This window comes from Streptococcus sp. HMSC36C04 (assembly GCF_001839535.1).
GTDB lineage: Bacteria > Bacillota > Bacilli > Lactobacillales > Streptococcaceae > Streptococcus > Streptococcus hominis.
The window spans coordinates 1-57,671 of the sequence record NZ_KV841604.1 but is presented as its reverse complement, the minus strand read 5'-3'; the positions used below and the strand labels follow the sequence as shown (position 1 = coordinate 57,671).

Annotated in this window: 53 protein-coding genes, 3 pseudogenes and 1 riboswitch (1 of these 57 running past the window's edge); of the genes and pseudogenes, 50 read left to right on the top strand and 6 right to left on the bottom strand. The window is 39.1% G+C overall.

Going from position 1 to position 57,671, the window contains the following annotated elements; genetic code table 11:
• Positions 1 to 270 carry the 3' portion of a VanZ family protein gene (locus HMPREF3249_RS07325; protein WP_059221069.1) on the top strand. Its footprint begins 261 nt before the window's first position, so 270 of the gene's 531 nt are visible here — the last part of the coding sequence; its start codon lies beyond the left edge, outside the window; the stop codon is at positions 268 to 270.
• 373 nt (positions 271 to 643) lie between these two features.
• Positions 644 to 1,381, top strand: a pseudogene (locus HMPREF3249_RS07320) (pyridoxal-phosphate dependent enzyme).
• A gap of 162 nt (positions 1,382 to 1,543) precedes the next feature.
• Here the strand turns inward: HMPREF3249_RS07320 and HMPREF3249_RS07315 are convergent.
• Positions 1,544 to 2,203, bottom strand: a complete 660-nt coding sequence (locus HMPREF3249_RS07315; RefSeq protein ID WP_049533491.1) for a prepilin peptidase — start codon at positions 2,201 to 2,203, stop codon at positions 1,544 to 1,546.
• A gap of 153 nt (positions 2,204 to 2,356) precedes the next feature.
• Between HMPREF3249_RS07315 and HMPREF3249_RS07310 the strand changes: the two genes are divergently transcribed.
• From HMPREF3249_RS07310 to HMPREF3249_RS07300, 3 genes are all read left to right on the top strand, one after another.
• On the top strand, positions 2,357 to 2,884 hold the full coding sequence (locus HMPREF3249_RS07310; protein WP_003032411.1) for a Dps family protein: 528 nt from the start codon (positions 2,357 to 2,359) through the stop codon (positions 2,882 to 2,884).
• Between the two features lie 274 nt (positions 2,885 to 3,158).
• Complete coding sequence (locus HMPREF3249_RS07305) at positions 3,159 to 3,383, top strand: YqgQ family protein (RefSeq protein WP_003043479.1); 225 nt, start codon at positions 3,159 to 3,161, stop codon at positions 3,381 to 3,383.
• Complete coding sequence (locus HMPREF3249_RS07300; RefSeq protein WP_003043565.1) at positions 3,377 to 3,757, top strand: rhodanese-like domain-containing protein; 381 nt, start codon at positions 3,377 to 3,379, stop codon at positions 3,755 to 3,757. The genes HMPREF3249_RS07305 and HMPREF3249_RS07300 overlap by 7 nt, the downstream gene beginning before the upstream one ends.
• A gap of 20 nt (positions 3,758 to 3,777) precedes the next feature.
• On the opposite strand, the gene HMPREF3249_RS07295 is transcribed toward HMPREF3249_RS07300, so the two are convergent.
• On the bottom strand, positions 3,778 to 4,503 hold the full coding sequence (locus tag HMPREF3249_RS07295) for a pseudouridine synthase (protein WP_003043313.1): 726 nt from the start codon (positions 4,501 to 4,503) through the stop codon (positions 3,778 to 3,780).
• A gap of 176 nt (positions 4,504 to 4,679) precedes the next feature.
• Between HMPREF3249_RS07295 and typA the strand changes: the two genes are divergently transcribed.
• From typA to ileS, 14 genes and pseudogenes are all read left to right on the top strand, one after another.
• Positions 4,680 to 6,521 carry a translational GTPase TypA gene (gene typA / locus HMPREF3249_RS07290; RefSeq protein WP_049533489.1) on the top strand — a complete coding sequence of 614 codons (1,842 nt, stop codon included), beginning with the start codon at positions 4,680 to 4,682 and terminating at the stop codon, positions 6,519 to 6,521.
• 64 nt (positions 6,522 to 6,585) lie between these two features.
• Positions 6,586 to 6,870: a DUF3165 family protein gene (locus HMPREF3249_RS07285; RefSeq protein WP_003043425.1), complete on the top strand. Its 285-nt coding sequence runs from the start codon at positions 6,586 to 6,588 to the stop codon at positions 6,868 to 6,870.
• Positions 6,871 to 6,943: 73 nt separating this feature from the next.
• Entirely contained in the window at positions 6,944 to 8,296 is a 1,353-nt protein-coding gene (gene murD, locus HMPREF3249_RS07280) for a UDP-N-acetylmuramoyl-L-alanine--D-glutamate ligase (protein WP_003043168.1), read from the top strand.
• 1 nt (position 8,297) lies between these two features.
• A complete protein-coding gene (locus tag HMPREF3249_RS07275) occupies positions 8,298 to 9,368 on the top strand; it encodes a UDP-N-acetylglucosamine--N-acetylmuramyl-(pentapeptide) pyrophosphoryl-undecaprenol N-acetylglucosamine transferase (protein WP_059221066.1) in 1,071 nt (356 codons plus the stop codon).
• Positions 9,365 to 10,423, top strand: a complete 1,059-nt coding sequence (locus HMPREF3249_RS07270; RefSeq protein ID WP_059221064.1) for a cell division protein FtsQ/DivIB — start codon at positions 9,365 to 9,367, stop codon at positions 10,421 to 10,423. Before HMPREF3249_RS07275 ends, HMPREF3249_RS07270 begins: the two co-directional genes overlap by 4 nt.
• A gap of 122 nt (positions 10,424 to 10,545) precedes the next feature.
• Positions 10,546 to 11,931, top strand: coding sequence for a cell division protein FtsA (gene ftsA, locus HMPREF3249_RS07265; protein ID WP_049533486.1), 1,386 nt, complete (start codon positions 10,546 to 10,548; stop codon positions 11,929 to 11,931).
• Positions 11,932 to 11,949: 18 nt separating this feature from the next.
• Positions 11,950 to 13,224 carry a cell division protein FtsZ gene (gene ftsZ, locus HMPREF3249_RS07260; RefSeq protein ID WP_003025701.1) on the top strand — a complete coding sequence of 425 codons (1,275 nt, stop codon included), beginning with the start codon at positions 11,950 to 11,952 and terminating at the stop codon, positions 13,222 to 13,224.
• Position 13,225: 1 nt separating this feature from the next.
• Positions 13,226 to 13,897 (top strand): YggS family pyridoxal phosphate-dependent enzyme, encoded by a 672-nt coding sequence (locus HMPREF3249_RS07255; RefSeq protein WP_003028361.1) that lies wholly within the window; start codon positions 13,226 to 13,228, stop codon positions 13,895 to 13,897.
• Positions 13,898 to 13,906: 9 nt separating this feature from the next.
• Positions 13,907 to 13,990 (top strand): annotated as a pseudogene (locus HMPREF3249_RS09810) (cell division protein SepF); the annotation flags it as partial.
• 96 nt (positions 13,991 to 14,086) lie between these two features.
• Positions 14,087 to 14,452: pseudogene (locus HMPREF3249_RS07250) on the top strand (cell division protein SepF); the annotation flags it as partial.
• A 4-nt stretch (positions 14,453 to 14,456) separates the two neighbouring features.
• Positions 14,457 to 14,720, top strand: coding sequence for a YggT family protein (locus tag HMPREF3249_RS07245; protein WP_003028359.1), 264 nt, complete (start codon positions 14,457 to 14,459; stop codon positions 14,718 to 14,720).
• A 4-nt stretch (positions 14,721 to 14,724) separates the two neighbouring features.
• Entirely contained in the window at positions 14,725 to 15,516 is a 792-nt protein-coding gene (locus HMPREF3249_RS07240; RefSeq protein WP_049533485.1) for a YlmH family RNA-binding protein, read from the top strand.
• 9 nt (positions 15,517 to 15,525) lie between these two features.
• Positions 15,526 to 16,311 carry a DivIVA domain-containing protein gene (locus tag HMPREF3249_RS07235; RefSeq protein WP_003028356.1) on the top strand — a complete coding sequence of 262 codons (786 nt, stop codon included), beginning with the start codon at positions 15,526 to 15,528 and terminating at the stop codon, positions 16,309 to 16,311.
• A 262-nt stretch (positions 16,312 to 16,573) separates the two neighbouring features.
• On the top strand, positions 16,574 to 19,366 hold the full coding sequence (gene ileS, locus HMPREF3249_RS07230) for an isoleucine--tRNA ligase (RefSeq protein WP_070496980.1): 2,793 nt from the start codon (positions 16,574 to 16,576) through the stop codon (positions 19,364 to 19,366).
• Positions 19,367 to 19,601: 235 nt separating this feature from the next.
• Here the strand turns inward: ileS and HMPREF3249_RS07225 are convergent, their stop codons facing one another.
• Positions 19,602 to 20,015, bottom strand: a complete 414-nt coding sequence (locus tag HMPREF3249_RS07225) for a MarR family winged helix-turn-helix transcriptional regulator (protein WP_003028354.1) — start codon at positions 20,013 to 20,015, stop codon at positions 19,602 to 19,604.
• 63 nt (positions 20,016 to 20,078) lie between these two features.
• Here HMPREF3249_RS07225 and HMPREF3249_RS07220 point away from each other — a divergent pair, with 63 nt between their 5' ends.
• The 4 genes from HMPREF3249_RS07220 (at position 20,079) to HMPREF3249_RS07205 (ending at position 25,091) form a co-directional block, all read left to right on the top strand.
• Positions 20,079 to 20,516 (top strand): GNAT family N-acetyltransferase, encoded by a 438-nt coding sequence (locus HMPREF3249_RS07220; RefSeq protein WP_049533483.1) that lies wholly within the window; start codon positions 20,079 to 20,081, stop codon positions 20,514 to 20,516.
• A 123-nt stretch (positions 20,517 to 20,639) separates the two neighbouring features.
• Positions 20,640 to 21,764 carry an AI-2E family transporter gene (locus HMPREF3249_RS07215; RefSeq protein WP_003028351.1) on the top strand — a complete coding sequence of 375 codons (1,125 nt, stop codon included), beginning with the start codon at positions 20,640 to 20,642 and terminating at the stop codon, positions 21,762 to 21,764.
• A 223-nt stretch (positions 21,765 to 21,987) separates the two neighbouring features.
• Entirely contained in the window at positions 21,988 to 23,637 is a 1,650-nt protein-coding gene (locus HMPREF3249_RS07210) for a phosphoenolpyruvate carboxykinase (ATP) (RefSeq protein WP_059221059.1), read from the top strand.
• Between the two features lie 113 nt (positions 23,638 to 23,750).
• Positions 23,751 to 25,091 carry a hemolysin family protein gene (locus tag HMPREF3249_RS07205; RefSeq protein WP_049533481.1) on the top strand — a complete coding sequence of 447 codons (1,341 nt, stop codon included), beginning with the start codon at positions 23,751 to 23,753 and terminating at the stop codon, positions 25,089 to 25,091.
• Between the two features lie 151 nt (positions 25,092 to 25,242).
• Here the strand turns inward: HMPREF3249_RS07205 and treR are convergent, their stop codons facing one another.
• Positions 25,243 to 25,953 (bottom strand): trehalose operon repressor, encoded by a 711-nt coding sequence (gene treR, locus HMPREF3249_RS07200; protein WP_059221057.1) that lies wholly within the window; start codon positions 25,951 to 25,953, stop codon positions 25,243 to 25,245.
• 179 nt (positions 25,954 to 26,132) lie between these two features.
• Here treR and treP point away from each other — a divergent pair, with 179 nt between their 5' ends.
• From treP to HMPREF3249_RS07160, 8 genes are all read left to right on the top strand, one after another.
• On the top strand, positions 26,133 to 28,145 hold the full coding sequence (treP, locus tag HMPREF3249_RS07195) for a PTS system trehalose-specific EIIBC component (protein WP_059221054.1): 2,013 nt from the start codon (positions 26,133 to 26,135) through the stop codon (positions 28,143 to 28,145).
• A 209-nt stretch (positions 28,146 to 28,354) separates the two neighbouring features.
• The gene (gene treC, locus HMPREF3249_RS07190) at positions 28,355 to 29,986 is read left to right on the top strand and encodes an alpha,alpha-phosphotrehalase (RefSeq protein ID WP_049533478.1); all 1,632 of its coding nucleotides are present in this window, start codon (positions 28,355 to 28,357) and stop codon (positions 29,984 to 29,986) included.
• 159 nt (positions 29,987 to 30,145) lie between these two features.
• A complete protein-coding gene (locus tag HMPREF3249_RS07185) occupies positions 30,146 to 32,356 on the top strand; it encodes an endonuclease/exonuclease/phosphatase family protein (RefSeq protein WP_059221052.1) in 2,211 nt (736 codons plus the stop codon).
• Positions 32,357 to 32,523: 167 nt separating this feature from the next.
• The gene (pflA, locus tag HMPREF3249_RS07180; RefSeq protein WP_059221050.1) at positions 32,524 to 33,321 is read left to right on the top strand and encodes a pyruvate formate-lyase-activating protein; all 798 of its coding nucleotides are present in this window, start codon (positions 32,524 to 32,526) and stop codon (positions 33,319 to 33,321) included.
• 140 nt (positions 33,322 to 33,461) lie between these two features.
• Complete coding sequence (locus HMPREF3249_RS07175; protein ID WP_003043618.1) at positions 33,462 to 34,397, top strand: manganese-dependent inorganic pyrophosphatase; 936 nt, start codon at positions 33,462 to 33,464, stop codon at positions 34,395 to 34,397.
• Between the two features lie 49 nt (positions 34,398 to 34,446).
• Positions 34,447 to 34,959: a YiiX/YebB-like N1pC/P60 family cysteine hydrolase gene (locus tag HMPREF3249_RS07170; protein ID WP_049533474.1), complete on the top strand. Its 513-nt coding sequence runs from the start codon at positions 34,447 to 34,449 to the stop codon at positions 34,957 to 34,959.
• On the top strand, positions 34,952 to 35,623 hold the full coding sequence (locus HMPREF3249_RS07165) for a DUF1803 domain-containing protein (protein ID WP_059221048.1): 672 nt from the start codon (positions 34,952 to 34,954) through the stop codon (positions 35,621 to 35,623). Before HMPREF3249_RS07170 ends, HMPREF3249_RS07165 begins: the two co-directional genes overlap by 8 nt.
• Before the next feature lie 101 nt (positions 35,624 to 35,724).
• Positions 35,725 to 36,483: a CPBP family intramembrane glutamic endopeptidase gene (locus HMPREF3249_RS07160; RefSeq protein WP_003043372.1), complete on the top strand. Its 759-nt coding sequence runs from the start codon at positions 35,725 to 35,727 to the stop codon at positions 36,481 to 36,483.
• Between the two features lie 113 nt (positions 36,484 to 36,596).
• On the opposite strand, the gene HMPREF3249_RS07155 is transcribed toward HMPREF3249_RS07160, so the two are convergent.
• Positions 36,597 to 38,042, bottom strand: coding sequence for a UDP-N-acetylmuramoyl-L-alanyl-D-glutamate--L-lysine ligase (locus HMPREF3249_RS07155; protein ID WP_059221046.1), 1,446 nt, complete (start codon positions 38,040 to 38,042; stop codon positions 36,597 to 36,599).
• A gap of 85 nt (positions 38,043 to 38,127) precedes the next feature.
• Between HMPREF3249_RS07155 and HMPREF3249_RS07150 the strand changes: the two genes are divergently transcribed.
• From HMPREF3249_RS07150 to HMPREF3249_RS07090, 13 genes are all read left to right on the top strand, one after another.
• Positions 38,128 to 39,756 (top strand): putative polysaccharide biosynthesis protein, encoded by a 1,629-nt coding sequence (locus HMPREF3249_RS07150; RefSeq protein ID WP_059221044.1) that lies wholly within the window; start codon positions 38,128 to 38,130, stop codon positions 39,754 to 39,756.
• Positions 39,757 to 39,996: 240 nt separating this feature from the next.
• Entirely contained in the window at positions 39,997 to 41,091 is a 1,095-nt protein-coding gene (locus tag HMPREF3249_RS07145; RefSeq protein WP_059221041.1) for a cystathionine gamma-synthase, read from the top strand.
• 1 nt (position 41,092) lies between these two features.
• The gene (locus HMPREF3249_RS07140) at positions 41,093 to 42,259 is read left to right on the top strand and encodes a MalY/PatB family protein (RefSeq protein WP_059221039.1); all 1,167 of its coding nucleotides are present in this window, start codon (positions 41,093 to 41,095) and stop codon (positions 42,257 to 42,259) included.
• Positions 42,260 to 42,328: 69 nt separating this feature from the next.
• Positions 42,329 to 42,481, top strand: a riboswitch (M-box (ykoK) riboswitch).
• A 263-nt stretch (positions 42,482 to 42,744) separates the two neighbouring features.
• Positions 42,745 to 45,399, top strand: coding sequence for a magnesium-translocating P-type ATPase (mgtA, locus tag HMPREF3249_RS07135; protein ID WP_059221038.1), 2,655 nt, complete (start codon positions 42,745 to 42,747; stop codon positions 45,397 to 45,399).
• Positions 45,400 to 45,496: 97 nt separating this feature from the next.
• A complete protein-coding gene (gene upp, locus HMPREF3249_RS07130) occupies positions 45,497 to 46,126 on the top strand; it encodes a uracil phosphoribosyltransferase (protein ID WP_003025639.1) in 630 nt (209 codons plus the stop codon).
• Positions 46,127 to 46,213: 87 nt separating this feature from the next.
• Positions 46,214 to 46,828: an ATP-dependent Clp protease proteolytic subunit gene (locus HMPREF3249_RS07125; RefSeq protein WP_223349572.1), complete on the top strand. Its 615-nt coding sequence runs from the start codon at positions 46,214 to 46,216 to the stop codon at positions 46,826 to 46,828.
• A gap of 91 nt (positions 46,829 to 46,919) precedes the next feature.
• Positions 46,920 to 47,189: a YlbG family protein gene (locus HMPREF3249_RS07120; RefSeq protein ID WP_022525177.1), complete on the top strand. Its 270-nt coding sequence runs from the start codon at positions 46,920 to 46,922 to the stop codon at positions 47,187 to 47,189.
• Positions 47,190 to 47,271: 82 nt separating this feature from the next.
• On the top strand, positions 47,272 to 48,435 hold the full coding sequence (locus HMPREF3249_RS07115; RefSeq protein WP_003028331.1) for an ABC transporter substrate-binding protein: 1,164 nt from the start codon (positions 47,272 to 47,274) through the stop codon (positions 48,433 to 48,435).
• A 390-nt stretch (positions 48,436 to 48,825) separates the two neighbouring features.
• Positions 48,826 to 49,695 (top strand): branched-chain amino acid ABC transporter permease, encoded by an 870-nt coding sequence (locus tag HMPREF3249_RS07110; RefSeq protein ID WP_059221036.1) that lies wholly within the window; start codon positions 48,826 to 48,828, stop codon positions 49,693 to 49,695.
• 3 nt (positions 49,696 to 49,698) lie between these two features.
• Complete coding sequence (locus HMPREF3249_RS07105) at positions 49,699 to 50,649, top strand: branched-chain amino acid ABC transporter permease (protein WP_049512492.1); 951 nt, start codon at positions 49,699 to 49,701, stop codon at positions 50,647 to 50,649.
• Positions 50,649 to 51,413, top strand: coding sequence for an ABC transporter ATP-binding protein (locus HMPREF3249_RS07100; RefSeq protein WP_003034299.1), 765 nt, complete (start codon positions 50,649 to 50,651; stop codon positions 51,411 to 51,413). Before HMPREF3249_RS07105 ends, HMPREF3249_RS07100 begins: the two co-directional genes overlap by 1 nt.
• A complete protein-coding gene (locus tag HMPREF3249_RS07095) occupies positions 51,413 to 52,123 on the top strand; it encodes an ABC transporter ATP-binding protein (protein WP_003032369.1) in 711 nt (236 codons plus the stop codon). Before HMPREF3249_RS07100 ends, HMPREF3249_RS07095 begins: the two co-directional genes overlap by 1 nt.
• A 146-nt stretch (positions 52,124 to 52,269) precedes the next feature.
• Positions 52,270 to 52,926: a CBS domain-containing protein gene (locus HMPREF3249_RS07090; protein ID WP_003025613.1), complete on the top strand. Its 657-nt coding sequence runs from the start codon at positions 52,270 to 52,272 to the stop codon at positions 52,924 to 52,926.
• Positions 52,927 to 52,992: 66 nt separating this feature from the next.
• Here the strand turns inward: HMPREF3249_RS07090 and HMPREF3249_RS07085 are convergent, their stop codons facing one another.
• On the bottom strand, positions 52,993 to 53,856 hold the full coding sequence (locus HMPREF3249_RS07085) for a YitT family protein (protein ID WP_059221034.1): 864 nt from the start codon (positions 53,854 to 53,856) through the stop codon (positions 52,993 to 52,995).
• Positions 53,857 to 54,010: 154 nt separating this feature from the next.
• Between HMPREF3249_RS07085 and tmk the strand changes: the two genes are divergently transcribed.
• The 6 genes from tmk to HMPREF3249_RS07055 are packed head-to-tail and all read left to right on the top strand — an operon-like array spanning position 54,011 to position 57,640.
• Positions 54,011 to 54,649: a dTMP kinase gene (tmk, locus tag HMPREF3249_RS07080; RefSeq protein ID WP_003028324.1), complete on the top strand. Its 639-nt coding sequence runs from the start codon at positions 54,011 to 54,013 to the stop codon at positions 54,647 to 54,649.
• Positions 54,646 to 55,539 (top strand): DNA polymerase III subunit delta', encoded by an 894-nt coding sequence (locus tag HMPREF3249_RS07075; protein WP_059221032.1) that lies wholly within the window; start codon positions 54,646 to 54,648, stop codon positions 55,537 to 55,539. The genes tmk and HMPREF3249_RS07075 overlap by 4 nt, the downstream gene beginning before the upstream one ends.
• Positions 55,540 to 55,572: 33 nt before the next feature.
• Positions 55,573 to 55,890, top strand: coding sequence for a DNA replication initiation control protein YabA (gene yabA, locus HMPREF3249_RS07070; RefSeq protein WP_049508256.1), 318 nt, complete (start codon positions 55,573 to 55,575; stop codon positions 55,888 to 55,890).
• A gap of 2 nt (positions 55,891 to 55,892) precedes the next feature.
• A complete protein-coding gene (rsmI, locus tag HMPREF3249_RS07065; RefSeq protein WP_059221030.1) occupies positions 55,893 to 56,759 on the top strand; it encodes a 16S rRNA (cytidine(1402)-2'-O)-methyltransferase in 867 nt (288 codons plus the stop codon).
• A gap of 2 nt (positions 56,760 to 56,761) precedes the next feature.
• A complete protein-coding gene (locus tag HMPREF3249_RS07060) occupies positions 56,762 to 57,268 on the top strand; it encodes a methylated-DNA--[protein]-cysteine S-methyltransferase (RefSeq protein WP_070867553.1) in 507 nt (168 codons plus the stop codon).
• 18 nt (positions 57,269 to 57,286) lie between these two features.
• Positions 57,287 to 57,640 (top strand): arsenate reductase family protein, encoded by a 354-nt coding sequence (locus HMPREF3249_RS07055; RefSeq protein WP_049533461.1) that lies wholly within the window; start codon positions 57,287 to 57,289, stop codon positions 57,638 to 57,640.
• The last annotated feature ends 31 nt before the right edge of the window (positions 57,641 to 57,671 follow it).

Genomic DNA, 57,671 nt, shown 5'->3' with positions numbered 1-57,671 from the left:
ATAATGAATATTTTTCTACTTAGCCCACTGATTTTTCAGCTTCTCTGGTTGTTTCCGAACTTGCGAAATACCAAACGTGTACTCTCTGTCAGCTTTGCGATAAGCCTTTTCATTGAATGTACACAGATTTTGTTAGATATTTTCATTGATGCCAATCGTGTTTTTGAAATAGATGATTTATGGACAAATACATTAGGCGGATATCTGGCTTTTCTATTGTATAAAACTTGTGTCAGCCATTGGAAAGATAAGTTTCTGACTTCTAAGTAAAAATATGGGTTATTGTTCGGATTTAGGATGCTTTTTCACTATTTTATTGACAGAATGGTAGAAAAACTCTATAATAATGCTCAAACATCAGAAAAGTAGTAAATTGATACTTCCAGAGAGCTTGTGCTAGGTGTAAACAAGTAGTAGATATTTATGAAATGGGCTGATGTAAATGATATGAATTTGAAACAATAAAAATTCGGTGTGCACACCTTACAGTGCAGCTTGTTGATAGACAAGATAGAGATATGCGGATAAGGTCTACTTTTCCCATAACTGAGGTGGCACTGCGCTCATACGCCCTCACACAGTTTTTGTGTGGGGGTATTTTGTTGTTTAAATTCAAGAATGCTAAAGATTGTGAGGAAACATCATGGTAGAAAATAAAGGATATTTTGGTCAATTTGGTGGTAGCTTTGTACCAGAACCGATTCAAGTTTTATTAGACGAGCTAGAGGGAACATTTGAAAAGTATAAAAATGCTCCAGAGTTTCTAGCAGAATATCATCATTATTTAGCAGATGATGCAGGTCGAGAGACACCGCTTTATTTTGCAGAAAGTTTGACGGACTATTTAGGAGGTGCAAAAATCTATCTCAAATGAGAAGACTTGAATCACCTAGGTTCTCATAAATTAAACAATGTTTTAGGGCAAATTCTCCTAGCAAAACGAATGGGTAAGACCAGAGTTATCGCAGAGACTGGAGCCGGTCAACATGGAGTAGCAACAGCTGCATCGGCTGCTAAGTTTGGCATGAAAACGTATGCTTTGTTTTCAGAAAATGATCAGGTAGCTCCTGTTAATTCTATTTCCGCTGGATTGGCCTATCCGGGAGTTGGTCCTGAACATGCCTTTTTTAAAGATTCAGGTCGAGTTGAATATGTGGCTGCGACAGATGATGAAGTAGTAGATGCACTATTATTGTTGACGCGAAAAGAAGGGATACTTCCTGCCATTGAAAGTTCCCGCGCTATTGCAGAAGCAGTTAAACGCGCGTCACAGCTAAGTAAGGACAATATTATTATCGTCAATGTATCTGGGCGTGGTGATAAAGATGTGGCCGCTATTGCTGATTACTTAGAAAAAAGAAACACGAAAAATCAAGAGTGAAATAGACGCCCATGAGTACAAATACCTACAGAAATATGAAATCTGGGAAGATGACGTAAAAAAACTAAAATTTGAAAATTGTAATCATCGCTTTATTGTTTCGAGGCTCCGCTGAATCTGGATACATCCATCCTAGCCTCATGATAGGACGTCATTCTAATTTTATTGAAGCAACAGTTTGCATAAAAGCAGAACAATCACTCCAATCAAAAGACAGGGAACGAAAGCTATCCTGTCTTTTCTCTTTTTTAAGCAAAAGAGACATAAGCCCACTAAGCTGGCAATTTGAATCAACCAAAGAATCTCTGTCAACTTGAAAACAGTTGAACAAGAAGATAGAAAAAGAAAGTCTCCTGCGCCAATTCGTAAGTCAAAGAAAAAAGCTACGATTCCAAGGGCTAAAAAACTAATCATTAGAAGATTAAAACCTACCAAAAATAGGAGAAGAAGATGAAAGAACAACCAAATGAGGATAGGATATTCCTGTTCTCTTTGATCATAAAGAGCTAGTGTAATTCCCATTATGAGCAAGACAAGCTGGCTGATATTTAAGTAGCTTAAGGAAGTTGCGAGAAAGAGTAAACCACCTACCAACTCTAATATCAAGTAGCGAATGGGAATTTTTGACTGACAAAACCGACAGCGCAGTCGATTGATAAGCTGAGAAAGGACAGGGACTAAATCACGAGGTGCTAATTTCTGTCCACAAGCATTACAATGACTGGAAGGACTGATAATAGATTGTTCAGGAAAGCGATCAACAACCAGCCCTAAAAAAGAAGCCACAATGCTTCCAACCAAGAAAAAATAAAAATGAATCATACTTTTTTATTCGTAAATAATTCTAAAAAATTGCAACTTTTCTAATAAAAGAAATTTCAGAGTTCAATCATTTGACTTTCTTATTTAGAAACATTATAATTAAATCATAATCAAAAAGATTAGAATCATTCTAAATAAAAGCGAGGTAGGATAATGGTTAATCTAAAAAATGAAGCAGCAAAAGATGTTGCAACTTTCTCAAGTGTTGAGTCTTTCAGTAAGTCTCTTCCCAAAACAAAAGCAGTTTTAAACCAAGTGGTAGCGGATTTATACACTGCTCACATTGCCCTTCACCAAGTACATTGGTACATGCGTGGAGCTGGTTTTATGGTTTGGCATCCTAAGATGGATGAGTATATGGAAACCTTGGATACGACTTTAGATGAAGTAAGTGAACGTTTGATTACTTTAGGTGGAACGCCGTATTCAACTTTGAGTGAATTTATCCAACACAGTAATATTGAAGAAAAAGAAGGAAAATTCAGTAAGAATGTTGCAGAAAGTTTGGAACGTGTCATCGAAATTTTCCGTTACTTGGTAGGTCTCTACCAAGAAGCTCTGGATGTAACAGATGAAGAAGGAGATGATGTGACCAACGATATTTTTGTCGGTGCAAAAGCAGAACTTGAAAAGAATATCTGGATGTTAACAGCAGAAATCGGTCAAACTCCGGGCTTGTAAGTAAATTTTTGAGAGTAGAAAATAAATTTTTAAAATCTTTTAGAATTTAAGATAAGTTTAAGGAGGTGGCGTTATACTAACATCATCAGATGAAGACCTCCTAACTTTATTTGATAAAAATCCTAAACTTTTCTTTTTCATAATAATCTCCCTATAAGAGTCGCCCAATCGGCGGCTTTTTTTGTTATTTTTGAGCACTTGAAGAATGTTTTACTTGCAAAATGAGTTCTTTTCAACCTTGAAATACTCCTGAAATTCTGGTAAAATAAGCCTCATGAAAACACTTTATGATGTGCAGCAATACCTCAAAAGTTTTGGCATTATTATCTATATGGGTAAGCGCTTGTATGATATTGAAATGATGAAAATTGAGTTAGAGAGGATTTATGATGCGGGCTTGATAGAAAGAATGGACTATCTAGAAGCTGAGCGGGTCTTGCGAAGGGAACATCAGTTGGAATTACAATATTTGAAGAAGAACGAGGAGAAAACATGTTAAACTGGATTTTATTGGCAATTATTGTTGGGATGTTAGGCTGGATGGGCTTTAACTATATTCGTGTTCGTCGTGCGGCTAAGGTTGTAGACAATGCAGAATTTGGTGATATGATTCGGCAAGGTCAGTTGATTGATTTGCGCGACCCAGCTGATTTTCGCCGGAAACATATTTTAGGAGCGCGAAATATCCCGTCACAGCAGTTAAAAACGAGTTTGGGAGCTATTCGTAAGGACAAGGTTGTTTTACTGTATGAAAATAGCCGTGGACAACGTGTTATGAATGCAGCTATTCTATTGAAAAAACAAGGTTATCAAGATATTTACATCCTCTCTACAGGACTAGATGGATGGAAAGGAAAAATCAAAAGTGAGTAATCTAAAAGGATTGCTCACTTTTAATAGCTTTTTTCTAGGTAGTGCCTCACTATTTCGAGTTCTGCTTGGTTGAATGCTTGATATTCTCCTGCGGCTAAGTTTGGTTCTAATTCAAAATCTCCGAAATGAGTTCGTTTCAGAGAAGTAACTTTGACGCCAACAGTTAAAAACATCTTTTTGATTTGGTGAAATTTTCCTTCAGAAATAGTGACAGTAGCACGGCTCTTGTTTGAGCTAGAAGAACGAATTGTAAGAGTGGCTGGTTTACAACTTGTTCCGTCAAGAAAAACGATGCCCTTTTGAAAGGATTGCACTGCTTGGTCATCTAGTAGACCATTAACTTCAACCTCGTATGTTTTTGTGACATGATATTGAGGATGAAGCAATTGAAAACCGAGCGGACCGTTGTCAGTGATTAACAGCAGTCCAGAAGTATCTCGATCGAGCCGTCCAACAGAATATAGATCTTCACTGAAATCTTCAGGTCTGATGAGATCTAGAACTGTTTGGAATTTGGCATCGGAGTTAGCTGTCACAACGCCAAGGGGTTTATTCATCATAAAATACTGATGAGGCTTGCCAAGGACGGGTTGTTCTTCTAGCGTAATCGTCTGCAAACCTGTATCAACATTTTGACTGAGTTTTCGAGCGGGACAGTCATCTACTAAGATTTTCTTTTTTAGTAGAGCTTGCTTCATTTTTTTACGGCTAATGTGAGCTTGAGCTAGTAGAATATCTAAACGCATACAGTTTCCTTTGTTTTTTCTTATCATATCATAATTTTGCAATAAAGAATGTAAATAAATTTGTAGGACATTGATTTTCTAATGAAAACATTTACACCCAGTTTAACCGTGTTTTTTGCCTTAATCTGTGGTATAATTGTTCAGTTAGAAATAAAACTTAAGATTTAGAGGATAAAATGACAAAATTAAGAGAAGATATTCGCAATATCGCTATTATCGCTCACGTTGACCACGGGAAAACAACGCTAGTAGACGAATTATTGAAGCAATCACATACTTTGGACGATCGAAAAGAGTTGCAAGAACGCGCAATGGACTCCAACGATCTTGAAAAAGAACGCGGAATTACCATTCTTGCTAAGAATACAGCTGTTGCTTATAACGGTGTTCGTATCAATATCATGGACACTCCAGGACACGCGGACTTCGGTGGAGAAGTTGAGCGGATCATGAAAATGGTGGACGGGGTTGTTCTGGTTGTTGATGCTTATGAAGGAACCATGCCACAAACTCGTTTTGTGTTAAAAAAAGCTCTTGAGCAAGATTTGGTGCCGATTGTTGTCGTTAATAAAATTGACAAACCGTCTGCACGTCCTGCAGAAGTAGTGGACGAGGTTTTGGAGCTTTTCATCGAGCTGGGTGCAGATGATGACCAATTAGATTTCCCAGTTGTGTATGCTTCTGCTATCAACGGAACGTCTTCTATGTCAGATGATCCTGCTGACCAAGAGCACACTATGGCACCGCTTTTTGATACTATTATTGATCATATTCCAGCACCAGTAGATAATTCAGATGAGCCGCTTCAATTCCAAGTTTCTCTTTTGGATTACAATGACTTTGTAGGTCGTATCGGTATTGGTCGTGTTTTCCGCGGGACTGTGAAAGTTGGAGACCAAGTGACGCTTTCTAAACTAGACGGTACAACGAAAAATTTCCGTGTCACCAAGTTATTTGGTTTCTTTGGACTAGAACGTCGTGAAATTGACGAAGCCAAAGCGGGTGATTTGATTGCCGTATCCGGTATGGAAGATATCTTCGTTGGTGAAACGATTACTCCGACAGATGTAGTAGAACCATTGCCAATTCTTCACATTGATGAACCAACGCTGCAAATGACTTTCTTAGTGAACAATTCACCATTTGCTGGTCGTGAAGGGAAATGGGTAACATCTCGGAAAGTTGAAGAACGCTTGCAGGCTGAATTGCAAACGGATGTTTCGCTTCGTGTGGATCCGACTGACTCGCCAGATAAATGGATTGTATCAGGCCGTGGAGAATTACACTTATCAATCTTAATTGAAACCATGCGTCGTGAAGGTTATGAGTTACAAGTATCGCGCCCAGAAGTTATCGTCAAAGAAATCGACGGTATACAATGCGAGCCATTTGAGCGTGTGCAAATTGACACTCCAGAAGAATACCAAGGTTCGGTTATCCAAAGTCTTTCTGAGCGCAAGGGTGAAATGTTAGACATGGTGGCTACCGGAAACGGACAAACACGTCTGATTTTCCTTGTGCCTGCGCGTGGATTGATTGGGTACTCAACTGAATTCCTTTCTATGACGCGTGGTTACGGGATTATGAACCATACTTTTGATCAATACCTACCATTGATTCCAGGTGAGATTGGAGGACGCCGTCGTGGAGCTCTTGTGTCAATTGATACAGGAAAGGCAACGACATACTCTATCATGTCTATTGAGGAACGTGGAACGATTTTTGTCAATCCAGGTACAGAAGTATACGAAGGAATGATTATTGGTGAAAATTCACGTGAAAATGACTTGACGGTTAATATTACAAAAGCCAAACAAATGACCAATGTTCGTTCTGCAACGAAAGACCAAACAGCGGTTATTAAAACGCCTCGTATTTTGACATTGGAAGAATCACTTGAATTCTTGAACGATGACGAATACATGGAAGTGACGCCTGAATCAATCCGCCTGCGGAAACAAATTCTTGATAAAAACCAACGTGCCAAAGCTGCTAAAAAGAAAAAATCAGCTGAATAATGAAAGAACGGTTTGCTTCGTTGCTAATATATTAAAGAAGCGGATGGGCTAGAAAGGAGCAGAAATGTTTTATTTAATCTTTGGAATTCTCATTCTATTATTTTACATTTTTGCTGCTCCGCAGAGCATTAAAGGAACTTTAAATGTAGTAGTTTTAGTGATTGCCCTAGTCGCTTTTATCATTTTACTAGGATTGGCAGTATTTCAGATTTTTCAATTACCGTCTGAGTTTTTCGTAGGAATTTTGATGATAGGCGTAGCATATTTTTCCCTACGTGATATTTCAAAATTATCACAAAAAGATAAAAAAGTATCGTTTTGCTCAAAACTTCGTAACAGACAAGAATAAAAAGCCGTAAAGGCTTTTTTATTTTCTGAAAAAAAGGTAAAATAGATAGGAAGAATAAAAAAAGAGGCGTGTTATGAAGCACATTACAAATTTTGCAAATAAAAAAGTGTTAGTTTTAGGCTTGGCCAAATCTGGTGAAGCCGCTGCTCGTTTACTAGATAAGTTGGGAGCGATTGTTACAGTGAATGACGGAAAGCCATTTGAGGAAAATCCTGCTGCTCAGTCTCTTCTTGAGGAAGGCATCAAAGTGGTAACAGGTGGTCATCCTTTGGAACTCTTGGACGAAGAGTTTGAACTGATGGTCAAAAATCCCGGTATTCGTTACGACAATCCTATGGTAGCGAGAGCTTTGGAAAAGAAAATCCCAGTCATCACTGAAGTGGAGTTAGCCTATTTGATTTCAGATGCTCCAATTATTGGGATTACGGGCTCTAATGGAAAAACAACAACGACAACGATGATTGCGGAAGTCTTGACTGCAGGTGGTCAAAATGGTCTGCTTTCTGGGAATATTGGCTTTCCAGCCAGTCAAGTTGCAACAACCGCAACCCAAAATGATACATTGGTCATGGAGTTGTCTTCTTTCCAACTCATGGGCATTGAAACCTTTCACCCAGAGATTGCAGTGATTACTAATCTGATGCCAACTCACATTGATTATCATGGCTCTTTTGAAAATTATGTCGCTGCTAAATGGAACATTCAAAAAAATATGAGCAAATCTGACTTCCTCATATTGAATTTCAATCAAACATTAGCGAAAGAGCTGGCTGCAAAGACGCAAGCGACCGTTGTACCATTTTCAACGACGGAAAAGGTAGACGGCGCTTACTTAGAGGGAAACATGCTGACTTTCCGTGGAGAGCCTGTTATGGCAGCAGATGAGCTTGGCGTTCCGGGTAGCCATAATGTTGAAAATGCCCTTGCAACTATTGCAGTTGCGAAACTGCGTGGCATTGAAAATCAAGTCATCAAAGAAACATTGGCAGGTTTCGGTGGCGTTAAGCACCGCCTTCAATATGTCGGTGAAATCAACCATGTTAAATTTTATAACGATAGCAAATCCACAAATATTCTTGCAACGCAAAAGGCCTTGTCTGGTTTTGACAATAGCAAGGTTATCTTGATTGCTGGTGGACTGGATCGTGGCAATGAATTTGACGAATTGGTGCCAGATATTCAAGGATTGAAGAAAATGGTTATTCTTGGAGAATCTGCAGCACGTGTCAAGAGAGCAGCGGATAAAGCAGGTGTTAGCTATATGGATGCTGCAGATGTGAAAGATGCGACGCAAAAAGCTTTTGCTGAAGCTCAAGCAGGTGACATTGTTCTTCTCAGTCCAGCAAATGCAAGCTGGGATATGTATCCAAATTTTGAAGTTCGGGGCGATGAATTTATTGCAACATTTGAAGAATTAAAGGGTTAAGATGAAAAAGATTGTATTTACAGGTGGAGGAACGGTTGGTCATGTGACTCTAAACCTTATACTCATTCCAAAATTCCTAGAAGCAGGTTGGCAAGTCCACTATATTGGTGACAAGCATGGGATTGAATACCAAGAAATCCAGAAGTCAGGTTTGGATATCACTTTTCATTCTATAGCAACGGGGAAATTACGCCGTTACTTTTCTTGGCAAAATATGTTAGATGTATTCAAAGTGGCTTGGGGCATTTTGCAATCTTTAGGAATTATGTTAAAGGTTCGTCCGCAGGCTCTCTTTTCTAAAGGTGGCTTTGTATCGGTTCCTCCTGTCATTGCAGCTCGCTTAGCTGGGATTCCAGTTTATGTACATGAGTCAGACCTCTCTATTGGTCTAGCAAATAAAATTGCTTACAAATGTGCGACAAAAATGTATTCTACTTTTGAACAAGCCCATGCGTTGACAAAAATTGAGCATGTGGGAGCTGTAACAAAGGTAGGAGAAAAAATAACTGCTCCAAATGATCAGATTCAAGCCATTCAGCAGCATTTTGATGAAAACCTTCCGACACTCCTGTTTGTTGGTGGGTCAGCGGGAGCAAAGGTTTTTAATGATTTTGTAACGGCAAATAAAGCAGAGCTAACTCAGCATTACAATATTATCAATTTATCAGGCGATGCTAGCTTAGACGAATTATCAAATCATCTGTACCGAATTGCCTATGTGACTGACCTCTATCAACCGTTGATGGACTTGGCGGATGTCGTTGTTACACGTGGCGGATCTAATACTATTTTTGAATTGTTGGCTATGGCAAAGCTTCATGTAATTGTCCCTTTGGGACGCGAAGCAAGTCGTGGTGACCAGATTGAAAATGCAGAATATTTTGTAAAAAAAGGCTATGCCAAAAAATTAGACGAGCCTCAATTGAATTTGGAAAATCTTCAAAAAATGATAACAGAGTTGCTTGAACAGAAAGAATTTTATGAAGAAAACATGAAACAGTCCCACGAAATAAAATCGTTAGATGAATTTTATAACCTTTTAAAAAATGACATAGATAAAGGAAGAAAATGACAAAAAAGAAGCAAGAGGATCAGAAAGAGCAAGAAACAGAAAAACTTTCTGAGTGGCAAAAAAGAAACAAGGAATACCTTGAAAAAAAGGCTCAAGAAGAAGCTGAAAAAGAGAAAGAATTGGCAGAGCAAAAAAAGCAGCATTTGCCAAATCCTGAAAAATCAGATGTAGGCGAGGAAGATGAAAAAACAGAAGTAACATCTGATACTCAAGAAGCAGAATCAGAGGACTTAGAAGAATCCACTGTAACAGAGTTCTCCGAGGAAGAACAAGATGCGTCTCTTGATAAAGCGTCCTTGCGAAAAAAGAAGAAAGCAGAACGCAAACAAGCTAAGCAGGAAGCAAAAGAGACAAGAGAAAAAATCGCTCCTCGTCATGTTTACCGTGCTTTGCCAGTATTGATTCTAAGTTCTATTTTGTTAATTTTAGCTGTTTATTTTATAAGTCCCTATTCAAAATTAAAGAACATAGAGGTGACGGGCAATAAACAGCTTTCAAAAACAGAGGTGCTGGATGCTTCTAGTATTCAAAAAGAGGATTACACCTTGACGACGTATTTGAGTCAAAAGGCACATGCTAGAAATATTAAATTATCAAATCTATGGGTGAAAAAAGCAGAGATAAGTTACCAATTTCCGATTACATTTAAAATAAAAATAACAGAATACACAGTGGTTGCGTATGATTATTCTGGGGAGCAGTATTTCCCAGTATTATCTAGTGGAGAAGAAATTGCTACTCCGGTTAAAAAATCACAGTTGCCAAAAAGTTATATAACGCTTGATTTTTCAGATAAAGCAATGCTTAAGAAATTTGTGCAACAATTATCAAGTATTTCTGATACAATCAAATCAGAAATTCAAACGGTTCAGCATACACCGAGTAAAGCGACTGAAGATTTGCTGACAATCACTATGACAGATGGAAATAAAATTCTAGTTCCTTTGTCAGAAGTAGCTAAAAAATTGCCTTATTATGAAAAAATTAAACCACAATTGACGGAAACAAGCGTTGTGGATATGGAAGCAGGAATATTTAGTTATAGAAATAGCTAAAATAATGCAGAAAATCTACCCAATTTTTATTTTTTTATGTTATAATATGCTTTGAATAACTATACTTTTTTGATAGTTAAATTGATAAGTGAGAAACTTGGTAGATAGAGAGGAATGGTCTAATGGCTAGAGATGGCTTTTTTACAGGATTAGATATCGGAACAAGCTCCATTAAGGTCTTGGTAGCAGAACACGTAAACAATGAATTAAATGTAATTGGGGTTAGTAATGCCAAAAGTGCTGGCGTAAAAGATGGTATCATTGTAGATATCGAAGCAGCAGCAAGTGCTATAAAATCTGCAATTTCACAAGCAGAGGAAAAAGCAGGTATTTCCATTAAGCTGGTGAATGTTGGCTTGCCTGCTAACTTGTTGCAGATTGAACCAACGCAAGGTATGATTCCTGTAACAAGCGAAACGAAAGAAATTACAGATGCAGATGTTGAAAATGTTGTGAGATCTGCTTTGACAAAAAGTATGACTCCAGACCGTGAAGTTATTACCTTTATTCCTGAAGAGTTTATTGTAGATGGCTTCCAAGGTATCCGTGATCCTCGTGGAATGATGGGCATTCGTTTAGAAATGCGTGGGCTTCTCTACACAGGACCACGCACTATTCTTCATAATTTACGAAAAACAGTTGAGCGAGCAGGAGTTCAAGTAGAAAATATTATCATTTCTCCGCTTGCTATGACCAAATCTGTTCTAAATGAAGGAGAACGTGAATTTGGTGCAACTGTCATTGATATGGGTGGTGGTCAAACAACAGTAGCTTCTGTTCGCAACCAAGAACTGCAATTTACTAATATCTATCAAGAAGGTGGCGAATACGTCACAAAAGATATCTCAAAAGTTTTAAAAACTTCTAAAAAACTTGCAGAAAGCTTGAAGTTTAACTATGGCGAAGCATACGTACCTGCTGCTAGCAATGAGTCCTTCCAAGTGGAAGTGATTGGAGAAGTTGAACCAGTTGAAGTAACAGAGCGCTATTTAGCAGAAATTATTTCAGCACGTGTTAAACATATCTTTGAACAAATCAAGCAAGATTTAGAAAGAAGACACTTATTAGAACTTCCAGGTGGAATTGTTATTATTGGTGGTGGTGCAATTTTACCAGGTGTGGTGGAATTGGCGCAAGAAGTTTTCGGTGTTCCTGTTAAACTATACGTACCAAATCAAATCGGTATTCGTAATCCAGCTTTTGCTCATGTCATTAGCTTATCAGAATATGCTGGAAATCTATCTGAAGTGGATGTTTTAGCACAAGTTGCTGTTCACGGTGATGAACTTCTGCGTCATCAACCGGTTGAATTTTCTCGTCCGACTCAACAAAGTCAGTCGTTCAATCCGTTGCAGCGCTTTACTCAGCCGCAACAAACAATTGTGACTCCGATTGCTGAACCAGCAGAAGAAGTTGAACGTCCCGAACCACTTCCGACACAATCTCAACAACCAAAAGAAAAATTGACAGATCGTGTTCGAAATCTACTTGGCAATATGTTTGATTAAAGGAGAAGGTAATACATTATGACATTTTCATTTGATACAGCTGCGGCACAAGGAGCAGTAATTAAAGTTATTGGTATCGGTGGTGGTGGTGGTAATGCCATTAACCGCATGATTGATGAAGGAGTATCAGGCGTTGAATTTATCGCTGCCAATACAGATGTGCAAGCTCTGAGTGGCTCAAAAGCAGAAACCGTTATTCAGCTTGGACCAAAGTTGACTCGCGGTCTAGGTGCTGGAGGACAGCCTGAAATCGGTCGTAAAGCGGCTGAAGAAAGCGAAGAAGTGTTGACGGAAGCTCTTACGGGAGCTGATATGGTGTTCATTACTGCTGGTATGGGCGGTGGATCTGGTACAGGTGCTGCACCAGTTATTGCTCGTATTGCAAAGGGTCTTGGTGCCTTAACTGTTGCAGTTGTTACTCGCCCGTTTGGCTTTGAAGGAAGTAAGCGTGGTAACTTTGCGATTGAAGGAATCAATGAACTTCGTGAGCATGTAGATACACTTCTTATCATTTCAAACAATAATTTACTTGAAATTGTTGATAAGAAAACTCCTCTTCTTGAAGCTTTGAGCGAAGCAGACAATGTCCTTCGTCAAGGTGTACAAGGAATTACGGACTTGATTACAAGCCCAGGACTTATTAACCTTGACTTTGCCGATGTGAAAACCGTTATGGCAAATAAAGGTGATGCTCTTATGGGAATTGGTATTGGTAGTGGCGAAGAACGTGTTATTGAAGCTGCACGTAAGGCTATTTATTCACCACTTCTTGAAACAACAATTGATGGAGCTGAAGATGTCATCATCAACGTTACAGGTGGTCTTGATATGACCTTGATTGAAGCAGAAGAAGCGTCAGAAATCGTCAATCAAGCAGCAGGTCATGGTGTTAATATCTGGTTAGGTACTTCTATTGACGACAGCATGAAAGATGAAATTCGTGTGACAGTTGTTGCAACGGGTGTTCGTCAAGAAAAAATTGATCGAGTAAGTGGTGTTCGTCCAGTTGCTCAACAAAATTCTTATGCAGCTGGAACTCGTGAAAATCGTAATTCTAGAGGAAGCCAAGGTTATGACCGTAACTTTGATTTGACTGAAAATCTTGAAGTTCCAAAGCCAAGTCGTCAACGGACAGAAGCGCCACAGGCTTCAGCATTTGGTGATTGGGATTTGCGTCGTGAGAATATTGTTCGCTCAACAGATGCGAGTGCCGCACCAGCTGTGGAACGTTATGAAGACACCAGTTCTGATGACGATGAATTAGAAACACCACCATTCTTTAAAAACCGATAAAATGGATTTAGCAAAGAATACATATCAAGTTTTAGAAAATGTAGCACAAGCTACTCAAAAAGCTAATCGCTCAAAAAATTCAGTAGAAGTAATAGCTGTCACCAAATATGTTGACAGCTCTACTGCTAAAGAGCTGGTTAAAGCAGGAATTCATCATATCGGTGAAAATCGAGTTGATAAATTTCTAGAGAAATATCAGGCTCTGAAAGATGAACGTGTAATTTGGCACTTAATTGGTACACTTCAAAGGCGGAAAGTGAAAGACGTCATCAATTATGTTGATTATTTCCATGCCTTAGATTCAGTAAAATTAGCTCAAGAAATCAACAAAAGAGCTGAACATATCATTAAATGCTTTTTACAAGTAAATATTTCCAAAGAAGCTAGTAAACATGGTTTTGCTGTAGAGGAAATAGATACGATTTTACCTGAGCTAGAAAAACTTGAAAACATTCAGATTGTAGGTTTGATGACAATGGCACCAATTGAAGCAGATGAAGCGGAATTAAATGTCATGTTCCAACAAGCCTATCAATTACAGCAAAGATTACAACGTAAACAGTTACCTAATATGCCTTTTACTGATTTAAGTATGGGAATGAGCCGTGATTATACAATAGCTATTGCAAATGGTTCGACTTTTGTCAGAATTGGTACCGCATTTTTTAAATAGGAAAGTATTATGTCTCTTAAAGATAGATTTGATAAATTCATTGATTACTTTACGGAAGATGGTGAAGATGCTGGCGTTCAAACGCCTGAGCTACCACCACGTGCGAGTAGTCAATCTGTAACACCTACTAAAGAAAGAACAGTACATACAGCAAGTAGTTCTGTACAATCTTCTACAAGGTCAGGAGCAAATGAGAATATCACTCGTCTTCATGCGCGCCAGCAAGAATTGGCACAACATCGGACAATTTCAGATGACAAAGTGACAATCAATGTTCGTTATCCAAGAAAATATGAAGAAACAACTGAAATTGTTGATTTGTTAATTGTTAATGAAAGCATTTTGATTGATTTTCAATATATGACAGAAGTGCAAGCTCGTCGTTGTTTGGATTATTTGGATGGTGCGCGTTATGTGCTTGCTGGGAACATAAAAAAAGTTGCGAGTACAATGTACCTTTTAACACCAATCAATGTTATTGTAAATATTGAGGATTTAAAATTGCCTGATGATTTGCAAAGTGGCGAATTTGATTTTGATATGAAACGTAGATAAAAACATGGTTTGGATTGTAAACATACTTTATAATTTGGTAAGAGTGTATTCATTTATTTTAGTGGTGTATGCTCTCTTATCTTGGTTTCCGGGTGCCTATCAAACATCACTTGGTCAGTTGATTTTACGGATAGTAGAGCCTGTTTTGAAACCATTTCAACGTTTCAATTTACAATTTGCTGGTCTTGATTGGACGATTCTTATCGTTATCTTTCTTTTGAATTTGGTTTCTGGCATCATTTTGAATGCTCTTTTGCTTTTAGCTTAAATTCATGAAGAATATTAAACATTTATACCAACATTTTACAGAAGAAGATCGTGAATTTGTTGATAAAAGCTTAGAAAAGATGCAGCGAGTTGAGGATTCTTATTCTTTTGAAGTAACTTCGTTTGTAAATCCATATCAAGTTGAAGTTTTACGCAATCTTGGAAATCATTTACAATTGCAAATATTTTCAAGTTCGGATTATTATACGAGTGAATTTGCTAAAGTCATTATTGCTCCTCTCTACTATGAGTTGCAATTAAGTGATTTTGAAATGGAGTTGTTAGAAATTAGCTATGCGAATAAATTTCACCATTTAACTCATTCGCAAATAATGGGAACGTTATTGAATCAATTAGGGATTGAACGTAAAGTTTTTGGTGATATTCTTGTAGCTTCAGGTAGAGCACAAATTATGGTAGATAAGAAATTCACTCAATTTTTCATCAATCATATCTCAAGGATAGCAAAGACACCTGTAAAATTAAAGCAAGTAGATTTTTCACAACAAATTATCGCTCAAACTGATTCAAAGCCAAGAGATGTGCTTGTCTCTAGTATGCGTTTGGATAAAGTGATAGCTGCCTCATTTCATTTGTCACGAAGCATTGCCGCTCAGCTGATAGCAACAAAGCAAGTTAAGGTAAACTATTCCATGCTGGATAATCCCAGTCATCAATTGTTATTGAATGACTTGATCAGTATACGAGGATATGGGAGAGTAAAAGTTTTAAGAGAAAATGGCTTTTCAAAAAATGGGAAGTACAAGTTAACTGTTGAATTATTGTCTAGTAAGTAAGGAGAAAATATGGCTATTACATCGTTAGAAATTAAAGATAAAGCTTTTGCTCACAAATTTAGAGGATATGATGTTGACGAAGTTGATGAATTTCTTGACATCATTGTCCAAGATTATGAAGATTTAGTTCGTGTCAATCATGAACAAGAGTCAAAAATTAAAAATCTGGAAGAACGTTTGACCTATTTTGATGAGATGAAGGATTCCCTTAGCCAGTCTGTATTGATTGCACAAGATACGGCAGAACGTGTAAAACAAGCGGCAAATGACCGTTCTGAAAACATTGTTCATAAGGCTGAGCAAGAGGCCCAACATTTGTTGGATGAGGCAAAATACAAGGCTAATGAAATTCTTCGTCAAGCGACTGATAATGCTAAGAAAGTGGCTGTTGAAACAGAAGAGTTGAAAAATAAAACGCGTGTTTTCCACCAACGTTTAAAATCAACCATTGAAAGTCAATTAAGCATTGTGAATTCTTCAGAATGGGAAGATATTCTTCGCCCAACAGCTACTTACTTGCAGACTAGTGATGAAGCCTTTAAAGAAGTTGTTCAGTCTGCTTTGGGTGAAGTTGTAACGACTCCAGAAGAAGATGAAGTGGATGTGACGCGTCAGTTCTCTCCAGAGGAAATGGAAGAATTACAAAGACGCATTGAAGAAGCAAATCGTGAATTAGCCGAAACACAAGCGTTTGAAACATTAGATGAGTCTGTCTTAGGATTAAATCTGACAAATGCTGAGATTTCAACAGATGATTCAGAAGCTACTTCAACAGAATCTGTAGATATTTTATAAGAGAATGTAAAAACAAGATGCTAACAAAATATTCGCAGCGAGCAGGTGACGGTGAGAGACCTGCAATCCCTTTTGTTAGGATTATCATTTTGCAAACTTAAATCTGAAAACAGTAAGATTTAACGCTTAACTCACGTTACGAGTAAGAGGGATAGGAATCTTATTCTTGTCTAAATGAAGGTGGTACCACGAATTTTCGTCCTTTGGATGAATTTGTGGTTTTTTTATTTTAATTTGTTACTAATATGAAAAAGGAGAACTTATGAAATTAAAAGAAACTCTTAATCTTGGAAAAACAGCTTTTCCAATGCGTGCTGGTTTGCCGAATAAAGAACCTCTTTGGCAAAAAGAGTGGGAAGATGCAAAGTTGTATCAACGTCGTCAAGAATTGAATGAAGGTAAACCACACTTTACACTTCACGATGGCCCTCCTTATGCTAATGGAAATATTCACGTTGGGCATGCAATGAACAAGATTTCTAAAGATATTATCGTTCGTTCAAAATCGATGTCTGGCTATTATGCGCCTTACATTCCAGGCTGGGATACTCATGGTCTTCCGATTGAGCAAGTTCTGGCAAAGCAAGGTGTGAAGCGAAAAGAAATGGATTTGGCAGAGTATTTAAAACTTTGTCGAGATTACGCACTCAGCCAAGTAGACAAACAACGAGAAGATTTCAAACGTTTAGGTGTTTCTGGTGATTGGGAGCATCCATATGTGACGTTGACTCCGGATTATGAAGCTGCTCAGATTCGCGTATTTGGAGAAATGGCGAAAAAAGGCTATATCTACCGCGGTGCGAAGCCAGTTTATTGGTCATGGTCATCTGAATCAGCTCTTGCAGAGGCAGAAATTGAGTATCATGATTTGGTTTCAACCTCTCTTTACTATGCAAATAAGGTAAAAGACGGCAAAAATGTGCTAGACACAGATACCTATATTGTGGTTTGGACAACAACACCATTTACTATTACGGCTTCTCGCGGTTTGACAGTAGGTGCTGACTTTGATTATGTTGTGGTAAAACCAGCTGGGGAAAGTCGTAAATTTGTCGTTGCTGCTGACTTGCTCAATAGCTTGTCTGAAAAATTCGGCTGGGAAGATGTAGAGGTCTTGGCAACTCATCGCGGTGCTGAACTGAATCATATCGTGACAGAGCACCCGTGGGATGAGGAAGTAGATGAATTGGTGATTCTTGGTGACCACGTTACACTAGATTCCGGTACAGGAATTGTCCATACTGCTCCTGGTTTTGGTGAGGACGACTACAATGTTGGGATTGCAAATGGCTTAGAAGTAGCCGTTACAGTCAATGAACGTGGTATCATGATGGAAAATGCTGGTCCAGATTTTGCAGGGCAATTTTATGACAAGGTAGTTCCTACAGTAATTGAAAAGTTAGGTCAACTTCTCCTTGCGCAAGAAGAAATCTCTCACTCTTATCCATTTGACTGGCGGACGAAAAAGCCAATTATTTGGCGTGCAGTACCGCAATGGTTTGCTTCAGTTTCAAAATTCCGTCAGGAAATTCTTGATGAGATTGAAAAAGTGAAGTTCCACTCTGAATGGGGTAAAGTTCGTCTTTACAATATGATCCGTGACCGTGGAGATTGGGTCATTTCGCGTCAGCGGGCTTGGGGAGTGCCACTTCCAATCTTCTATGCGGAGGACGGCACACCGATTATGACAGAGCAAACAATTGAGCACGTGGCTGAGCTCTTTGCGGAACATGGCTCTATCATTTGGTGGCAACGAGAAGCGAAAGATTTGCTTCCAGAAGGATTTACTCATCCAGGGTCACCAAATGGTACGTTCACTAAAGAAACAGACATCATGGACGTGTGGTTTGATTCAGGTTCTTCTTGGAATGGTGTAGTGGTCAATCGTCCTGAATTGACTTATCCTGCCGACCTGTATCTTGAAGGTTCTGACCAATATCGTGGCTGGTTTAACTCCTCTCTCATCACATCTGTTGCAAATCATGGAGTGGCTCCTTATAAACAAATCCTTTCACAAGGCTTTGCTTTGGACGGCAAAGGTGAAAAGATGTCGAAATCTCTTGGCAACACCATTGCTCCAAGTGATGTTGAAAGACAATTTGGAGCTGAAATCTTGCGCCTTTGGGTGACGAGTGTGGATTCTAGCAACGATGTGCGTATCTCTATGGATATTCTTGGTCAAGTGTCTGAAACCTACCGAAAAATCCGTAACACCTTGCGCTTCTTGATTGCTAATACTTCTGATTTTAATCCAAAAGAAGACGCTGTTGCCTATGATGACCTTCGCTCTGTTGATAAGTACATGACTGTTCGCTTTAACCAACTTGTCAAGACGATTCGTGAAGCATATGCAGATTTTGAATTTTTGGATATTTACAAAGCGATTGTAAACTTTGTGACAGTTGATTTATCAGCTTTCTATCTTGATTTTGCAAAAGATGTTGTCTATATTGAAGCAGCTAAATCATTGGAACGTCGCCAAATGCAGACCGTCTTTTATGATATTTTAGTAAAAATTACAAAATTGTTGACCCCAATTCTTCCACATACAGCAGAGGAAATCTGGTCTTACTTAGATCATGAGCCAGAAGAATTTGTTCAATTAGCGGAACTGCCAGATGCGCTTACTTTCCCTAATGAGGAAGAAATCTTGGATACGTGGACAGCCTTTATGAACTTCCGCAGTCAAGCGCAAAAAGCTTTGGAAGAAGCACGTAACGAAAAAGTGATTGGAAAATCCTTGGAAGCTCACTTGACTGTTTATCCAAATGAAGTCGTGAGAACGCTACTTGAAGCGGTTAATAGCGACGTTGCGCAACTTCTCATTGTTTCTAAATTAACAATCGCAGACGGGGAAGCTCCTGAAAATGCTATTGCTTTCGAGGATGTAGCCTTTACAGTTGAGCATGCAGAGGGACAAGTTTGTGAGCGTTGCCGTCGGGTAGATGAAACAGTCAAAGAACGCAGTTATCATGCAATTGTTTGTGACCACTGTGCAGAAATCGTTGAAGAACATTTTGCGCAAGCAGTTGCAGAAGGATTTGAAACAAAATAATCAAAAGGGAGTGGGACAAAAATCGGTAATTTCGAAGAAAGTTGATTTTGTCGTCCCATCCCCGCACAGTTGAGTAGGGCTGTAAAGGTTGATTTATCAACCGCATAGAACCCACTCAACCACTGCGACTTGCAAGAAACTCATAAAAATCTGACGAGGTTAAGGACTTTTGTCCCAGCCTCGTCATTTTTCAATTTTAAAGTTGCAAATGCAACTAATGCATGTTATACTGATTTCATTGAGAATTTTCTATTTTATTGAGGATGGCTTCTAATTGAAAGAGTTCAGAGGAAGTCAAATCTTTCATGACAGTCTGGATATAGGTCGTTTCAAATCCAATCAATCGGTCGTAGATTTGCAAAGCCTTCGTCGTAGGGAAGAGCTCTTTAAATTTCTTATTTTGAGAGTTGACTTTCTTTGTGATAAATCCTTTTTCCTCTAGTTTTCTGAGGGAGCGACTAAGTGTTGTTTTATCAATTTTTACCATATGAGAAAGTTGAGATTGATTCAGTCCTTCATGCTCAACAATGCGGATAAGGATAAGAAAGAGATTATTATCTAGGTTATATTGGCTGGCTTCATGATTCATATTCATCATGGCTTGGCGAGAAATTATGCCCATTTGACGAAAGAGATGACGATAATCCATAAAAGGCTCCTTTTATAGTTGCATTTACAATTATTATATAATAAAGAAGAAGGGAAAACAAGTATGTGGTATAAAAGGACATTTGAGGAATTAACCACCTTAGAATTTTATAAATGTTTAAAATTGCGTTTGGAAACGTTTGTCGTAGAGCAAAATAGTGTTTATAATGATTTGGACGAGCACGATTTAGAAGCTATCCATATTTTTCATGAAAATGAAGTCGGCGAGGTAGATGCTTATGCGAGAGTATTTGAAACGGGCACTACTATTCATTTTGGACGTGTCGTAACAGCGGCTTCTACTCGCGGTCAAGGGCTTGGTCGTAAGTTGGTCCAAGCTATTATGGAGACTTGTGCTGAAAAATGGCCTGAAAAAGAGATCCACATAGAGGCGCAAGAGCAGGTGGTGAGCTTGTATGAGAAATTTGGATTTGAAGCTGTTAGTGAACCCTTCATCTTAGAATCACGTGTACATGTGAAAATGGTTTACAAACGAGAATAAATGGAAAAATAAGTTTTGATTGTGGGAAACGAAAGAATCTGTTCCTAAAATAATTTAAGTCGTTTACAAAAAGTACTCTATTTTAGTGGAAAATATGATAGAATAGCTGATAGGAGGAACAGTATGTTTCATAAAAGTAAGTTATTTTTTTGGACAACAGAAGTCTTACTACTAACCATTATCTTTTTTATCTGGCGGCAAATGGACGGCTTGATTTCCCCTTTTGTGAGCGTTTTAAATACGGTTTTAATTCCTTTTCTAATTGCGGGATTTTTGTACTATGTGACGAACCCATTAGTGAAATTCCTGGAGAAAGAGCTGAAAATTAAGAGGATTTTTGGAATTTTGATTACCTTGGTTCTCTTGTTTGGGATTATTGCTCTGGGCATTATTTATCTGCTACCTATTTTGATTACGCAGTTGACAAGTTTGATTTCTTCTAGTCAAAATGTTTATGGAGAATTGCAAAATTGGATTAACCAGCTATCGCAGCACTCTCTCTTTAAAAATCTGAATATCCAGTCTATTATTAAGCAGTTAAATTTGTCTTATGTGGATATTTTGCAAAATATTTTAAATAGTGTCACCAATAGTCTGGGGAGTGTCGTTTCAGCAGTAGTGAATACATTTTTGATTCTCATCATGACGCCGATCTTTTTGGTCTATTTCTTAATTGACGGGGATAAATTACTGCCCATGTTGGAAAGAACTGTTTTGAAGCGGGATAAGCTCAACATCACGAAATTATTGACCAATCTTAATGCAACGATTGCTCGGTATATTAGTGGGATTTCGATTGATGCGTTTATTATTGGAACGTTGGCTTTCATTGGCTATAGTGTTATTGGTCTGAAATATGCTTTGATATTTGCTATTTTTTCTATGATTGCTAATCTTATTCCTTATGTGGGTCCAAGCATTGGGTTGATTCCGATGATTATCACTTATCTGATTGCCGATCCGAAAAAAATGGTGATTGCAGTTATATATATGTTAATTGTGCAGCAAATTGACGGAAATATTCTCTATCCACGGATTGTAGGTGGCGTGATGAAGGTGCATCCCATTACCATTATGGTTCTCTTGCTTTTGTCAAGTAATATTTATGGGATTGTTGGGATGATTGTAGCGATTCCGATTTATTCTATTTTGAAAGAAATTGCAAAATTCCTAGCAAATTTATATGATAATCACCGAGCTGCGCAGGAGCAAAAGAAAAATGAGGAGTACGGAATTATTAATAAATAAGGGTATGACGTTGAATGATTTCAAAGTCCGAAAGATAAATAAAAAATTCAGAAGGACTGTGTCCTAATGTTTTAGAATAATGAATATAGAGGAGTGGAAGCAAACTAATTGCAACAAAATTTAGTTCGGAATGCCACTCCTTTTTCTTTCTAATACGTTTTATTAAAACTATAAGTGTATTTTTATGCTAAAATAGAACTAATAAGATAGAGGAGGTACACTTATGGTAACACGTCGTAAATATTCTCCGCAGGAAATAAGAAAAGATTCTTCTTATTTCTCTCCTTTGAAGGCAATCATTGAAACAGCTTTTTATGAAAATCAGGTTGTTGCAATAAAAACCGTAGAAGAAGCGTATCAATTGGCTTCCGCAGCTGCTGGGACAGTTGTCTTAGATATGCCTGTCATTCATACAAAGGAATTGGGCTTGCCTTCTTATGCTCGCGTTTTATTAACGAATTCTGGAGCAGTTGTTGGCCGAACGGCTAAAGCTCGACGGATTTTTGGTAGGGACAGTGAGGAAGATGAGAAGTTGCTTTCGATAGTACGCAGTGCAATTTATCAGGCTCATCATCGAAAATTTTATAAGGCAGATGCAGTTGTAGGGCTAGATGAAGCCTTTATGGCTTGTGCTCATCTCATGGTTCCTGAAGATGAAATCAACAATCTTTATTCTTGGCTTTTAAACTTTCAAATTTTGGATGAAGAGTTTAAAAATCGTTTGAGAGTTTCTAAAAAGTACGATGAAAATGATATATTTGTCTTTTTTGACCCCAAATGGAAGCATCCAGATTATCCTGAAGGGTTGGTTTATTTTGATACTCAGCACAATTGTGTCATTATTTTGGGTTTAAATTACTTTGGTGAGTTGAAAAAAGCGACCTTAACCTTAGCTTGGGCAACTGCTGCTAGAAATGGATATGTAGCTTGTCACGGTGGTTTGAAAATCTTTAAACAAGAAGAGGCTGAAAAGAAAGACTATGTAGCCTCCTTCTTTGGGTTATCTGGCTCAGGAAAATCCACGCTGACTCATGCCAAACATAATGGAAAATATGATATTAAGGTTTTGCATGATGACGCCTTTATTATTTCTGTCAAAGATGGCTCTTCCATTGCTTTGGAACCGTCCTATTTTGATAAAACGAATGATTATCCAATTGGACATAAGGAACAAGATTTCTTTGTGACCGTTCAGAATTGTGGTGTGACACTAGATGACAATGGATTAAAAAAATTAGTGACAGAAGATATTCGAAACGGAAATGGTCGGACAGTTAAGTCTCGCTTTGCAACACCCAATCGGGTCGATCGAATTGATGAGCCGATTCAAGCCATTTTCTGGATTATGAAAGATGATTCTCTCCCACCTTTGATCAAAATCAACGATCCGCTGATGGCTTCTACGATGGGCTGTACCTTGATGACCAAGCGTTCCAATGCTGAAAATGTCACTGGGAAGCACGATGATTTAGTCATTGAACCTTATGCCAATCCATTTAGAGTGTATCCTTTGGTGGAAGATTATCGGAAATTCCGTAGTCTCTTTGAATCTGGTGTCGACTGCTATATCATTAATACTGGATTTTATATGGGAAAGGGAATTTCAAAAGAGGTCAGCTTGAATATTATTGAAAAAATTGTTGATGAAGCGGCAGATTTTAAACCATTTGGACCGTTGGAAGGATTCGAATACATGGAATGTGAAGGCTATCCGATTCCGAATTTTGATGCTCGCTATAAACAGTTAATCAGAGAAAGAATGCAAATACGGCTGAACTTCTTGCTTGCCTTTAATCAAAAATACCCTAAAACGGCACTTCCTGTTGACGCAATTTCACGTTTGGAAACAGTTCTGCAAAATCTAGAATCTTAATAAATCATTATCTTTGTAATTTCCCTCCAAATTTTTCTTTTTAACACTCCTTGTGCAAGAAGTCAAAAAGTATGCTATAATTAAGATTACTTATATATGAGGAGAGAACATTCATGGAAGACCCTAGCAGTCAGACCTTGTTACTGCAAGCTTTACTATTACTAGTTTTAACACTTTTAAATGCCTTTTTTTCAGCAGCAGAGATGGCGATGGTATCTTTAAATCGCGCTCGTGTAGAGCAAAAAGCTGAAGAAGGCGATGCAAAATACATTCGTTTGTTAAAAGTCTTGGAAAATCCTAATCATTTTCTGTCCACTATTCAAGTTGGGATTACTTTGATTACGATTTTGTCAGGGGCTAGTTTGGCCAATACACTCGGTCAGGAAATTGCTTCTTGGATGGGAAATTCCGAGACTGCAAGAGCCATTGCAAGCTTTTTATCTGTTGCTATTTTGACTTATATTTCGATTGTTTTTGGTGAATTGTATCCAAAGAGAATCGCTCTGAACCTCAAAGATTCCTTAGCGGTTCATACAGCGCCAGTTATCATCTTCTTGGGAAAAATTGTCAGTCCCTTTGTTTGGCTTTTATCAGCCTCTACCAATCTGCTCAGTCGAATCACTCCCATGACTTTTGATGATGCAGATGAGAAAATGACACGTGATGAGATTGAGTATATGCTGACCAATAGTGAAGAAACATTGGATGCAGATGAAATTGAAATGCTGCAGGGGATTTTTTCACTAGATGAGATGATGGCGCGTGAGGTAATGGTGCCGCGTACCGATGCGTTTATGGTGGACATCAATGATGATACCAAGGAAATTATCGAAAGTATTTTGAGGCAGAATTTCTCACGAATCCCAGTCTATGATGATGACAAGGATAATGTTATTGGGCTTATTCACACCAAACGTCTGTTAAATGAGGCGTTTACCAATGGTTTTGATAACATTGTGCTGCGAAAAATTTTACAAGAACCACTCTTTGTACCAGAAACCATCTTTGTAGATGACTTGTTGACAGAGTTGCGAAACACCCAAAATCAAATGGCAATATTGCTAGATGAATATGGTGGTATGTCTGGCTTAGTAACACTTGAAGACTTATTGGAAGAGATTGTCGGTGAGATAGATGATGAAACAGATAAGGCTGAAGTAGAGGTGTATCAGGTTTCTGACCATATTTATTTCGTCCTTGGAACCATGAGTTTGAATGACTTTAACGAGTATTTTGAAGTTGAACTGGAAAGTGATGACGTTGATACCATTGCGGGTTATTATTTGACGGGCGTAGGTTCGATACCCGACGTGAAAGAGCGTTTGAGTTATGAAGTAGAAAGTCAGAATAAAAAGCTCATTTTAACCAATGATAAAGTGAAAAATGGACGTGTGACAAAGCTCAAAGTAGAAGTTTCTGAAATAGTAGAAGAAGAGGAAGAAGTTGAGAAATAATCTCAGCTTCTTTTATTTTTCAAAAATTGATAAGTTTGCTTTACTTTTTATAATATGTGAATGACATTAAAAATAAAGGAAGCAGATCGATGACATTCTTCCTTTTTGGCTATTTTAAATATTGAAGAGTGAATTTTGTGAAGGGTCATGATCATTTTTGCCGCTTGGCAAAGTCAACGAAACGGAATTTTTCGAGTTTATGACGACTATCTGTAAACTGAAATTGCTGTCCGTCTGCGAGATAGACTTTTGATTTGACAGAGACGACATGGTGGTCATTTCCAATGCTCATCAATATTTTATCACGATTGGTAGCTGGATCAATTGTGATTTCTTTTTGGGCGTAAGCAATGTGTAGTCCCAGTTCATCTTCTAAATAAGCATAAATTGAATGCTCTGCAATTTCACGGCTAATAGAAGGGACAAAACTCTTATCAAGGTAATCAATATCTAAGACGGAGGCGATCCCGTCAACGACCCTTTGGCGAATAATCCGCCACACCAGACGATATTCAGGAAAACCAGTAAGACTGGATAATTTTTTATCAACTGTAATTTTTTCTAACTGGATGACATTGGTTTTAGAATTCATTCCATGTTGTCGGACAAGTTCTTGGTAACTAGTTAGGTTGGAAACGGGAAAGTCAATCTGTTCTTGTTGGATGACTTTAGAGCCTTGACCTCTCATTTTTTGAATGAGACCAGCTTTTTGAAGCAAATCAAGCGATTTACGAATCGTGTCACGGCTGACCTTGTAGGTCTGGACAAGTTCGTGTTCGCTAGGAAGATAATCATTCATCTGATATTTCTCGTTTAGAATATCTTGTTCTAAGAGTTTAAAAATTTGTTCATATTTTTTCATGATATCCTCACATGTTTTCTTTTTAGCATACAACTAAATAAATTTTACCAAAAAAGAGCCTTTTTTACTACAAACAACTTGCAGACATCTTTGGCATCGTTTACAATAAATGTATCAATCAATTGTACAATGATGAAAAAAAGAAGGAGAGTGTTAGGTTAAGCCTAGCCAAACAGAAAATGGGAAAATTTGAGAAAGACGCCAAGACGCTATTAGATGCTATCGGCGGCAAGGAGAATGTCTCAGCTGTCAGCCATTGTGCAACTCGGATGCGCTTTGTATTGGCAGATGAAAAGAAGGCAGACGTAAAAGCAATTGAAGCCATTCCAGCTGTAAAGGGAACTTTTACAAATGCAGGGCAGTTTCAAGTCATTATCGGAAATGATGTGCCGATTTTCTACAATGATTTTACAGCTGTTTCAGGGATTGAAGGAGTATCAAAAGAAGCAGCCAAAGCTGCTGCCAAAAGCAATCAGAATCCAGTACAGCGTGTCATGACAATGCTGGCGGAAATTTTCACTCCAATTATTCCAGCCATTATCGTTGGGGGGCTGATTCTCGGTTTCCGCAATATTCTGGAAGGTGTGCAGATTCAGGCGCTCGGTCAAAAAATGGTTGACGGTGTTGCTCAGTTTGCTAAAGACGGTACTCCGATTTACAATACAATTGTGGATGTATCACAGTTCTGGAGCGGGGTAAACTCATTCTTGTGGCTACCGGGTGAAGCGATTTTTCACTTCTTACCTGTTGGTATTGTTTGGTCTGTTTCTCGTAAAATGGGAACCAGTCAGATTTTGGGAATTGTTCTTGGAATCTGTTTGGTATCACCGCAATTGCTCAATGCTTATTCAGTAGCTAGCACACCGGCTTCAGAAATTGCTAAAAACTGGGTGTGGGATTTTGGCTTCTTTACAGTTAGAAAAATTGGATACCAAGCACAAGTTATTCCAGCTCTGCTTGCAGGATTGTCGCTATCTTATCTTGAAATCTTCTGGCGCAAACGCATTCCAGAAGTTGTGTCCATGATTTTTGTGCCATTCTTATCCTTGATTCCGGCCTTGATTCTAGCGCATACAGTCCTTGGTCCAATTGGTTGGACACTTGGACAATGGCTGTCAACAGCGGTGCTTGCTGGTCTGACTGGTCCTGTTAAATGGCTCTTTGGTGCGATATTTGGTGCTCTCTATGCTCCGTTTGTTATCACTGGTCTGCACCACATGACTAATGCCATTGATACACAGCTGGTTGCAGATACAGGTGGCACAGCACTATGGCCAATGATTGCCTTGTCCAATATCGCTCAAGGTTCAGCTGTGTTTGCTTACTATTTGATGAACCGTCATAATGAACGTGAAGCACAGATTTCTCTGCCAGCAACGATTTCTGCTTATCTAGGTGTTACAGAACCAGCACTTTTCGGTGTCAATGTGAAGTATGTCTACCCATTTGTGGCAGGGATGATTGGTTCTTCTATCGCAGGTCTGTTATCGGTAACCTTTAATGTAACAGCCAATGCTATCGGAATCGGTGGGATTCCAGGTATTTTATCTATCCAAGCTAAATACATGCTGCCATTCTTCTTTATTATGCTGGTGGCCATTGTAGTACCAATGCTATTGACCTTCTTCTTCCGCAAGACAGGTATGCTTACAAAAACGGAAGATGAAAGTGTGAAATCACCGCAAATTGAAGCGATTGACGAAGCTAAAGAAGCAGCAGCAAAAGTGGATTTTGCAGAAATTGTCAGCCCGCTTACTGGAGAAGTCAAAGAATTAAGCCAAGCAACTGACCCCGTCTTTGCTCAAGGCGTGATGGGACAAGGAGTTGTCATTCTTCCAAGTGAGGGAGAACTGGTGGCCCCTGTGAACGGGACAGTATCAGTACTTTTCCCAACCAACCATGCTGTTGGAATCGTGTCAGATGAAGGTGTCGAATTGCTCATGCATATCGGTATGGACACTGTTAATCTCGACGGAAAAGGTTTTGAAGCTCATGTGGCTCAAGGAGACAGAGTGAGCGTAGGTCAGAAACTGGTTAGTTTTGATATAGCAGCTATTCAGGAAGCTGGCTTAGTGACTGAAACACCTGTGATTATCACAAATCAAGAGCAATTTCAGGCTGATGAACAGGGAACATTACCGCGAACTGTTAGACGTGGAGATAAGCTGATGACAGCTACTCGAATCGGGTAAAATGTTTGATACGAGCTATGGTGAGCAGGATTTTATCTAACGAATAGACAAATTTATCTCAGTAATCCATTTGCCTCACTGCTGGAAATCCAAGCAGCAATCTCTTAACGAGAGGCACAAAGGCTCGTAGCAAAGAATAAAAGTAACAACGATAAAGGGGAGGAGCGCAAGCCCCACCTCTTTCTTTTAGAAATAGAAAAGGAAGACAAATGGCATTAGATAAGACAAAAGTCGTCTATCAAATTTATCCAAAATCATTTAAAGATACGACCGGCAATGGGATAGGAGATTTTCAAGGTATTATTGAGAAAATTCCTTACCTTAAAGAATTAGGAGTGGGTATGGTCTGGCTCAATCCTTTCTATCCCAGCCCGCAGCGTGATAATGGTTATGATATTTCAGATTACACAGCTGTCAACCCTCTTTTTGGAACGATGTCTGACTTTGAAGAGATGGTCCAAGTTGGAAGAGAGCACGGCATTGATTTCATGCTGGACATGGTCTTAAATCACTGCTCAACTGAGCATGAATGGTTTCAAAAAGCTTTAGCTGGTGATCCGTACTACCAAGATTTTTTCTTTCTGCGCGATGAGCCAACAGACTGGCTGTCTAAGTTTGGCGGCAGCGCCTGGGCGCCTTTTGGAACAATGGGCAAGTACTACCTGCATCTTTTTGATGTGACGCAAGCTGATCTTAACTGGCGCAATCCTCATGTCCGTGAAGAACTTTTCAAAGTTGTCAATTTTTGGCGGGACAAGGGTGTCAAAGGTTTTCGATTTGATGTCATCAATCTGATTGGAAAAGATGAGGTGTTGGAAAACTGTCCGGAAAATGATGGTAAGCCTGCCTATACGGACAAGCCCATTGTACACGACTACTTGCACATGCTGAATGAAGCGACTTTCGGACAGGCTGACTCATTTATAACTGTCGGGGAGATGAGTGCGACTACTATTGAAAACTGCATTCTCTATACAGATCCGGCACGTCACGAATTGTCTATGGCCTTCAATTTCCATCATTTAAAGGTGGATTATGAAAATGGTCAAAAATGGAGCTTGAAAAAATTTGATTTTGAGGAGCTCAAGCGTCTTTTCCATACATGGGGCAAGGAAATGAGTGACCATGACGGCTGGAGTGCTCTATTTTGGAACAACCACGACCAGCCACGTGCTTTAAATCGTTTTGTTGATGTTCAGCATTTCCGTAATGAAGGAGCAACCATGCTTGCGGCCAGCATTCATCTGTCTCGCGGCACGCCGTATATCTATATGGGAGAAGAAATTGGCATGGTGGATCCAGACTATGACTCTATGGCAGATTATGTGGATGTAGAATCTATCAATGCCTATCAGATGCTGCTGGAGCAAGGCAACACACCAGAAGAAGCTTTTGCAATTATTCAGGCCAAATCTCGCGATAATTCTCGCACTCCTATGCAGTGGGATGATTCAGCGAATGCTGGCTTTACGACAGGCATCCCTTGGCTCAAAGCTGGGAAATCTTATCCTGAAATCAATGTTGAAAATGAGATGCAGGGCCCGATTTTCACTTTCTATCAAAAACTGATTGCTCTTCGCAAGGAGCTTCCTATCATTGCCGAAGGCAGCTATCGACCAGTTTATGAAGACAGTCAGCAAGTTTATGCTTTCGAGCGTCAATTGGGGGCCGAAAAACTTCTGGTACTCAATAACTTCTATCCAGATCCGATTACGATAGATATTTTACCAGAGTATCAAAATGGCGAAGTGCTCCTTTCTAATTATGAAGAAGCTCAAACAGCAGCAGTTGTAACCTTAAGACCTTATGAAAGTTTGGCAATTATTGTAAATAAACACTAAATGTAGCAATAAATCCTAAAATCGACTGAATTGTTCAGCCGATTTTTTAAAACCCAAGAGAAAGCGCTTGCATTATCCTTCTGTTTTATTTATAATAATTACGGTAAAAATACATCTCAAGGAAATTTGATTTCCAAATTATGATGTAAAGGAGAATATATGAAAAAAACTTCAAAGCAATTGCCTGTATTGTTTGCGACAGCTATTTTGTTAGCTAGTTGCGTTCTAAGTCCTGTTGTTCAGGCAAATGAGGCGAGCTCTTCAAGTTCAGAAACTTCTGTAACAACGACTTCAGAGTCTAGTTCTGTTGCTTCGACAACTCAGTCGCAATCATCAGAAACAACTTCTGAAAGTTCAGCAAGCAGTACGAGTAGTACGAATGAACCAAGTAGCACAAGCGAAGCAACACCTAAGACAGAAGCTTCAAGCAGTGAAGCAAGAGCCGCTGCTTCGGAATTTACCGAGGTAGCCAATATTGGTCAAATTCAAGGCGAAGCACATGAATCGCCTTATAATGGGAAAAAGGTGCGTGTGTCAAATGTAGTCGTCACTAAAACGGATCAATATGGCTTTTATGCACAAGACATCAAAGCTGACGGGAACACAAAGACTTCAGATGCTATCTATGTAGTTTCAAAGGAAAAAGTAGCCGTTGGAGACCGATTGACGATTGAAGGTGAAGTTAAAGAAGGTTACATGGAGTCGCTAAGCATCCGTTCGGGCCAACAATTTAAAAAACCAGCTGATAGCTTAACTGTCACGCAATTGATAGCTTCAAAGGTAACAAAAGACGGAACAGCGGCATTACCAGCTCCTGTCAATATTTCAGAGCGTATGCCAAAAGATATCGTAGACAATACTCCGACTGTCTATGATCCAGAGCATGATGCCTTGGACTATTGGGAAAGTCTGGAAGGCATGCTGACAACAGTTAAAAAACCTCGTGTGCTTGGGCCGCAATATCGCGGAGATATCTACCTGTTGCCTGCTGGCTATCAAGAATTACCGTTAAATAATATCGGTGGCGTCAATTTACGTCCGAATGCGCAAAATACGGCAACCATTCCAGTTTATGTAGGAAATAGGTTTGTTGCCAAAGCCAAAGATTACTTTAATGAAGATGTTGTTGGAGTCGTGAGTTATCGCAGTAAAGTCTTTAAGTTGGAGCCAACCCAATTGCCAGCTTTGCAAGACGGTGGTTTGCAAAGAGAGGTTTCTAAGCTTTACCCAAGTGAAGATAAATTGACGATTGCTTCTTACAATATCGAAAACTTCTCGGCGAACAATGCAGTGGGCGAAACACCTGATGCAAAAGTGGAGAAAATTGCCAAATCCTTTATCAATGAAATCCATAGTCCAGATATTATCACACTCATAGAAGTTCAAGATAATAACGGAAGTGTCAATGACGGCACAGTAAGTGGTGTTAAAAGCGGGGAAAAGTTAGCTGCTAAGATTAAACAATTAGGCGGCAAAGAGTATAAGTATGTCGAAGTAGCTCCTGTTGACGGTGCAGATGGAGGAAAACCTGGCTCCAATATTCGTGTAGCTTTCTTGTACAATCCTCAACGAGTGAAGCTAGTAGAACGTGAAGCAGGAAGTAGCACAGAAGCGGCTGCTTTCAAGGACGGTCATTTGGTGAAAAATCCTGCCAGAATAGACCCAACTAATCCAGTCTTTGAAAGAGTTAGAAAATCTTTAGCAGCAGAATTTGAATTTAAAGGCGAACGGATTGTCGTGATTGCCAATCATTTGAAATCCAAGCTCGGGGACGATGCGGTTTATGGTTCAAAACAGCCTGCAGTACAAAATACATTGGCACAACGGATTGAACAAGCTAAGTTGCTGAATGCCTTTGTAAAAGAAGGGTTGAAGCAAAATCCAAATTTGAAGTTTGTTTTGACTGGTGACTTTAATGACTTTGAATTTTCAGAAACTGCCAAAGCAGTGGCTGGTAATGAATTGATAAATATGATGCTCAATCATGATGCAGCTGATCGGTATTCTTACTTCTACCGTGGCAGCAATCAAAGTTTAGACAATATCTTTGTTTCAAAAAATATTGCGGATAAAACAGTATTCTCACCAGTTCATATCAATGCTTCCTTTATGGAAGAACACGGTCGGGCGTCAGATCACGATCCCGTTATTGCACAGCTTGATTTTAGTCAGAAGAAAGGTAATACGACACCGACACAACCAACTGAGCCAAAACCTTCTGGTGACAGCACAACTCCACCAAATAGAGATGATAAACCAACTAAAAAGAGAATTTTACCATCTACAGGAACAACAGGTGCTGAAGTCGCTGTTGTAGGGCTTGTCATCCTAAGTGCAACCCTCTTTTGGCGAAAGAAAGTGACGGATTAAAAGGAATAGATGATAAACGAGAGAGTTTTAGATTTCTCTCGTTTTTGAAAAATATTGAAAATGAAACTGAAAAACAGATTATTTTCTAAAAAATAGACAAATTGTGCCTCTATCTAGAAAAGAAGTGTTATAATAGTATTATAAAACGTTTTCAAGAGGATAAGACGATGGAAAAAGAAGTCATTGATTATGGAAAAGTAACAGGTATGGTCCATTCGACTGAAAGTTTTGGAGCTGTTGATGGGCCTGGTATCCGTTTCATTGTCTTTTTACAGGGTTGTAAAATGCGTTGCCAATATTGCCACAATCCAGATACATGGGCAATGGAAACAAATAATTCAAGAGAGCGAACGGTTGAAGACGTTTTGCAAGAAGCGCTTCGTTATCGTGGCTTTTGGGGTAAAAAAGGTGGGATTACAGTAAGTGGTGGTGAAGCCCTCTTGCAGATTAATTTTGTGACGGCTCTCTTTACCAAGGCTAAAGAGCTGGGGATTCATTGTACTTTAGATACTTGTGCGATGCCTTTCCGCAATACGCCAGAGTATCTCAAAGTTTTTGATCGCCTGCTTGAAGTGACTGATTTAGTGTTGCTGGATATTAAAGAAATCAACGATGCCCAGCATAGATTTGTAACAGGACATACTAATAAAAATATTTTGGAATGTGCAAAATATCTATCTGATAAAGGTGTTCCAATGTGGATTCGTCATGTTTTGGTTCCGACTTTGACAGACCGTGATGATGACTTAAAAGAGTTAGGTGAGTTTGTCAAAACCTTAAAAACAGTTGATAAATTTGAAGTGCTGCCGTATCATACAATGGGAGAATTCAAATGGCGTGAATTGGGTATTCCTTATCCATTAGAAGGCATAAAACCACCAACTGCTGATCGAGTAAAAAATGCCAAAGAGCTTATGAAAACAGAATCCTATACCGAGTACATGAACCGCGTACACAATAGTTGATACAAAAAAGTGAAATGTTAATAAGCACTCAAGGAGTTAGCCAGAAAAGCTGACAATTGGGTGCTTTTCTATTACTCTCTTTGTGAAAATCTTAAAATTGTGCTAAAATAGGGTGTATAAAAAGTTTATGAGGTACTATCATGTCTAAAATTTTAGTTTTCGGTCACCAAAATCCAGATTCAGATGCGATTGGTTCAGCTGTAGCCTTTGCTTACCTTGCACGTGAGGCTTATGGATTGGATACAGAAGCGGTTGCTTTGGGAGAACCAAATGAAGAAACAGCGTTTATCTTGGATACTTTTGGTGTAAAAGCACCGCGTGTGGTGACATCTGCAAAGGCAGAAGGAGTTGAGCAAGTCATTTTAACAGACCACAATGAATTTCAACAATCTATTTCTGACATTGCAGAAGTAGAAGTGTACGGTGTTGTGGATCATCACCGTGTAGCGAATTTTGAAACGGCAAGTCCATTGTATATGCGTTTGGAACCTGTCGGTTCAGCTTCTTCTATCGTTTACCGCATGTTTAAAGAAGCTGGCGTAGCTGTACCAAAAGAACTGGCTGGTCTGATGCTCTCCGGTTTGATTTCAGATACCCTTCTTTTGAAATCACCAACTACACATCCAAGTGACAAAGTCATTGCTCCAGAATTGGCTGAATTGGCTGGTGTGAATTTGGAAGAATACGGTTTGGCTATGCTTAAAGCTGGAACGAATTTAGCCAGCAAAACAGCAGAAGAACTGATTGATATTGATGCTAAAACATTTGAATTAAACGGAAATCAAGTTCGTGTGGCACAGGTCAACACAGTTGATATTGCAGAAGTCTTGGAACGTCAAGGTGAACTGGAAGCAGCTATTGAAAAAGCAAACGCAGCTAATGGTTATTCTGACTTCGTTTTGATGATTACCGACATTGTCAACTCAAACTCAGAAATCCTGGCAATCGGTCGCAATATGGATAAGGTAGAAGCAGCTTTCAATTTTGTTCTTGAAAACAACCACGCTTTCCTTGCTGGTGCTGTTTCTCGTAAGAAACAAGTCGTTCCGCAATTAACAGAAAGTTTTAATGCTTAAGAATAGAATAAAAAAGGAGTTTCGGCTCCTTTTTTGATACAATAGTTTTATGAAAATTCAAGATTTACAAAATGGGGATTTACTTTTTGTGTTCAGTCAATCTGATATGGCAGAAGCTATTCAGCGATCAACTGGGCGGTATAATCATGTGGCGATCTTTTTTGACGGCTGGATTTACCATGCGACAAGCGAGCGGGGAGTCATAAAACTGCCGATAGAGGAATTTTTACAGGACGATGAATGTTATGGTGTCTATGTTTTCCCTGATATAGATGCGAAAGCTGTCTGGAAAAGAGCAGAACAACACCTTTACAAGCCTTATAACAATAGCTTTTATCCAAATGCGACAGGTTTTTACTGTTCTGAATATATTGCGGAAATTCTCCCCATTTTTGAAACTATTGCTATGCAGTTCGGTGATGAAGATGAGAAAATTGCTCCTTTTTGGCAGCAGTATTACAAGGAATTGGGGCTAGCTGTTCCTCTTCATCAGCCGGGAACCAATCCTAGTCAATTGGCTCAATCCGAAAAATTAGTTTATAAAGGAAGATTAGATGATTAAAGTAATCAATCCCAGTCGTTTGACATGTCAGCCCTTTTTTCATGAATTGATAAATTACTTAGACCGACATGACGATGTTACTTTGCGAGAGATAAAGCATGAATTTGCAAACTTTTCCAATATTGATCGCTCCATGGAGGAATATATCAAGGCAGGATATGTACTTCGGGAAAATAAACGCTATCGTCAAAGCGTGCCTCTGTTGGAAAATGTGACGGATTTGTCTTTGGATCAGGAAGTCTTTGTGCGAGATGACAGTCCTCTTTATCAAGAATTGCTGAATATGCGTTTTGAGACACATTTAACCAATCAAACAAACCAAGCTATTTTAGTAGAAAAAACGGATTTTCTCAGAGAGCAGTTGACGCTTTCCAATTATTTTTACAGGCTGAAGCAACAATATCCATTGATCAATCAGCAACAAAAACTTTATGATTTGGTAGGAGATGTAAATCCTGAGTATGCTTTAAAATATATGACGACCTTCCTCTTAAAATATGGTCGCAAAACTGAGCTGATGCAGAAACGGCGTGATATTTTTGTAGATGCTCTAGTGATTTTAGGTTATATTGCGCCTAACGAAGCAGGGAAATATGAATTAAAATTGGATTTTGATAAGGAAACATTGACCTTTCGTGTAAAGAAAGCATTAGATAAACCTTAGAATAATAAAATTTTAAGGTTTATTTGATAGATTTATAAGTATAAGGTTTAAGTTTAGCAAGATTTGGTAGTCACTAAATCATTTCATGAAAGGAATGTATCGTGAATCTTTTAGTAAAAATTCGTCTGTCTCAGCCGTTGAAGTATTTGAAATGGTTTGATATTGTCATTGTGACAGCTCTGTTGTTTGGACAATTTATTTATCGTTCAACAGAACTTTATCTTGCGAGCTTGTCACCGTCCACTACGGCAGCAGTAACAGATACAGCTAGTAAAACAGCAAGGGACGGAGCAGCTTATTCCAGTAATTTAGAATTGCAGCTTCTCATGTTAGCTTTGACGATAGCCTATTTAATACTTCGCCGTTTTGACTTTAAGCAGTTGCCGATTCGTTTATCGTGGTCTGTACTCTTTTGGGTTCCATTTATCTTTGCGGTTATGGGGATTCTCGCGGATACAGTGACGACCCTTAGCGGAGAATACAATTATTTTGATCCGCAATTGTGGAAATATATTGATTTGACGGAAATTTTCCGCAAATTTATTGATTTGACACCTATGGCTATTCTCTATGCTTTGCTCAATGGCTTCTATGAAGAATTTTTCTTCTTAGGTTTATTGACCTCAGTAAAAGATAAATATAAGTGGTGGGTTCTTCTTTATTCGACGATTATTCGCGTTTCTTTCCATACCTATCAAGGAATGCTCTGGGCACTGACAATTGGTGTTGGCTTTGGAATTCTCTATTATTTTCTTTACAAATATAAGGTTAAAAACCTCTTACCATTCTTTCTCGTGCATGCACTTGCAGATATGTTTGGGTCAAGTCTGATGTATGTTTTGATTAGTTGGAGAAAGTAAAGTCATAAAGCAAGATTTTGATTTCTGAAGAATTGTGCTCATCTCTCTTTGCTAGTATAAATTTTCTTAAATAATTAAAGGTCGAAAACGTTTGTCTCGACCTTTATTAGTTTCTATAAATATTTTTCTGCAATCGCATAATCACCTGGATAGTTAGCTTTTTTACCATTTATAATTTGGTAGCAATCAGCGCCTTTGCCTGCTAGAATGACAGCATCGCCTTCTTTACTAGTTAAGCCAAGGGCTTTTTTAATAGCTTCTTCGCGGTCAGCAATCATATCAACATCAAAGGATATGTAAGAAGCAATTTCTTTTGCGATGGCAATTGGATCTTCGTAATTTGGATCATCTGCGGTTAAAATCACCGTTAGTTCAGGATGTTGATTCAGCAAGAGGCCAAAGTCCTTGCGGCGACTCTCGCCCTTATTTCCAGTTGCACCGAGCACCAAAATAATCTTACCTTTTTGATGTTCTTGAACGACCGATAGGAGATTAGCGAGACTGACACCATTGTGTGCGTAATCCACAAATACTTTGGCACCATTTTGTTGGGTCAGCACCTCCATACGTCCAGGTACACGTGTGCTTGCGATTCCCTTCTTGATGTCCGCAACGGAAGCACCCAAGCGGAGACAAGCAAGTACAGCGGCAAGCGCATTTTCTTGGTTGAAACGACCAATCAGCTGAATGTCAAATTTCTCTGCTAACTTTCCGCTGGTTTCAAAAGAGAAGGCTTGCGAGTGACGAATTTGATTGTCTGAATGCTGTCCGTAGAAATCATGATCCATGGAAGCAACTTGCTCAGCCAAAACTTCAAAATGGTCCATTTCGCTATTGACCACCACAGCTCGGCTATTTTCCATGAGAAGCCGTTTATGATAAAAATAGTCTTCAAATGTTGGATGTTCAATTGGTCCGATGTGATCAGGACTAATATTGAGGAAAACGCCAACATCAAAGGTCAAACCATAAACCCGCTTTTTCAGATAGGCTTGACTGGAAACCTCCATGATAAGATGAGTTCGTCCATTCTCAACAGCTGTCGCCATCATTTTGAACAAATCCAAGCTTTCCGGTGTTGTCAAAGCAGATTTGAAGAAATGTTCTCCGTCCAGCGTCGTGTTCATGGTAGACAAGAGAGCTGGCTTGTGACTTTGTTGGAGGATATGATAGGCGAAATAAGCAGAAGTGGTCTTTCCTTTGGTTCCTGTAAAAGCGAGCAATTTGAGTTTGTCTTGTGGATTTCCATAAAATTCCATGGCAAGAAGGCTCATGGCTTGTTTTACGTCATTGACTATGAGAGCAGGAATTCCCACTTCAAAATCCATTTCACTGATATAAAGCTGTAGACCCGCTGTCACTGCTTTTTCCAAGAATTCTTTTTTAAAATTGTCACCCTTGACAAAGAAAAGAGTGGAAGCATCCACTTCACGGCTGTCGTAGCTGATTTTTTCAAAAACAAGATTACGATAATGATAAAAATATTGTCCCTTGTCGATAATCTCGCGGAAATTGTGATCGTTTTTTAAAATGTTTAATGCGTTTTCAATTGTTATCATATTTCTATTGTAAACTTAATGGCGAGGTTTTACAAGCGGAAAGGAAAAGTTTATAATAAGATGAGACTATTTTTAGAGGTTATGTATGGACCAACAAACAACAAATCAACAAAAACAAATGCTGCTAGGAACAGCTTGGCTGACAGCTAGTAACTTTATCAGCCGCTTTTTAGGGGCAATTTATATCATTCCTTGGTATATCTGGATGGGGAAACACGGTGCAGAAGCCAATGGATTGTTTACTATGGGCTACAATATTTATGCTTGGTTTCTTCTGATTTCTACGGCAGGAGTTCCAGTTGCAGTCGCCAAGCAAGTCGCCAAGTACAATACGATGGATCAAAAAGATCATAGTTTTACTCTCATTCGTGAATTTTTGAAATTCATGCTCTTGTTGGGGGTCATTTTTGCAGTTGTGATGTATCTTTTATCACCGTTCTTTGCGCGTGTATCAGGAGTTGGGAAAGAGCTGATTCCGGTCATGCAAAGTTTGTCGTGGGCTGTGCTAGTATTTCCAGCCATGAGTGTCATTCGTGGATTTTTCCAAGGTTTTAACAATTTAAAACCGTATGCCATGAGCCAGATTGCTGAACAAGTCATTCGTGTGATTTGGATGTTGCTTGCAACATTCTTCATTATGAAATTGGGCACTAAAGATTATGTTGCTGCAGTGACCCAATCTACTTTTGCAGCCTTTGTCGGTATGTTTGCTAGTATGGCGGTTTTGGTTTATTTTCTTTGGAAGACCAATCTCTTGACATCTATCTTACACAAACCGGCTAATAGTGCTGAAATCAACAGCCGTGCTTTGCTGGTGGATACGATTCGTGAAGCCATTCCTTTTATCATCACGGGTTCTGCTATTCAGCTTTTCCAAATCATTGACCAGATGACATTTATCAATACGATGAAATGGTTCACCAATTATAGCAATTCTCAGCTGGTGGTTATGTTCAGTTATTTCTCTGCTAATCCAAATAAGATTACCATGATTTTGATTGCAGTAGCAACTTCGATCGGCGGTGTGGGGATTCCCTTGCTGACAGAAAACTATGTCAAAGGTGATTTAAAGGCGGCTGCGCGCTTAGTTCAAGATAATTTGAGTATGTTACTGCTGTTTCTTTTACCAGCAACGATTGGTTCTGTCTTAGTAGCGCGGCCATTGTACACGATTTTCTACGGACGACCAGATAGTTTGGCCTTGGGGCTCTTCATTTTTGCTATGTTACAGACGATTATTCTTGGCGTCTATACTGTCTTATCGCCAATGATTCAGGCGCTTTTCCAAAATCGTAAAGCAATTATCTATTTTGGTTATGGAGTTCTTGTTAAGCTCATTTTGCAAATTCCATTTATTTATCTGTTCAGAGCTTACGGCCCCTTGCTTGCGACTACTATTGGACTTATTGTTCCAATCATTCTGATGTACCAACACATTCGTCAAGTAACTGGGCTCAATCAAACCATTCTCTTCAAACGGAGTTTGTTGATTGGAATTTTAACGGCAGTTATGGCTCTTTTGATTGCCATTGTGGAAGTCGTACTTGGATTTGTCTTTCATCCAAGTGGACGCATTTCTAGTATGCTTTATTTGGTTATCATCGGTGGCTTGGGCATCGCTATTTATGGAGCAATGGTTTTGCGAGTCCGTTTGTTAGACCGTTTTATTGGTGAGAAAGCTCAAACCTTACGTCAAAAATTTCATATTCATTAAAAAGCCGAAAGGCTTTTTAATATTGTAGAAAATTTATAAGAATTAAGATATAATGAAATTGGTTATTGTGAGAATAAACATCTATGATTTGATAATCTTTTAATAGCTATTATAGTTATTAACTATATCTAGGTCTTGAAAAGAACAAAACACAGTGCTTTCGTAAGATGATACAATAGAATCACTTAGAAAATATAAGAATTGCTTGATTCCGCTCTTATCTTGTGGAGGTTATTTATTATGGATAAAAAGTTACAATTAGACACGATTTTAGCTCATGCTGGTATTAAAACGGATGAAGCAACAGGTGCCTTGACAACACCTTTGCATTTTTCAACGACCTATCAGCATCCAGAATTTGGAAAATCCACTGGATATGACTATACGCGCACGAAAAACCCAACGCGAAGTAGCTTGGAAAAAACCTTAGCTGCTATTGAAAGTGCGGATTATGCGTTAGCGACCAGTTCAGGAATGAGTGCTATTGTGCTAGCCTTTAGCGTTTTTCCGGTTGGGAGTAGAGTTATAGCGGTTCGTGACCTTTATGGCGGTTCTTTTCGCTGGTTTCATCAAGTGGAGCAAGAAGGGCGCTTTCACTTTACATATGCAAATACGGAAGAAGAATTGCTTGCGGCTTTAACGGAGGATATAGATGTAGTGTATCTGGAAACCCCGACCAATCCGTTAATGCTTGAGTTTGATGTTGCATTTATCGCAGAAAAAGCTCATGCAAAAGGTGCAAAGGTTATTGTAGATAATACGTTTTATACTCCAATTTATCAACGTCCTTTGGAAAATGGAGCAGATCTTGTGCTGCATTCGGCGACCAAGTATTTAGGAGGACATAATGACGTTCTGGCTGGTGCTCTTATGACGAGTGACAAAGAGCTTTATGAGAATCTATTCTACAATCTCAATACGACAGGAGCTGTTTTGTCTCCATTTGATAGTTATCTCTTGCTTCGAGGTTTGAAAACCTTGTCTCTGCGTATAGAGCGTTCAACAAAAAACGCACAAGTTGTAGCAGCTTTCTTGAAAGATTCGCCAGCAGTAAGAGAGGTTCTCTATCCGGGAAAAGGCGGCATGATTTCCTTTAAAGTCAAGGATGAAGCAGTTATTCCACATTTGTTAAACACACTAAAAGTCTTTACCTTTGCAGAAAGCTTAGGTGGTGTAGAAAGCTTGATTACCTATCCTGCGACACAAACGCATGCAGATATTCCAGCAGAAGTGCGGAAATCCTACGGTTTAACAGATGACTTGTTGCGTTTATCCATTGGAATCGAAGACAGCCAAGACTTAATCACAGATTTTAAATTTGCTTTGGAGGTATAATATGAGCAAATACAATTTTCAAACAGCACCGAATCGCTTATCTCACCACACTTATAAGTGGAAAGAGACAGAGACTGATCCTCAATTACTGCCGGCATGGATTGCAGATATGGATTTTGAGGTCATGCCGGAAGTAAAACAAGCGATTCATGACTATGCAGAGCAGTTGGTTTATGGCTATACTTATGCGAGTGATGAGTTGCTCCAAGCGGTGCTGGATTGGGAAAAGAGCGAACATCAATATTCGTTTGATAAAGAAGATATCGTTTTTGTAGAAGGTGTTGTGCCAGCTATTTCCATTGCGATTCAAGCCTTTACCAAAGAGGGAGACGCTGTTTTAATCAATTCTCCTGTTTATCCACCTTTTGCTCGTAGCGTTCGCTTAAACAATCGAAAATTGGTATCTAATTCTCTCAAAGAAGAAAATGGTTTGTTTCAAATTGATTTTGAACAATTGGAAAAGGATATTGTCGAAAATAATGTGAAATTGTACCTTCTTTGCAGTCCGCACAATCCCGGAGGACGTATCTGGGAAAGGGAGGTTTTGGAAAAAATTGGTCACCTTTGTCAAAAACACCAGGTTATCTTGGTATCAGATGAGATTCATCAAGATCTGACCTTGTTTGGTCATGAGCATGTTTCCTTTAATACCATTTCACCTGATTTTAAAGAACTTGCCATTATACTGTCCAGTGCTACCAAGACTTTTAATATTGCAGGGACCAAAAATTCCTATGCCATTATTGAAAATCCTTTATTACGTGCACAATTTCAACGACGCCAGTTGGCAAATAATCATCACGAAGTGTCAAGCCTAGGTTATATTGCGACAGAAACGGCCTATCGCTATGGAAAACCTTGGTTAGTAGCATTAAAAGATGTTTTAGAAGAAAATATTCAATTTGCGGTGGATTATTTTGCCAAAGAAGCTCCGCGGTTAAAAGTTATGAAACCACAAGGAACTTATCTAATTTGGCTTGATTTTAGCGATTATGGTTTGACAGATGATGAACTTTTTACTTTGTTGCATGACCAAGCCAAAGTCATTCTCAATCGAGGAAGTGACTATGGAAAAGAGGGGGAGTTGCATGCAAGATTAAATATTGCAACACCAAAACTCTTAGTAGAAGAGATTTGCAAGAGAATCGTGCGTTGTTTGCCACAATAAGAATGAAAAGAAATTTTCAGAAACAGCCATTTTGGGTTGACAATCGTTCTTAAGAGGAGTATAGTTAGTATGAAAAATCGGTAGGTGAGGCTACCATAGGGATACGGATGACTACCGCAAAGTAGTGGAGACACTATGCGCTGGTTAGCAGTTGAGATCGCTAAGGTTTTGACTAATGTCATTTCATTGCCCTACGGAGTTAAAGCTTGAACGGTAACACAAGACATACAGTCCTGCCATGTTTTTCATGGTAGGATTTTATTGTTTTGAACTGATTTTTTTAAAAAAGGAAACCGTAAGGGAAAGGAGTGAGGAATATGCCAAATGATGATCACCCGAGTCAACAGAAAATCAGTCGATTGCCATATCTGAGCATTCCTCATGCTCCTTTTGGAATCGACTCTAGCAAATGAACGACACCTGAGCAAAAAGCTGTGTGCAGTTATTTTATTGCTTGGATGCGTCTTAGATAGAGGAGAAAATCAGTGAAAACAGCAAAAGAAAGATTAACAAATGCTCTTCATATGTCTGTAGGGGATACGATGACTTTTTTCAACACTTCCAGAGCAGGACTGACAGAAGAGCAAGTTGAAGAAAATCGCGACTTATATGGTGAAAATGAATTGACTAAAGGGCAAGAAGATTCAATTTTTAAAAAAATTTATGAATCCATTATCAATCCTTTTACCGTCATTCTCTTACTCATTGCATTGGTATCCTTGGTGACCAATGTTTGGCTGGCAAAGCCTGGGCAAGAAGATCCGACGACATTTATCATCATTGTTGTCCTTGTCTTGTTGTCTGGTAGTATTCGCTTTGTGCAAGAATTGCGGAGCGACAAAGCAGCCAGCAATCTTTCACGTATGATTGTCAATACAGTGACAGTCGTTCGTGAGGGAAAAGAACAGGAAATTCCAATTACAGAATTAGTGGTAGGAGACATTATTCGCTTGAGTGCAGGAGATATGTTGCCAGCAGATGTGCTAATCTTGGATTCGCGCGACTTCTTCGTGCAACAGTCAGGCTTGACAGGCGAAAGTGATGCTGTTGAAAAAATGGCGCTGGATAAATGTGAGGAAAAAGAGGCAGATAGCTTGCTTGAATCTGAAGCCCTTGGCTTTATGGGAACCAATGTGATTTCTGGTCGTGCCATTGCCCTTGTTCTGGTCGTTGGAGATGATACCAAGATGGGTGCTATTGAGCAAACGCTCAATACTTATGATGAACCAACTTCATTTGAGCGGGAAATGAACAGCATTTCATGGTTGCTCATTCGTCTCATGTTGGTACTTGTACCCATTGTCTTTCTTATCAATGGTCTGACAGACGGGGATTGGCTAGAGGCTGGTGTATTTGCACTTAGTGTCGGTGTTGGTTTGACACCAGAAATGTTACCTATGGTCATCACTGCGAGCTTGGCTAAGGGTTCCATTCTTATGGCAAAAGAAAAAGTTGTTATCAAGAAACTTAATGCTATTCAAGATTTGGGAGCGATTGATATTCTTTGTACGGATAAAACAGGAACGCTGACACAAGATGAGATCGTTTTGGAATATCCGCTTGATATTCATGGAGAGCTTGATTTAGCCGTTCTTCGCAGAGCTTATCTTAATTCGTATTATCAAACAGGGCTAAAAAATCTGATGGATCGTGCTATTATCAATCGGACGGAAAAAGAAGCAGAAAAGCACGAAATCGTTCGTAACTTGGACCAAACTTTTAAGAAGATTGATGAATTGCCTTTTGACTTTGAGCGTCGTCGCATGAGTGTGTTGGTTCGAGATGATGAGAATGTCGTCAGCATGGTGACAAAAGGTGCTCTGGAGGAAATGCTGTCTATTTCAAATTATGTCGAAGACAAAGGGGAAATCCTTCCTTTGACAGAAGAGATTCGCCAAGAAATTTTAGCAGAAGTTGCACAGTTAAATGAACAAGGATTGCGTGTGCTGGGCGTCAGCTATCGCTCAGACTTAGATGCTGACTATGAATACACAGTAGAAGATGAGTCAGACATGATTTTGACGGGTTATCTTGCTTTCCTTGACCCGCCAAAACCTTCTGCAGCGCCTGCTATCAAGGCTTTAACAGAATATGGTGTTGCCACCAAAATTTTGACAGGGGACAATGAAAAAGTCACAGAAGCGGTCTGTGAGAAAGTTGGCTTAGATGCAAAACATATCCTACTTGGCTCTGTGATTGAAACGATGTCAGATGACGAATTGAGCAAGGTGGTTGAAACCACAACTGTTTTTGCAAAATTATCTCCTGACCAAAAAGCGCGTATCATTTTGCAGCTGAAAGCAAATGGGCATAAGGTTGGCTATATGGGAGACGGCATCAATGATGCACCTTCTATGAAAGTAGCTGATGTAGGGATTTCAGTTGATACAGCTGTCGATATTGCTAAAGAAACAGCTGATGTTATCCTGTTAGATAAGGACTTGTTGGTGCTTGAAAAAGGCTTGGTGGAAGGTCGCAAAGTTTATGCTAATATGACCAAATATATCAAGATGACAGTCAGTTCCAACTTCGGGAATATCTTTTCCTTGTTGATTTCAAGTATTTTTCTACCATTTTTGCCTATGGCACCGATTCATTTGATTGTGTTGAATTTGGTCTATGATATTTCTTGTATCGCTTTACCATTTGACAATGTAGATCGTGAATTTTTGCAAAAGCCTCGTATTTGGAGTGCCAAATCCATTACGCGCTTCATGGCTTGGATTGGTCCGATTAGTTCTATTTTTGACTGTTTGACCTTTTTGATTTTGTTCTTTATCATCGCACCGATGATGACAGGTTCTGTTTACCATCATGGTATGTCTAGCGAGTTCATTACTATTTTCCAAACAGGCTGGTTTATTGAGTCCATGTGGACGCAAACCATGGTTATCTATATGCTACGCTCACCTAAACTGCCATTTATTCAAAGCAGACCGGCTTTGTCTGTAGTTATGACAACGCTAGCAGCCGTGTTCTTTGTAACCTTATTGCCCTACGGTCCTTTTGCAGCACTTTTAAAAGTGGCTCCATTAAACGGTACTTATTTCTTATTCTTAATCCTTGTCATGATTTTATATATGGCAAGTATTACGTTTGTGAAGCATCTTTATATTAAGAAATACCATGAATGGTTGTAAGCAATTGACAATCTTTGAAAAGGCTTGTTTGTCACGAGCCTTTTTTATGTTTTTTTGATATAATAAGAAGAATAAATTGAAAGAAGGAAAACCAATCATGGAAAAATTTCAAGTGATCGCACATCCGCTCATTCAGCATAAATTGTCTATCTTACGCCGTACGGATACCTCTACTAAGGCTTTTCGTGAGTTAGTAAATGAAATTGCTATGCTGATGGGCTATGAAGTTTTACGTGACTTACCATTAGAAGATGTGGAAATTGAAACGCCCATTACAAAGACGGTTCAAAAACAATTGGCTGGTAAAAAATTAGCTATTGTCCCAATTTTACGTGCAGGTATCGGTATGGTGGACGGTCTTTTGAGCCTTGTGCCAGCTGCTAAAGTCGGACATATTGGCATGTATCGCGACGAAGAAACCCTAAAACCAGTTGAGTACCTTGTGAAGTTACCAGAAGACATTAGCCAACGTCAAATCTTTGTGGTAGATCCCATGCTGGCGACAGGTGGTTCAGCTATTTTAGCCATTGATTCATTGAAAAAACGCGGAGCACACAATATTAAATTTGTCTGCCTTGTTTCAGCGCCAGAAGGTGTGAAAGCTTTACAAGAAGCTCACCCAGACGTGGAAATCTTTACAGCGGCCCTTGATGATCACTTGAATGAAAACGGCTATATCGTTCCAGGATTGGGAGATGCAGGAGATCGTCTTTTCGGTACAAAATAATGAGTTTTATGTTTGACCTTTTTTGACCAAAAGACTATAATAGTCTCATATTTGAAAAATCTCACTAAAAATTGTTAGTCAGATTAAATATCAGATGAAAAGGAGAATACAATGATTCCTGTAGTTATTGAACAAACAAGTCGTGGGGAACGTTCCTACGATATTTACTCACGCTTATTAAAAGATCGCATTATTATGCTGACAGGTCCTGTTGAGGACAATATGGCTAATTCTATTATTGCGCAATTGCTTTTCCTTGATGCACAAGATAATACTAAAGATATTTATCTTTACATCAATACGCCAGGTGGTTCTGTATCGGCTGGTCTAGCGATTGTGGATACCATGAACTTCATCAAGTCAGATGTCCAAACAATTGTCATGGGGATGGCTGCTTCCATGGGAACCATTATTGCTTCAAGTGGTGCTAAAGGCAAGCGCTTCATGTTGCCGAATGCAGAATACCTGATTCACCAACCAATGGGCGGAACTGGTAGCGGTACGCAACAAACCGATATGGCGATTGCGGCTGAGCATTTGCTGAAAACCCGAAATAACTTGGAGAAAATCCTTGCGGATAATTCAGGGAAAACCATTAAGCAAGTACATAAAGACGCAGAACGCGATTATTGGATGAGTGCTCAAGAAACCTTGGATTATGGTTTCATTGATGAAATCATGGCAAATAATAATTTAAACTAATCATTTGTTTATTACTGTACGAAAAATGTCCTCTGATGGGCATTTTTTTGATATACTTATAAATGATAAAATTAAATTAGAAAGAAAATTCATGTTTAAAAAAGAAGAACGAACAGGTTTGATTGTGTATTTGTATTACAATCGAGATGTGAAAAAAATAGAAACTATTGGCGATATTGTCTACCATTCTAAAAAGCATCGTTACCTCCAGTTGTATGTTCCGACAGAGCAAGTAGAAGAGACGATGCAAAAGTTATCTAAAGAAAAATATGTCAAACAAGTACGGGTTTGTCACATTCAAGAATTGGACACAGACTTTGTTGGAAACTTGTTTAGAGATAAAGAAAACGTAAACATATAAAAAAATCTCATTTACCACTTGACAATTGTCAGATAATTCGATATATTCTAAACATATCATTTCGGAACGAGGAGATAAGAATATGAAGAAAAAATTTGCTCTATCATTTGTTGCCCTTGCAAGTGTTGCCCTTCTTGCCGCTTGTGGGGAAGTAAAGTCAGGTGGCTCCAATACAACTGGTACAAAAGTTGCTGATAAGACTATTAAAATCGGATTCAACTTTGAAGAAACTGGTGCAACAGCAGCTTATGGAACAGCCGAACAAAAAGGTGCCCAACTGGCTGTTGATGAAATCAACAAAGCTGGTGGTATTGATGGCAAGAAACTTGAAGTTGTTGACAAGGATAATAAATCTGAAACAGCAGAAGCAGCTTCTGTCACGACTAACTTGGTAACCCAATCAAAAGTAAATGCAGTCGTAGGACCTGCAACTTCTGGTGCAACAGCAGCGGCAGTTCCCAATGCGACAAAAGCAGGTGTGCCTTTGATTTCACCTAGTGCGACACAAGACGGTTTGACGAAAAATCAAGAATACTTATTCATCGGAACTTTCCAAGACAGTTTCCAAGGGAAAATCATTTCTAAATATGTGACAGAAAAGTTAAAAGCGAAAAAAGTTGTGCTTTATACAGATAACTCAAGTGATTATGCCAAAGGTATCGCAAAAGCTTTCCGTAATGCCTACAAAGGTGAGATTGTTGCAGATGAAAAGTTTGTCGCTGGTGATACAGATTTTCAAGCAGCACTTACCAAGATGAAGGGAAAAGATTTTGATGCGATTATCATTCCTGGTTATTATACGGAAGCTGGTAAAATTGTCAACCAAGCGCGTGGTATGGGAATTGATAAGCCAATCGTTGGTGGTGATGGCTTTAATGGTGAGGAATTTGTCCAACAAGCAACTCCAGCCAAAGCCTCAAATATCTACTACATCTCAGGTTTTTCTTCGACAGTTGATGTCTCAGCGAAAGCTAAGAAATTCCTAGAAGCTTACAAGGCTAAATACAACAATGAAGAACCTTCAACATTTGCGGCACTAGCATACGACTCTGTTTATCTTGTTGCCAATGCTGCCAAGGGTGCGAAAACATCTGTTGACATCAAAGACAATCTTGCCAAGACAAAGAATTTTGAAGGTGTAACAGGTGATACCAGCTTTGACAAGAATCATAATACTGTTAAAACAGCCTTTATGATGACCATGAATAATGGGAAAGTCACAGCAGCTGAAACAGTTAAGCCGTAATCCTTCGCAAGAAATTGCTTAAAATATATTTTATAGTGTATAAAAGAGTAACTATTTATGGTAAGCATCGTAGATAGTTACTTCTCTTTATACGGGCTAAAAGAAAAGAGGCGGGATAAAAGTCTTAGTCTTAAAAATATGTTTCATTAAGGTTTGTAAGACATAGTGATTGATTGTTAGATATGTTTTAAGCTGTTAAAAATCAGTCAACCGTGAAATGAGACTTAAAAGGTTTAAAGGTCTCATTTGCTCAAACTTAGAATAGATGAGTGAGAAAAATCAATTTTTTTGAAATGATGACTTGACTCGCTCTTTTTTCACGATAGATAAGAAAATGTGAACGATCACATAGTTCTTTCTTCTATACTATAATTAGAAAGTGTGGTGGCCATGCTCCAACAACTTGTTAATGGTCTAATTTTAGGGAGCGTCTATGCTTTGCTCGCTCTCGGCTATACCATGGTTTATGGAATTATCAAACTCATCAATTTCGCTCATGGAGATATTTACATGATGGGTGCTTTTATGGGGTATTTCTTGATAAATTTCCTTCATCTTAATTTTTTCCTTGCCTTAATCTTTGCAATGATTGGGACAGCGGCTTTAGGCGTACTAGTCGAATTTTTGGCTTATCGCCCGTTGAGAAATTCGACTCGAATTGCAGCTTTGATTACTGCAATTGGTGTTTCGTTTTTCTTGGAGTACGTGATGGTGTATTTTGTAGGAGCCAATACTCGTTCGTTCCCCCAAGTGATTGAAACGGTTCGTTATAGTTTTGGACCGATTAGTCTCACCAATATCCAATTAATGATTTTGGCTGTTTCCCTAATTTTAATGGTGTTGTTACAAGTCATCGTTCAAAAAACAAAAATGGGAAAAGCCATGCGGGCAGTTTCTGTTGATAGTGATGCAGCGCAGCTAATGGGAATCAATGTCAATCGTACAATTAGTTTCACTTTTGCTTTAGGTTCTGCTTTGGCAGGAGCAGCAGGTGTACTCATCGCGCTTTATTATAATTCTTTGGAGCCTTTGATGGGAATGACACCAGGGTTGAAATCATTTGTCGCTGCGGTACTTGGTGGGATTGGTATTATCCCCGGAGCAGCACTGGGGGGCTTTGTCATTGGTCTATTAGAAACCTTTGCGACAGCTTTTGGTATGTCAGATTTCCGCGATGCGATTGTGTACGGTATCTTAATCTTGATTTTACTTGTCCGTCCTGCAGGTATTCTTGGTAAGAATGTGAAAGAGAAGGTGTAAGCGATGAAAAAGAATGTAAAAGTAAATATTCTATGGTTTGTGCTCCTTCTTGCCGGTTACGGTTTGCTGACTCTCCTTGTCAGCGCTGGAGTTTTGAATGATTTTTACTTGCAAATCTTACAACAAATCGGTATTAACATTATTTTAGCAGTAGGGTTGAATTTGATTGTCGGCTTTTCTGGTCAATTTTCTCTGGGGCATGCTGGCTTCATGGCAATTGGTGCTTATGCAGCTGCAATTATTGGTTCGAAATCTGCTACCTATCCTGCCTTTTTTGCGGCTATGGTGTTAGGGGCATTGATTGCAGGAGCAGTCGCTTTGATTGTCGGGATTCCTACTCTTCGTTTGAAGGGCGATTATCTAGCAATTGCCACGCTTGGGGTTTCTGAAATCATTCGGATTTTAATCATCAATGGAGGCGATTTGACCAACGGAGCCGCAGGTATCTTGGGTATTCCTGCTTTTACCAATTGGCAAATGGTGTATTTCTTTGTAGTTATCACAACTATTTTAACCATCAATTTCTTGCGCAGCCCAATTGGACGAGCAACCTTGTCAGTTCGTGAAGATGAAATTGCAGCAGAATCTGTGGGGGTCAATACCACTAAAATCAAAGTCATTGCCTTTGTTTTTGGAGCGATGACAGCTAGTATCGCAGGCTCACTCCAAGCAGGATTTATTGGCTCTGTTGTGCCGAAAGATTATACTTTTATCAATAGTATCAATGTCTTGATTATTGTGGTATTTGGTGGTCTTGGTTCTATGACTGGTACCATTGTTGCAGCGATTGTTTTGGGAATTTTAAACATGGTGCTTCAAAATGTAGCAAGCATTCGGATGATTATCTACTCTCTTGCTTTAATTTTAGTGATGATTTTCCGTCCGGGAGGACTTCTTGGCACATGGGAATTGAGCCTATCACGCTTCTTTAAAAAAGATAAGGAGGTCAACTAATGGCGCTTCTTGATGTAAAAAACTTAACAAAAAATTTCGGCGGGCTGACTGCTGTTGGCGATGTTACCTTGGAGCTGAATGAGGGCGAATTAGTCGGTCTCATTGGTCCAAATGGTGCTGGAAAAACAACTTTGTTTAACTTACTGACCGGTGTTTATGAACCAAGTGAAGGAAGCGTGACCTTGGATGGGCATTTGCTCAATGGCAAGGCACCTTATAAGATTGCTTCTTTAGGACTCAGTCGGACATTCCAAAATATTCGCTTGTTTAAAGATTTGACAGTCCTAGAGAATGTCTTGATTGCTTTTGGAAATCACCACAAAGCACATGTTTTTGCTAGCTTCTTTCGTTTGCCAGCTTTCTATAAAAATGAAGCAGAATTGCGTGAGAAAGCATTGAAATTGCTAAAAATCTTTGACCTAGACGGTGAAGCAGAAACACTTGCTAAGAATTTAGCTTACGGTCAACAACGCCGTTTGGAAATCGTGCGTGCTCTAGCAACAGAGCCTAAAATTCTTTTTCTTGATGAGCCTGCTGCGGGAATGAATCCGCAGGAAACAGCAGAATTGACAGAGTTAATTCGTCGCATAAAAAATGAATTCCAAATCACAATCATGCTGATTGAGCATGACATGAGCCTAGTTATGGAAGTGACGGAACGAATTTATGTATTGGAGTATGGTCGTTTGATCGCACACGGAACTCCTGACGAGATTAAAAATGATAAGCGTGTTATTGAAGCCTATCTGGGAGGTGAAGCCTAATGTCTATGCTAAAAGTTGAAAATCTTTCCGTCCATTATGGCATGATTCAGGCTGTCCGAGATGTCAGCTTTGAAGTCAACGAGGGCGAAGTTGTTTCTCTCATCGGTGCCAATGGTGCCGGAAAAACAACGATTCTTCGAACCATTTCAGGACTGGTTCGTCCAAGTGCAGGAAAAATTGAGTTTCTAGGAAATGAAATTCAAAAAGTTCCTGCTCAGAAAATTGTAGCAGCAGGGCTTTCTCAGGTACCCGAAGGACGCCATGTTTTCCCAGGCCTGACTGTTTTGGAAAACCTAGAAATGGGTGCTTTTCTAAAGACAAATCGTGATGAAAATCAAGCGAATCTAAAAAAAGTCTTCTCACGCTTTCCGCGCTTAGAAGAACGTAAAAATCAAGATGCTGCAACTCTTTCTGGAGGTGAGCAGCAGATGCTTGCTATGGGACGAGCTCTTATGTCTACTCCCAAACTTCTGCTTTTAGATGAGCCTTCAATGGGACTGGCTCCTCTCTTCATTCAAGAAATTTTTGATATTATTCAAGATATTCAAAAACAAGGCACAACTGTTCTATTGATTGAGCAAAATGCTAACAAAGCCCTCTCAATTGCCGACCGTGGCTATGTTTTAGAAACAGGAAATATTGTCTTGTCTGGCACAGGAAAAGAATTGCTCGCTTCCGATGAAGTCCGCAAGGCTTATCTCGGTGGGTGAAAAAAGGAGAAAGAAGTGGTTTTCTACTTCTTTTTTATTCACTAATAATATTCTTGAAAACATAGGTAAGTAGATTGAAAGCGTTTGAAATAAACTAGAAAATACAGTATAATAGAACTGAAAGATCAAAGATAAAGGAGATTCCCATGGCAGTTAAAGATTTTATGACACGAAAAGTAGTGTACATTAGTCCAGACACGACGGTAGCGCATGCGGCGGATATTATGCGGGAGCAAGGATTGCACCGGCTTCCTGTTATTGAAAATGACCAATTGGTCGGTTTGGTGACTGAAGGAACGATTGCCGAAGCAAGTCCTTCAAAAGCGACCAGCTTGTCTATCTATGAGATGAATTATTTGCTAAACAAGACCAAAATTAAAGATGTCATGATTCGTGATGTGGTGACGGTATCACAATTTGCTAGTTTGGAAGATGCTACTTACTTGATGCTGAAAAATAAAATTGGCATTTTGCCAGTGGTGGACAACCAGCAAGTATACGGCGTCATTACAGATCGTGATGTTTTCAGAGCCTTTCTTGAAATTGCTGGCTATGGTGAAGAAGGTATTCGCGTGCGTTTCATTACAGAAGATGAAGTCGGTGTGTTGGAGAAGATAGTGCATTTGATTGTCGAAGAAAATCTCAACATCTCTAACGCTGTTAATATTCCACGCAAAGATGGCAAGGTTATCATTGAAGTTCAAATTGATGGCAATGTGGATTTGCCGGCTTTAAAAGCGAAATTTGAAGACAAAGGTATTCAGGTAGAAGACATTACCCGTACGTCAGCAAAAGCATTATAAAATAACAAAAACGCATGAGAGCAGTCTTTTAACTGTGATCATGCGTTTTTTATAATGGGAGCAAGATTATTTCTGAATAGGTTGCTTATTGACATCTAAGGTAAAGCCTTCACCAAGGATTTCATGGGCATCTGTAATGGTAATAAAGGCATGTGGATCGACGCTATGAATAACTTTTTTCATGGATTGCATTTCGTTTCGTCCAACAACGCAGTAAATGAGTTTCAGATCATTCTCGCTGTAGTAGCCTTGTCCATTGATAAAAGTAATTCCACGACCGAGATCTTCGTCAATTTTCTTTGCTAATTCTTCTGGATGGCTAGTGATAACCATGAAGCCCTTGCCGGCATAACCGCCTTCACCAATCAAGTCAATTACTCGTGAAGCGATAAAGACAAAAATCAAGGTATAAGTCACTAAGCGAACATCTTTAAAAACAAGTATAACGAAAATAAGGACGCAGAAGTCTACAGTAAACATCAATTTTCCCATGGAGATATTCGTATACTTGTTAGCGATTCGAGCAATAATATCGGTACCGCCAGTCGTACCACCGGCATTGAAAACAATTCCTAGTCCAACGCCAGCAATAATCCCTGTCAGAAGCGTCACAATCACGAGGTCGCCTTCAAGGTTAATCACGAAAGGGATTTTTTCAAAGACCGCCAGCCAAGCAGAAACGGCAAAAGTCCCTAAGATACTAGAGTACAAAAGCCGCGATCCAAAAATTTTCCAAGCAATAATGAAAAGAGGAATGTTGATGATGAGATTCATCAGTGAAACAGGAATCTTAAAAAGATAGTATGTAATGAGGGTCACACCAGTTGCGCCTCCCTCATACAAATGATTCGGAATAATCAGATAATTGATTGCAAAAGCAAAAATTCCAGCTCCTAGAATAATCGTTAGATAGTTTTTAAACTTAGACATAATAACCTCCTAATAATTTCTGTACATTCTATTGTATCAAATCTTGAAAACTTATGTATCATTTTGAAAAAATTTTTTTAAACTTTTTCTGGCAATGATTTTTCTGGAGTTTTTTGTTAAAATAGAAAGGAGAAAAAGGAAGAAATGAGTTAGTATGGCAAAAGGAATATTCATCTCTTTAGAGGGACCAGACGGTGCAGGAAAATCAAGTGTTTTAGAAGCCTTGATTCCGATTTTAGAAGCAAAAGGGCAGGCGTTTGTCACTACGCGTGAGCCTGGTGGAGTGGCAGTTGCGGAGAAGATTCGCGATGTTGTTTTAGATCCGAAGCATACGGAAATCGATGAAAAAACGGAATTGCTCCTCTATATTGCCAGTCGTAGGCAACATTTGGTGGAACGTATTTTACCTGCTTTAGATCGTGGTGAAATGGTGCTGGTGGATCGCTTTATTGATAGTTCGGTGGCGTATCAAGGTTTTGGTCGAGGCTTGAAGGTGGCTGATATTGATTGGCTGAATGATTTTGCGACCGACGGTTTGAAGCCAGATTTGACCCTTTATTTTGATATTGAAGCAGAGGAAGGCTTGGCTCGTATTGCTAAGAGCAAAGAGCGTGGTGCGGACCGCTTGGATCGTGAAAGTGTGGAATGGCATCGGCGCGTGCGTGAGGGGTATTTGTCTATTCTTGAAAAAGAGCCAAACCGTGTGAGAAAAATCGATGCTAGTCAGCCACTAGAAAAGGTCGTTGCAGATACTTTAGCAGTATTGGCAGAACGAGTTGAGAGTTTAAGATGAAAATAGAAGAATTAGCTCAGTTGCAGCCAGTTTTGTTTGAGCGTTTTGAGCACATTTTACAGCAACATCGGCTGAATCATGCTTATCTGTTTACAGGGGCTTTCGGCAGTTTTGAAATGACTCAATGTTTGGCACAGAGCTTGTTTTGCACCAATAAAAATGGCGTTCTTCCTTGTGGAGAATGTCGAAATTGTCGGTTGATTGAGGAAGAGGATTTTTCAGATGTGACAGTCGTCCGTCCTGTCAATCAGATTATCAAGACAGAGCGTGTCCGAGAACTAGTGCGTAATTTTTCTCAGTCAGGGTTTGAAAGCAGCAAGCAAGTGTTTATCATTTGTGATGCGGACAAGATGCATGTCAATGCAGCTAATTCGCTGTTGAAGGTCATTGAAGAGCCGCAAAGTGAAGTGTATATTTTCTTGTTGACAGCGGATGAAAATCTTATTTTGTCCACGATTAAAAGCCGAGCGCAGCTATTTCATTTTCCAAAAAATCAAGTCTATTTGCTTGAAAAATTGGAGCAGGCTGGGCTGATAAAGACACAAGCAGAATTGTTAACTGCTTATAGTCAAACAGAAGAAGAAGCCCTACGTTTGGCGGCCAGCCCAGCTTTTTTTGACTTGGCAGCAGAATGTGAGCGTTTTGCATCGCTTTGCTTAAATCGAAAAGAGGCCGCTTATTTGCAGGTTGCGAAGTTGGCTAGTCTGGCAGATGATAAGGAAAAGCAAGAACAGGTTTTGAAACTCTTGGAGCTTCTCTTTGCAAAAGAAATGCAAACAACGTGGGGACGCTTCTATTTAGAAGGTATATTTACAGCAAGAAAAATGTGGCAAGCCAATGTTAATTTTCAAAATGCACTAGAATATATGGTGTTACAAGAAAGAGAATGATGGCTACGTTGGTACAGGAAAATGGTAGTGAGGATGAATAAAAAAGAATTATTTGATGCTCTTGATGAATTTTCTCAAAATCTGCTTGTTACTTTAGCAGAAGTAGAAGCGATTAAGAAAAATCTGAAAAGCGTGGTGGAAGAAAATGTAGCGCTGCGCTTGGAAAATGATAAATTAAGAGAGCGATTAGGACAGGTAGAGCACGCAGCAACACCAAAAACAAAAAGAAACCGGGATAATTTGCGCAAACTCTATGAAGATGGTTTTCATGTGTGCACAGATTTTTATGGGCAACGCCGTGAAAATGATGCAGAATGTATGTTTTGTGATGAATTACTTTTTAGGGAGTAAGCATGCAGATTCAAAAAAGTTTTAAGGGTCAGTCTCCTTATGGGAAGCTCTATCTGGTGGCAACTCCGATTGGGAATATGGACGATATGAGTATCCGTATGGTAAATACTCTGAAAGAAGTCGATTTCATTGCAGCAGAAGATACCAGAAATACTGGTCTGTTGCTCAAGCATTTTGACATTGCTACGAAGCAGATTAGCTTTCATGAGCATAATGCCAAAGAAAAAATCCCTGATTTGATTCGTTTGCTGAAAAGTGGTCAGGATATTGCGCAGGTTTCGGATGCCGGCTTGCCTAGCATTTCGGATCCAGGGCATGATTTAGTCAAAGCTGCTATTGCTGAGGAAATCGCAGTAGTGACTGTACCTGGTCCCAGCGCAGGTGTTTCAGCTTTGATAGCTAGTGGTCTTGCTCCGCAACCTCATATTTTTTATGGATTTTTGCCACGCAAGGCTGGTCGGCAAAAAGAGTTTTTTTCTAATAAAAAAGCCTATCCAGAGACACAGATTTTTTACGAATCTCCTCATCGGGTTAAGGCTACTTTAGAAAATATGCTTAGTATTTATGGAAATCGCTCCGTTGTTCTGGTACGGGAATTGACTAAGATTTATGAGGAATACCAACGTGGCTTGATTTCCGAAGTGATAGACCATATTTCAGAAAATCCGCTTAAGGGCGAATGCTTGCTGATTGTGGAAGGAGCGAGCGAAGAAGTGGTTGAGCAGTCAGAAGCGGATTTGTTGGCAGAGATTGATTTTCTAGTAGCAGCAGGAGCAAAGAAAAATCAAGCTATCAAAGAAGTGGCTAAAAAATATGGTTGGAATAAGAGTGAATTATATGCTCGTTATCATGAGCAAGTCAGTGAGTAAAAATGACTTTTTATAAACAAATTTATACTTCCCCTTTAGGAGAAATGTCTTTAGTTGCTGATGAGACAGGGCTTATTGGAGCCTGGTTTCTCAAGCAGAAATATTTTGAGCGTGGTTTAGAGAAGGCCACGATGCCAGTAGAAAATGATATTCTGAAAAAAACTCGTCTTTTGCTAGATGATTATTTTAGCGGAAAGTATCCAGACTTTTCGGGTCTTCCTTTAGCTGTTGTTGGGACAGATTTTCAACAACGGGTCTGGGCTTATTTGCAAACTATTCCTTACGGAGAAACAGTTACTTATGGTCAGATAGCAAAGAAGTTAGGTAATCGTTCTGCGCAGGCTGTTGGCGGTGCTGTAGGTAGAAATCCTTTTTCTATCATCGTTCCTTGTCATCGGGTGCTAGGAAGTCAAGGACAACTAACTGGCTATGCTGGGAGATTAGACAAGAAAATATGGCTTTTGGAGCATGAAGGCGTAGAGCTTAGCGAGAAAGCTTTAGATAAATGATATAAATGGAGAAATGATATGTTACGATTTATTGAATATCCAAAATGTTCGACCTGTCGCAAAGCTAAGGCTGAATTAAACCACTTGGGTCTGGACTTTGAAGCAGTAGACATTGTCAAGGAAACACCGAGTAAAGAGAAAATTCTAACTTGGATGGAAAATTCTGATTTAAACATCAAATCTTTCTTCAACACTAGTGGACTCAAATATCGTGAGCTAGGTTTGAAAGATAAACTATCAGGATTGTCCGCAGGAGAAGCCGCAGAGCTTCTAGCAACCGATGGTATGCTCATCAAGCGTCCAATCTTAGAAAAAGACGGAAAAATCCTGCAAATAGGCTACCGCACAGAATATGCAATATTAGATTTGTAAATGATAAATTGTAAAATATAGTGCAACAAAA

Bases quoted from the DNA above. Each gene is read 5' to 3' on its own strand.
- HMPREF3249_RS07315 (WP_049533491.1), bottom strand. From the start codon at position 2,203: ATGATTCATTTTTATTTTTTCTTGGTTGGAAGCATTGTGGCTTCTTTT.
- HMPREF3249_RS07310 (WP_003032411.1), top strand. From the start codon at position 2,357: ATGGTTAATCTAAAAAATGAAGCAGCAAAAGATGTTGCAACTTTCTCA.
- HMPREF3249_RS07305 (WP_003043479.1), top strand. From the start codon at position 3,159: ATGAAAACACTTTATGATGTGCAGCAATACCTCAAAAGTTTTGGCATT.
- HMPREF3249_RS07300 (WP_003043565.1), top strand. From the start codon at position 3,377: ATGTTAAACTGGATTTTATTGGCAATTATTGTTGGGATGTTAGGCTGG.
- HMPREF3249_RS07295 (WP_003043313.1), bottom strand. From the start codon at position 4,503: ATGCGTTTAGATATTCTACTAGCTCAAGCTCACATTAGCCGTAAAAAA.
- typA (WP_049533489.1), top strand. From the start codon at position 4,680: ATGACAAAATTAAGAGAAGATATTCGCAATATCGCTATTATCGCTCAC.
- HMPREF3249_RS07285 (WP_003043425.1), top strand. From the start codon at position 6,586: ATGTTTTATTTAATCTTTGGAATTCTCATTCTATTATTTTACATTTTT.
- murD (WP_003043168.1), top strand. From the start codon at position 6,944: ATGAAGCACATTACAAATTTTGCAAATAAAAAAGTGTTAGTTTTAGGC.
- HMPREF3249_RS07275 (WP_059221066.1), top strand. From the start codon at position 8,298: ATGAAAAAGATTGTATTTACAGGTGGAGGAACGGTTGGTCATGTGACT.
- HMPREF3249_RS07270 (WP_059221064.1), top strand. From the start codon at position 9,365: ATGACAAAAAAGAAGCAAGAGGATCAGAAAGAGCAAGAAACAGAAAAA.
- ftsA (WP_049533486.1), top strand. From the start codon at position 10,546: ATGGCTAGAGATGGCTTTTTTACAGGATTAGATATCGGAACAAGCTCC.
- ftsZ (WP_003025701.1), top strand. From the start codon at position 11,950: ATGACATTTTCATTTGATACAGCTGCGGCACAAGGAGCAGTAATTAAA.
- HMPREF3249_RS07255 (WP_003028361.1), top strand. From the start codon at position 13,226: ATGGATTTAGCAAAGAATACATATCAAGTTTTAGAAAATGTAGCACAA.
- HMPREF3249_RS07245 (WP_003028359.1), top strand. From the start codon at position 14,457: ATGGTTTGGATTGTAAACATACTTTATAATTTGGTAAGAGTGTATTCA.
- HMPREF3249_RS07240 (WP_049533485.1), top strand. From the start codon at position 14,725: ATGAAGAATATTAAACATTTATACCAACATTTTACAGAAGAAGATCGT.
- HMPREF3249_RS07235 (WP_003028356.1), top strand. From the start codon at position 15,526: ATGGCTATTACATCGTTAGAAATTAAAGATAAAGCTTTTGCTCACAAA.
- ileS (WP_070496980.1), top strand. From the start codon at position 16,574: ATGAAATTAAAAGAAACTCTTAATCTTGGAAAAACAGCTTTTCCAATG.
- HMPREF3249_RS07225 (WP_003028354.1), bottom strand. From the start codon at position 20,015: ATGGATTATCGTCATCTCTTTCGTCAAATGGGCATAATTTCTCGCCAA.
- HMPREF3249_RS07220 (WP_049533483.1), top strand. From the start codon at position 20,079: ATGTGGTATAAAAGGACATTTGAGGAATTAACCACCTTAGAATTTTAT.
- HMPREF3249_RS07215 (WP_003028351.1), top strand. From the start codon at position 20,640: ATGTTTCATAAAAGTAAGTTATTTTTTTGGACAACAGAAGTCTTACTA.
- HMPREF3249_RS07210 (WP_059221059.1), top strand. From the start codon at position 21,988: ATGGTAACACGTCGTAAATATTCTCCGCAGGAAATAAGAAAAGATTCT.
- HMPREF3249_RS07205 (WP_049533481.1), top strand. From the start codon at position 23,751: ATGGAAGACCCTAGCAGTCAGACCTTGTTACTGCAAGCTTTACTATTA.
- treR (WP_059221057.1), bottom strand. From the start codon at position 25,953: ATGAAAAAATATGAACAAATTTTTAAACTCTTAGAACAAGATATTCTA.
- treP (WP_059221054.1), top strand. From the start codon at position 26,133: ATGGGAAAATTTGAGAAAGACGCCAAGACGCTATTAGATGCTATCGGC.
- treC (WP_049533478.1), top strand. From the start codon at position 28,355: ATGGCATTAGATAAGACAAAAGTCGTCTATCAAATTTATCCAAAATCA.
- HMPREF3249_RS07185 (WP_059221052.1), top strand. From the start codon at position 30,146: ATGAAAAAAACTTCAAAGCAATTGCCTGTATTGTTTGCGACAGCTATT.
- pflA (WP_059221050.1), top strand. From the start codon at position 32,524: ATGGAAAAAGAAGTCATTGATTATGGAAAAGTAACAGGTATGGTCCAT.
- HMPREF3249_RS07175 (WP_003043618.1), top strand. From the start codon at position 33,462: ATGTCTAAAATTTTAGTTTTCGGTCACCAAAATCCAGATTCAGATGCG.
- HMPREF3249_RS07170 (WP_049533474.1), top strand. From the start codon at position 34,447: ATGAAAATTCAAGATTTACAAAATGGGGATTTACTTTTTGTGTTCAGT.
- HMPREF3249_RS07165 (WP_059221048.1), top strand. From the start codon at position 34,952: ATGATTAAAGTAATCAATCCCAGTCGTTTGACATGTCAGCCCTTTTTT.
- HMPREF3249_RS07155 (WP_059221046.1), bottom strand. From the start codon at position 38,042: ATGATAACAATTGAAAACGCATTAAACATTTTAAAAAACGATCACAAT.
- HMPREF3249_RS07150 (WP_059221044.1), top strand. From the start codon at position 38,128: ATGGACCAACAAACAACAAATCAACAAAAACAAATGCTGCTAGGAACA.
- HMPREF3249_RS07145 (WP_059221041.1), top strand. From the start codon at position 39,997: ATGGATAAAAAGTTACAATTAGACACGATTTTAGCTCATGCTGGTATT.
- HMPREF3249_RS07140 (WP_059221039.1), top strand. From the start codon at position 41,093: ATGAGCAAATACAATTTTCAAACAGCACCGAATCGCTTATCTCACCAC.
- upp (WP_003025639.1), top strand. From the start codon at position 45,497: ATGGAAAAATTTCAAGTGATCGCACATCCGCTCATTCAGCATAAATTG.
- HMPREF3249_RS07120 (WP_022525177.1), top strand. From the start codon at position 46,920: ATGTTTAAAAAAGAAGAACGAACAGGTTTGATTGTGTATTTGTATTAC.
- HMPREF3249_RS07115 (WP_003028331.1), top strand. From the start codon at position 47,272: ATGAAGAAAAAATTTGCTCTATCATTTGTTGCCCTTGCAAGTGTTGCC.
- HMPREF3249_RS07110 (WP_059221036.1), top strand. From the start codon at position 48,826: ATGCTCCAACAACTTGTTAATGGTCTAATTTTAGGGAGCGTCTATGCT.
- HMPREF3249_RS07105 (WP_049512492.1), top strand. From the start codon at position 49,699: ATGAAAAAGAATGTAAAAGTAAATATTCTATGGTTTGTGCTCCTTCTT.
- HMPREF3249_RS07100 (WP_003034299.1), top strand. From the start codon at position 50,649: ATGGCGCTTCTTGATGTAAAAAACTTAACAAAAAATTTCGGCGGGCTG.
- HMPREF3249_RS07095 (WP_003032369.1), top strand. From the start codon at position 51,413: ATGTCTATGCTAAAAGTTGAAAATCTTTCCGTCCATTATGGCATGATT.
- HMPREF3249_RS07090 (WP_003025613.1), top strand. From the start codon at position 52,270: ATGGCAGTTAAAGATTTTATGACACGAAAAGTAGTGTACATTAGTCCA.
- HMPREF3249_RS07085 (WP_059221034.1), bottom strand. From the start codon at position 53,856: ATGTCTAAGTTTAAAAACTATCTAACGATTATTCTAGGAGCTGGAATT.
- tmk (WP_003028324.1), top strand. From the start codon at position 54,011: ATGGCAAAAGGAATATTCATCTCTTTAGAGGGACCAGACGGTGCAGGA.
- HMPREF3249_RS07075 (WP_059221032.1), top strand. From the start codon at position 54,646: ATGAAAATAGAAGAATTAGCTCAGTTGCAGCCAGTTTTGTTTGAGCGT.
- yabA (WP_049508256.1), top strand. From the start codon at position 55,573: ATGAATAAAAAAGAATTATTTGATGCTCTTGATGAATTTTCTCAAAAT.
- rsmI (WP_059221030.1), top strand. From the start codon at position 55,893: ATGCAGATTCAAAAAAGTTTTAAGGGTCAGTCTCCTTATGGGAAGCTC.
- HMPREF3249_RS07060 (WP_070867553.1), top strand. From the start codon at position 56,762: ATGACTTTTTATAAACAAATTTATACTTCCCCTTTAGGAGAAATGTCT.
- HMPREF3249_RS07055 (WP_049533461.1), top strand. From the start codon at position 57,287: ATGTTACGATTTATTGAATATCCAAAATGTTCGACCTGTCGCAAAGCT.